50 protein-coding genes and 1 pseudogene (2 of these 51 only partly in view) are annotated in these 57,671 nt (G+C 38.0%); 32 read left to right on the top strand and 19 right to left on the bottom strand.

Annotation, left to right across the window (positions count from 1 at the left end):
* The 7 genes from pqqB to RMB03_RS15955 all read left to right on the top strand — a co-directional run.
* Positions 1-187 carry the final stretch of a pyrroloquinoline quinone biosynthesis protein PqqB gene (gene pqqB, locus RMB03_RS15985; RefSeq protein ID WP_311076900.1) on the top strand. It extends 725 nt beyond the left edge of the window, so 187 of the gene's 912 nt are visible here — the last part of the coding sequence; its start codon lies beyond the left edge, outside the window; the stop codon is at positions 185-187.
* An 8-nt stretch (positions 188-195) separates the two neighbouring features.
* Positions 196-954, top strand: a complete 759-nt coding sequence (gene pqqC, locus RMB03_RS15980) for a pyrroloquinoline-quinone synthase PqqC (protein WP_311076899.1) — start codon at positions 196-198, stop codon at positions 952-954.
* Positions 951-1,235 carry a pyrroloquinoline quinone biosynthesis peptide chaperone PqqD gene (gene pqqD / locus RMB03_RS15975; protein ID WP_003651748.1) on the top strand — a complete coding sequence of 95 codons (285 nt, stop codon included), beginning with the start codon at positions 951-953 and terminating at the stop codon, positions 1,233-1,235. The genes pqqC and pqqD overlap by 4 nt, the downstream gene beginning before the upstream one ends.
* Entirely contained in the window at positions 1,232-2,386 is a 1,155-nt protein-coding gene (gene pqqE, locus RMB03_RS15970; RefSeq protein ID WP_311076898.1) for a pyrroloquinoline quinone biosynthesis protein PqqE, read from the top strand. The genes pqqD and pqqE overlap by 4 nt, the downstream gene beginning before the upstream one ends.
* A gap of 16 nt (positions 2,387-2,402) precedes the next feature.
* On the top strand, positions 2,403-3,455 hold the full coding sequence (locus RMB03_RS15965) for a dipeptidase (protein WP_311076897.1): 1,053 nt from the start codon (positions 2,403-2,405) through the stop codon (positions 3,453-3,455).
* 574 nt (positions 3,456-4,029) lie between these two features.
* Positions 4,030-4,206, top strand: a complete 177-nt coding sequence (locus RMB03_RS15960) for a hypothetical protein (RefSeq protein WP_003651752.1) — start codon at positions 4,030-4,032, stop codon at positions 4,204-4,206.
* Between the two features lie 241 nt (positions 4,207-4,447).
* The gene (locus tag RMB03_RS15955) at positions 4,448-4,684 is read left to right on the top strand and encodes a hypothetical protein (protein WP_005040740.1); all 237 of its coding nucleotides are present in this window, start codon (positions 4,448-4,450) and stop codon (positions 4,682-4,684) included.
* A gap of 83 nt (positions 4,685-4,767) precedes the next feature.
* On the opposite strand, the gene RMB03_RS15950 is transcribed toward RMB03_RS15955, so the two are convergent.
* Positions 4,768-7,875, bottom strand: a complete 3,108-nt coding sequence (locus RMB03_RS15950; protein ID WP_311076896.1) for an efflux RND transporter permease subunit — start codon at positions 7,873-7,875, stop codon at positions 4,768-4,770.
* Positions 7,872-9,038 carry an efflux RND transporter periplasmic adaptor subunit gene (locus RMB03_RS15945; RefSeq protein WP_311076895.1) on the bottom strand — a complete coding sequence of 389 codons (1,167 nt, stop codon included), beginning with the start codon at positions 9,036-9,038 and terminating at the stop codon, positions 7,872-7,874. Before RMB03_RS15945 ends, RMB03_RS15950 begins: the two co-directional genes overlap by 4 nt.
* Before the next feature lie 143 nt (positions 9,039-9,181).
* Here RMB03_RS15945 and adeR point away from each other — a divergent pair, with 143 nt between their 5' ends.
* From adeR to RMB03_RS15930, 3 genes are all read left to right on the top strand, one after another.
* The gene (gene adeR / locus RMB03_RS15940) at positions 9,182-9,913 is read left to right on the top strand and encodes an efflux system response regulator transcription factor AdeR (RefSeq protein WP_311076894.1); all 732 of its coding nucleotides are present in this window, start codon (positions 9,182-9,184) and stop codon (positions 9,911-9,913) included.
* A complete protein-coding gene (adeS, locus tag RMB03_RS15935) occupies positions 9,903-10,970 on the top strand; it encodes a two-component sensor histidine kinase AdeS (RefSeq protein ID WP_311076893.1) in 1,068 nt (355 codons plus the stop codon). Before adeR ends, adeS begins: the two co-directional genes overlap by 11 nt.
* 118 nt (positions 10,971-11,088) lie before the next feature.
* Positions 11,089-11,676, top strand: a complete 588-nt coding sequence (locus RMB03_RS15930) for a uracil-DNA glycosylase family protein (RefSeq protein WP_311076892.1) — start codon at positions 11,089-11,091, stop codon at positions 11,674-11,676.
* Positions 11,677-11,693: 17 nt separating this feature from the next.
* On the opposite strand, the gene RMB03_RS15925 is transcribed toward RMB03_RS15930, so the two are convergent.
* Positions 11,694-13,283, bottom strand: coding sequence for a phospholipase D family protein (locus RMB03_RS15925; RefSeq protein ID WP_311076891.1), 1,590 nt, complete (start codon positions 13,281-13,283; stop codon positions 11,694-11,696).
* A 200-nt stretch (positions 13,284-13,483) separates the two neighbouring features.
* Between RMB03_RS15925 and RMB03_RS15920 the strand changes: the two genes are divergently transcribed.
* From RMB03_RS15920 to RMB03_RS15910, 3 genes are all read left to right on the top strand, one after another.
* On the top strand, positions 13,484-13,918 hold the full coding sequence (locus RMB03_RS15920) for a GFA family protein (protein WP_311076890.1): 435 nt from the start codon (positions 13,484-13,486) through the stop codon (positions 13,916-13,918).
* 193 nt (positions 13,919-14,111) lie between these two features.
* On the top strand, positions 14,112-14,567 hold the full coding sequence (locus tag RMB03_RS15915) for a hypothetical protein (RefSeq protein WP_311076889.1): 456 nt from the start codon (positions 14,112-14,114) through the stop codon (positions 14,565-14,567).
* Positions 14,568-14,917: 350 nt separating this feature from the next.
* The gene (locus RMB03_RS15910; protein ID WP_311076888.1) at positions 14,918-15,226 is read left to right on the top strand and encodes a hypothetical protein; all 309 of its coding nucleotides are present in this window, start codon (positions 14,918-14,920) and stop codon (positions 15,224-15,226) included.
* Between the two features lie 43 nt (positions 15,227-15,269).
* On the opposite strand, the gene RMB03_RS15905 is transcribed toward RMB03_RS15910, so the two are convergent.
* On the bottom strand, positions 15,270-16,427 hold the full coding sequence (locus tag RMB03_RS15905; protein WP_311076887.1) for a catalase family protein: 1,158 nt from the start codon (positions 16,425-16,427) through the stop codon (positions 15,270-15,272).
* Positions 16,428-16,609: 182 nt separating this feature from the next.
* Between RMB03_RS15905 and RMB03_RS15900 the strand changes: the two genes are divergently transcribed.
* Positions 16,610-18,481, top strand: coding sequence for a phage capsid protein (locus RMB03_RS15900; RefSeq protein ID WP_311076886.1), 1,872 nt, complete (start codon positions 16,610-16,612; stop codon positions 18,479-18,481).
* Between the two features lie 229 nt (positions 18,482-18,710).
* Positions 18,711-19,820: an S-(hydroxymethyl)glutathione dehydrogenase/class III alcohol dehydrogenase gene (locus RMB03_RS15895; RefSeq protein ID WP_003651772.1), complete on the top strand. Its 1,110-nt coding sequence runs from the start codon at positions 18,711-18,713 to the stop codon at positions 19,818-19,820.
* A 55-nt stretch (positions 19,821-19,875) separates the two neighbouring features.
* Here the strand turns inward: RMB03_RS15895 and RMB03_RS15890 are convergent, their stop codons facing one another.
* From RMB03_RS15890 to RMB03_RS15865, 6 genes are all read right to left on the bottom strand, one after another.
* Positions 19,876-20,844, bottom strand: a complete 969-nt coding sequence (locus tag RMB03_RS15890; RefSeq protein ID WP_311076885.1) for a DUF4882 family protein — start codon at positions 20,842-20,844, stop codon at positions 19,876-19,878.
* A 112-nt stretch (positions 20,845-20,956) separates the two neighbouring features.
* Entirely contained in the window at positions 20,957-21,967 is a 1,011-nt protein-coding gene (locus RMB03_RS15885; protein WP_311076884.1) for a fimbrial protein, read from the bottom strand.
* Positions 21,964-24,525, bottom strand: coding sequence for a fimbria/pilus outer membrane usher protein (locus RMB03_RS15880; protein WP_311076883.1), 2,562 nt, complete (start codon positions 24,523-24,525; stop codon positions 21,964-21,966). The genes RMB03_RS15885 and RMB03_RS15880 overlap by 4 nt, the downstream gene beginning before the upstream one ends.
* A gap of 58 nt (positions 24,526-24,583) precedes the next feature.
* Positions 24,584-25,315 carry a molecular chaperone gene (locus tag RMB03_RS15875; RefSeq protein ID WP_005040701.1) on the bottom strand — a complete coding sequence of 244 codons (732 nt, stop codon included), beginning with the start codon at positions 25,313-25,315 and terminating at the stop codon, positions 24,584-24,586.
* Between the two features lie 88 nt (positions 25,316-25,403).
* Positions 25,404-25,937, bottom strand: coding sequence for a fimbrial protein (locus RMB03_RS15870; protein WP_003651778.1), 534 nt, complete (start codon positions 25,935-25,937; stop codon positions 25,404-25,406).
* Positions 25,938-26,436: 499 nt separating this feature from the next.
* Positions 26,437-26,727 carry a hypothetical protein gene (locus RMB03_RS15865; RefSeq protein WP_281833819.1) on the bottom strand — a complete coding sequence of 97 codons (291 nt, stop codon included), beginning with the start codon at positions 26,725-26,727 and terminating at the stop codon, positions 26,437-26,439.
* A 1,037-nt stretch (positions 26,728-27,764) separates the two neighbouring features.
* On the opposite strand from RMB03_RS15865, the gene RMB03_RS15860 reads away from it, so the two are divergent.
* From RMB03_RS15860 to RMB03_RS15825, 8 genes are read left to right on the top strand one after another with little or no spacing between them, the layout of a single operon-like run.
* Positions 27,765-28,823, top strand: a complete 1,059-nt coding sequence (locus RMB03_RS15860; protein WP_311076882.1) for an ABC transporter substrate-binding protein — start codon at positions 27,765-27,767, stop codon at positions 28,821-28,823.
* A 14-nt stretch (positions 28,824-28,837) separates the two neighbouring features.
* On the top strand, positions 28,838-29,548 hold the full coding sequence (locus RMB03_RS15855) for a class II aldolase/adducin family protein (protein ID WP_231765245.1): 711 nt from the start codon (positions 28,838-28,840) through the stop codon (positions 29,546-29,548).
* Between the two features lie 33 nt (positions 29,549-29,581).
* On the top strand, positions 29,582-30,775 hold the full coding sequence (locus RMB03_RS15850) for an LLM class flavin-dependent oxidoreductase (RefSeq protein WP_311076881.1): 1,194 nt from the start codon (positions 29,582-29,584) through the stop codon (positions 30,773-30,775).
* A 10-nt stretch (positions 30,776-30,785) separates the two neighbouring features.
* Positions 30,786-32,357 carry an ABC transporter substrate-binding protein gene (locus RMB03_RS15845; protein WP_311076880.1) on the top strand — a complete coding sequence of 524 codons (1,572 nt, stop codon included), beginning with the start codon at positions 30,786-30,788 and terminating at the stop codon, positions 32,355-32,357.
* A 5-nt stretch (positions 32,358-32,362) separates the two neighbouring features.
* The gene (locus RMB03_RS15840) at positions 32,363-33,514 is read left to right on the top strand and encodes an ABC transporter permease (RefSeq protein ID WP_311076879.1); all 1,152 of its coding nucleotides are present in this window, start codon (positions 32,363-32,365) and stop codon (positions 33,512-33,514) included.
* The gene (locus RMB03_RS15835) at positions 33,511-34,359 is read left to right on the top strand and encodes an ABC transporter permease (protein ID WP_311076878.1); all 849 of its coding nucleotides are present in this window, start codon (positions 33,511-33,513) and stop codon (positions 34,357-34,359) included. The genes RMB03_RS15840 and RMB03_RS15835 overlap by 4 nt, the downstream gene beginning before the upstream one ends.
* Before the next feature lie 2 nt (positions 34,360-34,361).
* Complete coding sequence (locus RMB03_RS15830; RefSeq protein ID WP_311076877.1) at positions 34,362-36,179, top strand: ABC transporter ATP-binding protein; 1,818 nt, start codon at positions 34,362-34,364, stop codon at positions 36,177-36,179.
* Positions 36,180-36,205: 26 nt separating this feature from the next.
* Positions 36,206-37,474 carry an acyl-CoA dehydrogenase family protein gene (locus RMB03_RS15825; RefSeq protein WP_311076876.1) on the top strand — a complete coding sequence of 423 codons (1,269 nt, stop codon included), beginning with the start codon at positions 36,206-36,208 and terminating at the stop codon, positions 37,472-37,474.
* A 55-nt stretch (positions 37,475-37,529) separates the two neighbouring features.
* On the opposite strand, the gene RMB03_RS15820 is transcribed toward RMB03_RS15825, so the two are convergent.
* A complete protein-coding gene (locus RMB03_RS15820) occupies positions 37,530-38,582 on the bottom strand; it encodes an ABC transporter substrate-binding protein (RefSeq protein ID WP_311076875.1) in 1,053 nt (350 codons plus the stop codon).
* A 283-nt stretch (positions 38,583-38,865) separates the two neighbouring features.
* Here RMB03_RS15820 and RMB03_RS15815 point away from each other — a divergent pair, with 283 nt between their 5' ends.
* The 4 genes from RMB03_RS15815 (at position 38,866) to RMB03_RS15795 (ending at position 46,464) form a co-directional block, all read left to right on the top strand.
* Complete coding sequence (locus RMB03_RS15815; protein ID WP_311076874.1) at positions 38,866-40,677, top strand: ABC transporter ATP-binding protein; 1,812 nt, start codon at positions 38,866-38,868, stop codon at positions 40,675-40,677.
* A complete protein-coding gene (locus RMB03_RS15810; protein ID WP_311076873.1) occupies positions 40,674-42,506 on the top strand; it encodes an ABC transporter ATP-binding protein in 1,833 nt (610 codons plus the stop codon). The genes RMB03_RS15815 and RMB03_RS15810 overlap by 4 nt, the downstream gene beginning before the upstream one ends.
* A 165-nt stretch (positions 42,507-42,671) precedes the next feature.
* Positions 42,672-45,164 carry a TonB-dependent receptor gene (locus RMB03_RS15800; protein WP_311076872.1) on the top strand — a complete coding sequence of 831 codons (2,493 nt, stop codon included), beginning with the start codon at positions 42,672-42,674 and terminating at the stop codon, positions 45,162-45,164.
* Positions 45,165-45,252: 88 nt separating this feature from the next.
* Positions 45,253-46,464, top strand: a complete 1,212-nt coding sequence (locus RMB03_RS15795) for a lipase family protein (RefSeq protein ID WP_311077162.1) — start codon at positions 45,253-45,255, stop codon at positions 46,462-46,464.
* A 94-nt stretch (positions 46,465-46,558) separates the two neighbouring features.
* Here RMB03_RS15795 and RMB03_RS15790 read toward each other — a convergent pair whose 3' ends face one another.
* Entirely contained in the window at positions 46,559-47,647 is a 1,089-nt protein-coding gene (locus tag RMB03_RS15790) for an LLM class flavin-dependent oxidoreductase (RefSeq protein ID WP_311076871.1), read from the bottom strand.
* Positions 47,648-47,962: 315 nt separating this feature from the next.
* On the opposite strand from RMB03_RS15790, the gene RMB03_RS15785 reads away from it, so the two are divergent.
* Positions 47,963-49,039: a sigma-54 dependent transcriptional regulator gene (locus RMB03_RS15785; RefSeq protein ID WP_311076870.1), complete on the top strand. Its 1,077-nt coding sequence runs from the start codon at positions 47,963-47,965 to the stop codon at positions 49,037-49,039.
* A gap of 29 nt (positions 49,040-49,068) precedes the next feature.
* Here the strand turns inward: RMB03_RS15785 and tatC are convergent, their stop codons facing one another.
* The 7 genes and pseudogenes from tatC to RMB03_RS15750 all read right to left on the bottom strand — a co-directional run bounded on the left by tatC (position 49,069) and on the right by RMB03_RS15750 (position 54,050).
* Positions 49,069-49,815: a twin-arginine translocase subunit TatC gene (gene tatC / locus RMB03_RS15780; RefSeq protein WP_311076869.1), complete on the bottom strand. Its 747-nt coding sequence runs from the start codon at positions 49,813-49,815 to the stop codon at positions 49,069-49,071.
* Positions 49,812-50,228 carry a Sec-independent protein translocase protein TatB gene (gene tatB / locus RMB03_RS15775; protein ID WP_311076868.1) on the bottom strand — a complete coding sequence of 139 codons (417 nt, stop codon included), beginning with the start codon at positions 50,226-50,228 and terminating at the stop codon, positions 49,812-49,814. The genes tatC and tatB overlap by 4 nt, the downstream gene beginning before the upstream one ends.
* 13 nt (positions 50,229-50,241) lie before the next feature.
* Positions 50,242-50,457: pseudogene (locus tag RMB03_RS15770) on the bottom strand (Sec-independent protein translocase subunit TatA).
* A gap of 95 nt (positions 50,458-50,552) precedes the next feature.
* Positions 50,553-51,308, bottom strand: a complete 756-nt coding sequence (locus tag RMB03_RS15765) for an ABC transporter ATP-binding protein (RefSeq protein WP_311076867.1) — start codon at positions 51,306-51,308, stop codon at positions 50,553-50,555.
* Positions 51,309-51,341: 33 nt separating this feature from the next.
* Positions 51,342-52,130 carry an ABC transporter permease gene (locus tag RMB03_RS15760; RefSeq protein ID WP_205469240.1) on the bottom strand — a complete coding sequence of 263 codons (789 nt, stop codon included), beginning with the start codon at positions 52,128-52,130 and terminating at the stop codon, positions 51,342-51,344.
* Positions 52,131-52,133: 3 nt separating this feature from the next.
* Entirely contained in the window at positions 52,134-52,973 is an 840-nt protein-coding gene (locus RMB03_RS15755) for an ABC transporter permease (protein WP_205469239.1), read from the bottom strand.
* A 3-nt stretch (positions 52,974-52,976) separates the two neighbouring features.
* Positions 52,977-54,050, bottom strand: a complete 1,074-nt coding sequence (locus RMB03_RS15750) for an ABC transporter substrate-binding protein (protein ID WP_311076866.1) — start codon at positions 54,048-54,050, stop codon at positions 52,977-52,979.
* Positions 54,051-54,364: 314 nt separating this feature from the next.
* On the opposite strand from RMB03_RS15750, the gene RMB03_RS15745 reads away from it, so the two are divergent.
* The 4 genes from RMB03_RS15745 to RMB03_RS15730 form a co-directional block, all read left to right on the top strand.
* Complete coding sequence (locus tag RMB03_RS15745) at positions 54,365-55,498, top strand: LLM class flavin-dependent oxidoreductase (RefSeq protein WP_311076865.1); 1,134 nt, start codon at positions 54,365-54,367, stop codon at positions 55,496-55,498.
* A 190-nt stretch (positions 55,499-55,688) separates the two neighbouring features.
* On the top strand, positions 55,689-56,516 hold the full coding sequence (locus RMB03_RS15740; RefSeq protein WP_311076864.1) for an energy transducer TonB: 828 nt from the start codon (positions 55,689-55,691) through the stop codon (positions 56,514-56,516).
* 24 nt (positions 56,517-56,540) lie between these two features.
* Positions 56,541-57,275 (top strand): MotA/TolQ/ExbB proton channel family protein, encoded by a 735-nt coding sequence (locus RMB03_RS15735; protein WP_311076863.1) that lies wholly within the window; start codon positions 56,541-56,543, stop codon positions 57,273-57,275.
* Positions 57,275-57,671: the 5' portion of a biopolymer transporter ExbD gene (locus RMB03_RS15730; protein WP_001018517.1), read on the top strand. 8 nt of this gene lie beyond the right edge of the window; the window shows 397 of its 405 coding nt (coding positions 1-397); its start codon is at positions 57,275-57,277; its stop codon lies beyond the right edge, outside the window. Before RMB03_RS15735 ends, RMB03_RS15730 begins: the two co-directional genes overlap by 1 nt.

Below are 57,671 nucleotides of genomic sequence, written 5' to 3'. Positions count from 1 at the left end.
GGGTCATTTATATATTAGTGGCGAAGGTGGTTCACTCTCTTATTTAAATCAGCTGAGTACACCTAAAAAAGTACTTATTCATATTAACAATACAAATCCAATTTTAAATGAAAACTCTAGCCAGTTTGCTGAGCTTAAAGCAAATGGTGTAGAAGTTGCCTATGATGGCATGCAGATTGAACTCTAAGGTGAACCATGACTCAAACACCTGAAGCTTTAACAACAGAGCAATTTAAACAAGCGATTATTGATAAAGGCCAGTATTATCATATCTATCATCCATTTCATGTGATGATGTATGAAGGCAAAGCAACTCAACAACAAATTCAGGCTTGGGTTGCAAACCGCTATTACTATCAAATTAATATCCCGCTCAAAGATGCAGCCATTATGGCAAATTGCCCAGACCAACGCGTTCGTCAAGAATGGATTCAACGCATGATCGATCAAGATGGTGAATATCCTGATGGTGGTGGTCGAGAAGCATGGTTACGGTTAGCCGAGGCTGTGGGCTTGAGTCGTGAACAAGTGATTTCTGAAGAACTGGTTTTACCAGGGGTTCAATTTGCTGTAGATGCCTATGTGAACTTCGCACGTCGTGCTTCATGGCGGGAAGCAGCAAGTAGTTCTTTAACTGAGTTGTTTGCTCCAAAAATTCATCAATCACGTCTAGAGTCGTGGCCACAGCACTACCCATGGATTGATGATAGAGGCTATGAGTATTTCCGTTCACGCTTAAGTCAGGCCCGCCGTGATGTTGAACATGGTTTAACGATTACGCTTGATTCATTTACGACTCATGAGCAACAAGAACGAATGCTTGAAATATTGCAGTTTAAGCTGGATATTTTATGGAGCATTTTAGATGCTTTAACACTTGCATATGTTCACAATGAAGCACCATATCACAGTGTGACTAGCAAACGGGTTTGGCACAAAGGACTATTTAAATGAATAAAGAGCAGTTTGATTTAAACCTTGTGCCGACATGGCGACAAGGTTACCGTTTTCAGTTCGAGCCAGCTCAAAATGGTTTTGTGATTTTATATCCTGAAGGCATGATCAAGTTAAATGAAAGTGCAGGGGCAATCGGACAATATATTGATGGACAGCAAAATGTTTCCGCAATTATTGCTCAGTTAAAGCAAAAATTTGGTGATATTGCTGAGATTGATCAGGATGTAATAGATTACATGCTGGTCGCAAAGCAGCAGCACTGGATTGACTTGGTATGACAGAAGGTGTTGGCCTACCTTTATGGTTATTAGCGGAACTCACTTATCGTTGTCCGCTACAATGCCCATATTGCTCAAACCCATTGGACTATGCTCAGCATAAAAATGAACTGACCACCCAAGAGTGGTTCGATGTTTTTGATCAGGCCCGCCAGATGGGCGCCGTTCAACTTGGTTTTTCTGGTGGTGAACCACTGGTACGCCAAGATTTAGAAGAGCTGGTTGCACATGCTCACCAACAAGGGTTTTATACCAACCTGATTACCTCGGGCATGGGACTCACCGAACAACGCATTGCCGATCTAAAACAAGCAGGGTTAGATCACATTCAAGTGAGCTTTCAAGCTAGTGATCCTGTGGTAAATGATGCCCTGGCCGGTTCAAAGCATGCTTTTGAACAAAAGTATGAAATGTGCCGACTGGTTAAAAAATATGATTATCCGATGGTGCTCAATTTTGTAATTCATCGGCATAATATTGACCAGATTGAACAAATTATTGAACTTTGCCTAGAGCTCAATGCAGACACAGTCGAGTTAGCAATTTGTCAGTTTTACGGTTGGGCTTTTTTAAACCGCCAAGGTTTGCTACCAACACAAGAACAACTAACACGTGCCGAACGCATTACCAATGAATATCGAGAAAAATTAAAAGCGCAAAATCATCCCTGCAAACTCATTTTTGTAGTGCCTGATTATTATGAAGAAAGACCAAAAGCCTGTATGAATGGCTGGGGTAAAATCTTCTTTACAGTTGCTCCAGATGGTATGGCGCTGCCTTGCCATGCAGCACGACAATTACCAATTTCGTTTCCAAACGTCCGTGAACATACATTGTCCGATATCTGGTACAAATCAACTGGATTTAATCATTTCCGTGGCGATGCATGGATGCCAGAGGGCTGCCGCAGTTGCCCTGATAAAGACCGAGATTTTGGTGGATGCCGCTGTCAGGCCTATATGTTGACCGGCGATGCTGCTAATGCTGATCCTGTATGTGGGAAATCGCCGTATCATCAAATGATTAAGCAAGCACGTACAGAAAGTCATGTAGCAGCTTCCCTACAACAACTTGTGTTTCGGAATAGTAGAAATTCTAAATCTTTAAGTGCTAAACAAAATATTCCAGTCCACACAATTACAGATAAATAGCAAGAGCGGGAATCCCATGAAGCCTAGCCATATTCCAGTTTTTGATGGACATAATGATGCATTAACGCGTTTATGGCTAAGTGATCATGCAGATCCTGTACATGGTTTTCTGCACGAACGTTTAGCAGGTCATCTTGACTTAAAACGCTGCCAGCAAGCAGGCTTTGTTGGTGGAATGTTTGCCATTTTTTTACCCCCATTTAGCTATGTGCAACATCATCATCCCAATAAATTATTTGATCAAAATGCCTCTGATTTTACCCAGCATCAAATTGAACAGATTTGTTTAGAGCAACTCGATATAGCACACCAACTCGCGCAACGTTCTACGGACATTCAAATTTGCACATCCGTTCAGGATATTCAGAGTTGTGCAGACACGCAGAAACTGGGCATTGTGCTGCATATGGAAGGTGCAGAAGCTTTACAGCAAAACTCCGATTTACTTGATGTATTTTATGACAGAGGTCTGCGTAGTATCGGCCCACTTTGGAATAGGCCCAGTCGGTTTGGACATGGTTTGAATGCTAAGTTTCCTCACTCACCCGACACAGGAGCTGGTCTTACCCAAGACGGCAAAGCCTTTATAAAGCGATGTGCTGATAAAAAAATGGTGATTGATGTTTCCCATATGAATGAACAGGCTTTTTGGGATACTGTAGATCTATTGCAACAGCCAATCGTAGCAACACACTCTAATGCACATGCTTTATGTCCTCAAGCCCGTAATTTAACTGACCAGCAGCTTAAAGCAATTCGAGAAAGTAAAGGTATAGTCGGGGTGAATTTCGATGTTGCTTTTTTACGGTCGGATGGGCAACGTAATGCAAATACATCTATAGATGTAATTTTAGAGCATCTAGATTATTTTATAGATCGACTTGGTGAAGAACATGTAGCTTTGGGTTCTGATTTTGACGGCGCACTCATTGGGACTGAGCTTGAAGATGTTATGGGCTTACATAAACTTATTCATCGCATGCAACAGCGAGCCTACTCAAGCGAACTCATTGAAAAACTATGTTTTACGAATTGGATAAACGTGCTTTATCGGATTCTGGGTGAATAGTTTTAGAGCTAAACGTATTGAACATAACTAATTATTTGCGTTTTTTGATTGGCTGAAATGACTAAAAAAAATACAAATGGTTTAATTGTCAACCATTTGGTAAATTCACTAAACTCAACCTTACTGAATGTAAGAACATTTAGTATTTCAGGTCTTTTGTGGTTTTCACATTACCCATTTCTTCATGAGAAGTAGAAATGGGTTTTTTCTTATAAATTATATAAACGTGATTTCCATCACAATAACTACTAATTATTGGTAAAACCCTTCAATCCCATCTTGACTAAAAGTTCAGCATTAAATACATTTGTAGTGTATTTAAAGATAATAAGATTGCTTAAAGCAATTCATAATACTGCTTAATCCTGAAATACAGTAAAAGCCTATTCAAAAACAGAATAGGCTTTTTACTTTGTATCAAAATTTATTTTTTTAACTATTAAGGTATTTAATTAACATAAAAATTAAATACCTTACAAAAGCGGAGCAAATGAAAGCCGTTAAATAACAAATTATGTGCTATTAATTTAAGTTGATTTTTCAAAAAATACTCCGTTAATCGAAGAGGTGCAAAATGTTAAAGTCAATTATAGTATTGGGAACAGGTATTGCGATTGGGATGTGTGTGTACAAGAAAAAGCAAAAAAATAGTAAGAGTTTTAACACAGATAGCGATACTGACTCAGTGATTAGTAAAGACAGTGCTAAAAATCAAGATGATGGCCAGCTTGATAACGCTGTAAAAGTTTAGAGTTAAATAAAAAGGGGTTCAGATAATGAACCCTTTAATTTTTATTAAAAATAAAAAGTAATAATTATTTTGAATAGATTAACTTAAATATAATATTTAAATTAAATAATCACTGAACTATTCATTTAATTATTGCAAAAGCATGATTAAAATAAAAAAACACTTTCATTATTAAAATTTACATATTGTATCAGAGGAATCTTTATTATTTTTGATACGAATAATAAAAATGGAGACTAGAATGTCAAAGCGCCATATTTTAAAAGAAGTAAATGCCAAAAGTATGTGTGGTATGGAAATTGTGGTTGAACAAATTTATGAAAATATTGATGAGAAAAGCTTTGTCGAAGCTGGAATAGAGCAAAACTGGTTGCCACTTTCTAAAATTGTGATTTCGGATAAAGTCATTAATTTAGATCAAGATAATACCTTTGCTCATCCAAGAACAGGCAAGGTCTTTAAAGTCCTTAACTCTTAATCGATTCTTACTTCTCTAGTACAGTTTTATATTTCTAAGTTATTGAGGCGAAACACAGATAAGTTTCGCCTCAATGCATTTAACTAAGAGCTAATTTTCTTCTTAGAGAAGAATTTTTCTGCTGCTCCCAACACAAATATAAAGAATACCGGGACAAAAAAGATTGCCAGAATAGTCGCAGATATCATCCCTCCAAATACGCCTGTACCTAGCGCATGTTGAGTTTCTGAACTCGCTCCACTTGCAATCACCAATGGAATCACACCACAAGTGAAGGCAAGTGAAGTCATTAGAATTGGGCGTAAGCGTAACTTCGCTGCTGCAACAGCTGCTTCAACTAAACTCATTCCTTCTTCTTTGAGCATTTTTGCGAACTCAACAATTAAGATCGCATTTTTGGCAGATAGACCAATAATGGTAATCAGACCAATTTTGAAGAAAATATCATTTGGCATTCCTCTTAGAATAATGGCTAAAATTGCACCAAAAATTCCTAAAGGAACAACCAGCATAACTGATAACGGAATTGACCAACTTTCATAAAGTGCAGCTAACACTAAAAACACGACCAACATTGATAACGCGATAAGAAATACCATTTGAGATTCAGACTGTTTTTCTTGCAAAGAAATACCTGTCCACTCATAACCGATTCCTTGAGGAAGCTTGGCAATCAGTTTTTCCATTTCTCGCATCGCATCGCCAGAAGATACACCCATGTTAGGAACACCAGCGATACTTAATGAAGGACGGCCATTGTAGCGATTATATTGCTGCGGTAACTTGTTCCACTGAGGAGTTACAACCTCAGATAGAGAAACCAGTTGTCCGTTTGCGCCCGCAACCTTCAAACTTAAAATATCTTTTAAGTGCATTCGTGATTTTGCATTGGCTTGAACAATAACTTGCTGCATTCGTCCTTGGTTCGGAAAATCATTGATATACATTGACCCCATTGAAGTCGAAATAACATCTGAAACGGAAGCAAAGCTTACACCTAGAGCACTTAACTTCTCACGGTCTATTTTTAAGCTAATATTGTCACCTTCGGGCAAACCTTCAGGATAAACCATATAAAACTTTTTGTTTTGAGCAGCCATTTCCATAAGTTTTTCTTGTGCAGAAATTAAGGCAGGCATTCCTAAATTTGCTTTGTCTTGTAAGCGCAAGCTAAAGCCTGAAGATGTACCTAATTCATCAATGGCAGGAGGAAGTACCGACATCGTTGTACCTTCTTTACTATTCGCCATTTCTGCATTAGTGAAGTTAGTATAGTCGGTCGTGGATTTATCACGTTCACTAAAATCTTTTAAGGTTGTAAAAGCGAGTGCTACGTTTTGTCCAGCGCCACTAAATCCCCAGCCCATAATTGAAATATTACTTTTTACATCTGACCGCTCGTTTAAATGGTCTTCAAATTCTTTGACGATTTTTTGAGTTCGTTCAGCTGTTGCATCCGAAGGTAACTGGAATGAAGTCAAAAACCAGCCCTGATCTTCTTCAGGCATAAAAGCAGTTGGCCAATATTTCATTCCTGCAAAAGTTAGTCCCGTAATCACCACAAAAATGATTAAAGTCGGAATAGTATGTTTAACGACTTTAAGTAGAAGAACTTCATATTTTTTTGTGACTTTGTCAAAGCTACGATCAAACCATGCATAAAATCCCTTCTTTTGATGATGTGCATCAATCGGTTTTAATAAGGTTGCGCAAAGGGCGGGTGTGAGAGTGAGCGCTAAAAATGCCGAGAATAAAATTGAAACTGACATGGTAATAGTAAACTGGCGATAGATAATGCCGACCGAACCGCTCGCCAAAGCCATGGGTAAAAACACTGCTGCCAACACCAACGTAATACCAATAATCGGGCTGGTAATCTCAGTCATGGCCTTTGAAGTCGCTTCTTTAGGCGATAAACCTTCAGTTGCCATAATCCGTTCGACGTTTTCGACCACGACAATAGCATCATCAACAATAATCCCGATCGCAAGCACCATCCCGAACATGGTCAACACATTAATTGAGTAACCTGTTAAAAGCATGATGGTAAAGGTACCAAGCAGGGCAATTGGAGCCACAATCGCAGGAATTAAGGTATAGCGAACATTATGAAGAAATAGATACATCACAATAAAAACCAAAACCATGGCTTCAATTAATGTATGAACTACTTTTTCTATCGAAATTTTAACAAAAGGCGCAGTATCGTATGGAACACTAAATTGCATACCTTCGGGTAAATTTACTTTTAATTCTTCGAGTTTCTGTTTGACACCTTCCGCTGTTTTTACCGCATTGGCACCAGGGCTAAGTTGAACCGCCGCAGCAGTTGCAGGTTTACCATTTTCTAAAATGGCAAAGTTATATGACTGAGCACCCATTTCTACATCGGCTACATCGGACAACTTAATATTGGCACCACTAATGTTGCTCTTTAGACTAATATTTTTGAACTGCTCAACATTTTCAAGCTGTCCTTGAGCGGACAAAGGTACGGTAATTAGTTGACCGTTAATTAAAGGCCTATCACCAAGCCGACCTGGTGCAATATCAATATTATTATTCCGAATTGCATTGTTTACGTCGCTTATTGAGAGTCCATAAGAGACCAACTTGTTTGGATCTACCCAAATCCGCATTGCTTTCTCAGCACCGAAGGATTGAATTTTTCCAACACCTTCAACACGTTTAAGCTCTTCAACTACATTGCGTACCAGATAGTCACTTAAATCTACTTCTGAATAGCGGTGGTTAGGTGAATTTAAGCCTACAAGCATTAAGAAACCCGATGAAGATGCTTCGACAGATAAACCTTGTTGGCGGACGACTTGTGGTAATCGTGCTTCAACCGCTTTAATTTTATTCTGTACATCGACTTGAGCCATATCGACATCAGTACCGGGTTTAAAAGTCGCGGTAATTTCAGCGGTACCAGATGAATCGGTTGTGGCGCTATAGTAGAGTAGGTTTTTTACTCCTGACATTTCCCGTTCAATGAGGGTAATCACACTATCATTAATAGTTTTTGGAGTAGCGCCTGGATAACTTGCTGTAATGTTAACCTCAGGTGGTGCAACACTCGGAAAGCGGGCAATAGGTAACTTTGGAATACTCAGTACACCAAATAAAATAATAAAAATCGCAATGACCCATGCAAAAATAGGACGGCGAATAAAGAATTGAGACATCATTTCGTGTCTCCTTGCTTCGCCGTATTTTCTGCTGAAGCTGCTTTCCATACGGAAATCGCCAGCTTCTGGTTTGGCTGAATACGCTCTATACCTTCAACAACAACTTTGTCGCCAGCTTTAAGCCCTTTATTGATGAGATAAAATTGCTCATATTGTTGCCCTAATTCTATAGCGCGAATGTCTGCACCACCTTTAGCATTTACCACGTAGACTTGCGGATCGCCGTTCATATTGCGCTGAATTGCTTGTTCTGGAACGAGTAAAGCCTGAGGAACCGAAGCACGTTCAATAGTGACGCGCACATACATACCCGGAAGTAATTTTCTTTCAGAGTTATTTACTTCAATACGAATGGTGACATCACCAGTCTCTGGATCAACATTAATGTCTTCAAAAAGCATTTTTGCCGAGACGTTATAGGGTTGTCCTAAACTATTTAGAATTTGCACATCTTTTTGATTGTTGGCAGATAGCTCTCCACTTTGTAAAGCTGCCTTTAAGCGTTCATATTCACCAATAGACTGTTTTACATCGACATACACACGGTCAATTTGTTGAATTGTAGCCATAGTATTGCTATCACCTTGGCTAACTAATGCACCTTCAGTCACAAATGATTTACCAATACGTCCTGAAATCGGTGCTCGTACTGTCGCGTACCGTAAATTAAGATTTTGGCGAGCCAACAAAGCTTTCATTTGGGCAACATCTGCAATTGCTTGTCGATATTGCGCTTCGGCGTTACTCACTTCTTGCTTACTAATTGCGTTACTTGGTAAAAGTTGCTGATAGCGTTCGAGTTGTATTTTTAAACGATTAACTTCAGCTTCAGCTTTATTTAGTCCAGCTCGATTACTATTTACATCGGCCTCAAATGTCTCTGAGTTTATTTTATATAGCGGTTGTCCAGCTTTAACTTCACTACCTTGAGCAAATAAAACTTTTTCGATAATGCCACCAACTTGAGGGCGAATTTCGGCAGTCCTGAAAGCTTGAACGCGTGCAGGTAAGTTTTCGCTAAAATTAATCGGCTGCGGTTGAACTGAAATAACGGTAACTTTAGCTGTAGATACCTGTGTTTGATCACTTGCTTGTTCTGTCCCACAACCATGTAACACAAGACTGAAAGATAAAACGAATGGAACTAAAAAATGCTTTTGCACTTTTATAACACCTAATGGACTTCTAGATGCTGACATTATTTTTGATGTGTGTGTAACGAAAATCACGAATATGTGGAAAAAGTGTGGAGATTTATCAAAAAATACGCGTATGATAAATCAAATTTTTCTCACGTTTTATTCATATGTTCGAGTCAAGCTTTACGTTCAACTGTCAGGATAAGCTTATTCTTGTCGTAGAAGATGAATATGATATTGGCGATATTATTGAACATTATCTTAAGCGCGAAGGCATGCGTGTTGTTCGGGCCATGAATGGTAAGCAGGCGATTGAAATACATGCAACGCAGCCCATTGATCTGGTCATACTCGATATCAAAATGCCCGAATTGAGTGGGTGGGAAGTCCTGAATAAAATTCGGCAAAAAGCAGCTACACCTGTAATTATGCTGACTGCTTTAGATCAAGAAATCGATAAAGTCATGGCTTTACGAATTGGTGCGGATGACTTTGTGGTAAAACCATTTAACCCAAATGAAGTGGTCGCACGTGTACAAGCAGTATTACGACGTACTCAACAAAATCAGCAAACGCCTAACCGGAACTTAATTTATAAAAATATTGAAGTGAATACAGAAATTCATACAGCCTATATTTATTCGGATGACAAACAACAAGCACTTAATTTAACTCTTACTGAGTACAAAATTTTGTTGTTGATGTTGCCTCATCCTCATAAAGTTTTTACCCGCTCTGAACTGATGAATCAGTGCTTACCAGATCGAGATGCATTAGAACGCACGGTCGATAGCCATGTCAGCAAGCTACGAAAGAAAATAGAAGATCTGGGCTTACGCAATATGCTCATTAATGTTCGTGGTGTAGGTTATAGGCTGGACAATCCTCATGAAAAATAAAACGGGAATTAGTAAACAACTTATTATTGCACTGAGCTTTACCAGTCTAAGTGTTACATTGAGTTCGCTCATTTTAGGCTACGGCACCTATTATATTGCAATTGAAGTGGGTCTTATTTCTCTTGAAAAACTCAAAGAAAGTGATGAGTTTTTCCACTATTTAGATGGCATATGGTTATTTGCTGTGCTTCTGTTTGGCACAGCATTATCAATTATTTTAGGTATAAAGCTTGCTCAACGTTTTATTGTGCCTATTAATCTATTAGCAGATGCAGCAAAAAAAATTAGTCATGGGGATTTAACTGCACGAGTAGAAAAACCGACCCACCATTCTTCTGAAATTGCTGAGCTCATGGATAATTTTAATGATATGGCTCAAAAGCTCGAAACCTCAGTTGAAAATGCCCATGTCTGGAATGCTGCAATTGCACATGAGTTACGAACTCCAGTCACTATTTTACAGGGCAGGTTACAGGGGATTATTGATGGTGTTTTTGAAGCAGATCCGATCTTATTTAAGAACTTACTTAATCAAGTTGAAGGTCTGTCAAATCTAGTTGAAGACTTACGAACATTAAGCCTTTTTGAAAACCAGCAGCTTAGGCTTCATCTAGAAACTATTAATTTTAATGAGACAGCACATAAAGTCGTACACATGTTTAAAGAAAAATTAGAAAAAGCTCGGCTTAAAGTCATTTTTGACATTCAAGCATCAGAAGTTAAGTGTGATCAAAGGCGTATAGAACAAGTTTTAATTGCTTTACTTGATAATTCTACCCGATATGCAAATCCGGGGAAGCTACTTGTTTCAACAAGACAAGACCAATCTAACTGGATTCTTGAAATAGAAGATGAAGGGCCTGGCATTTCAGCGGAGCATCGCAAAGATTTATTTAATCCTTTCTTTAGATTAGAACAATCAAGAAATAAAGAGTTAGGCGGTACTGGCTTAGGTCTTTCAGTTGTACAAGCGCTAGTCATTGCCCATAAAGGTCAGGTCGATTATCTCAATCAACATTCACATAGCATTTTTAAAATAAGCATTCCTCAAGAATGATCTCCTTAGTAGCATTCCCTTAACGCTTTAATGAAGAGAAATTGCATTTTTTGACTCGTGATTAACTCGAAAATAGGTTAATTTATTTATAAAATTTTTAAGTAAATACTGATTTTTTATGATAATTGAGATAGAAACCCATCCACTTGAACCATTTTTACCCGAAAATGCCCGTTTACTCATGTTAGGTAGTTTTCCACCACCGCGTAATAAATGGAAGATGGATTTTTACTATCCAAATTTCCAAAATGACATGTGGCGTATTTTCGGTTTAATTTTTTTTCAAGATAAAACCCACTTTTTAAGTGAAAATCAGAAAAATTTTAATGAAGAACGTATTCGAAATTTCTTGATTGAAACAGGTATTGCAATCTTTGACACGGCTTACCAAATTAAGCGATTGAAGGGAAATGCCGCAGATAAATTTCTTGAAATAGTAACGCCAACAGATCTTGCTGTGTTACTTCAGCAGATTCCTCTATGTCAGACCATCATGACTACAGGTGATAAAGCGACTGATACTTTAATTTCTGTTTTACCAGAGCATACTGAAAAACCACTTATAGGAACCTCTACATCAACTCGCTTTGTAGGGCGAGATATTAATTTATACCGCTTACCATCCTCTTCAAGAGCTTATCCATTGGCATTAGAGAAAAAAGCAGAGGCTTATCAAAAATTCTTTAAAGAGATTGGTATCTTATAAATAAAATTGAAGCGCTGTTACATCATCCATTCAACTGGCAAATATGAAACGGCTTTAATCATTGTACGTTGGAAAAGGCTCGTATCTGGGTCTTTTTCATATTCCACGACTTGGCCATTCGATTGATAATCTAACCAAATAATTTTTCCTTCACTATTTAACTTAAGCTGATAAGCAACTTGTGGTAAATGCTGATCAAGCATTACCGAAACTTGAGCCTGTAATTGACTCGACTCAATAACAAGACCCACTTCAGTATTTAAGTAAGTCGAACGCGGATCAAAATTAAATGACCCAATAAATACTTTACCGTCTACATCAAAAAACTTGGCATGTAAACTCGATTTATTTTTGCCTTTTGCCGGAATCACACTTCCAGTCACAACCTCATACCATGTTCTACGTCTACGTTCTAAAAATGGTTTAAACTCAAATAGTTCAACACCACTTTTTAGCATTTCAACTCGATATTGACTATAAAATGCATGCACAATCGCCACGTCATTTGCAGCAAAAGAATTGGTTAAAACCCTGACTTTAACTCCTTGTACTTTTAGCTGTTTTAAATAATACGCGCCTTGTTGTGTAGGAACAAAATAAGCAGAAGCTAATTCTATATGCTGCTTCGGTTCACCCATAATGGCCAGAACTTGTCCATAAAGCATGTCTTGTTTTAAGGCTGTTCCCAAGATTTTTTTGGGTGAGTCCGCAACAAAATACGCTTTTGCCCACTGAATTGGATAGTGCTCAAGAAGTTCTTTTAAATAGCTTTGGGCATCGTAAAGCTTGTCTTCAGTTTGATTATGCTTTTCATTTTCGTGAAGTAATTCTTCATAATGCTGTCTAAGGGATTCCAAATGATGTGCAGAGCAAGTACCCACCAGCTCAACCGCATCTTGACTGAAATCACTTTGCCAGAAATCATTAAAAACAGATTGAGCATGCTGTACTGCATGTCCATAAAATAAAATATCTAAATCAGTAAATTGAAACTTACTGCTTGCGTCGAAATACTCACTGCTAATATTTCTTCCACCTGTTACTGCAATGACGTCATCGGCAATAATTAATTTATTATGCATGCGATGGTTTACTTTTTTAAACCGAAAAATATAGTCTAAAATTCTTAAATATCTAAATTTATATGGATTAAATAATCGAATTTCAAAATTAGGATGGTGGAGAAGGCTTCTGAGAACTCCATCAAGCTTTACTCCATTTTGATCATCGATGAGTAAGCGGATTTTTACGCCACGATCTGCCGCCGTTAACAACTCATGCAGCATTAAGTTTCCAACAAAATCATTGGTCCAAATATAATATTGTAAGTCTATTTTTTCTTTTGCATTTCGAATCAGATACATGCGAGAAGCTATGCTAATAAAGGCATCATCTAATGCCACAAAAGCGGTTAATCCCTGTCTTGTTTTTTCTATAGCCTGTTCATCATTCAACCAATTAACGCTATTAATCACTGTGTCATTCTCATCAGGGTTGTATGTATCTGTATATGAAGGTTTATTTGTGAAGCCCCAAGCATTTAACGCCATACTACTGTACTGCTGATAGAGTTGATTAATCATGTAAGCTTTTAAAGTCGCATCCAAGATAACCACATCTCAGCATTTTTATATTCAATTTATATGTCAAAATTCATATTAAACGGTATAAATGCATTCTGCCAAGCCTCAACGCTAGCAATTCCTTATTTTTATAGGTATTTCTAAGAAAAAATAGCCTTTTAAAAATATAAAGTTAAATTTAACCGTTTTAAACCTAATGCTATATTCAATATTATTTTTTAAGGATGCTCGAGATGAGTCATGTGGGTTCTTGTCTATGTCATGAAGTCAAATTTTCAATTACCAACGAGATAGAGACTATCTATCACTGCCACTGTAGTCTTTGCCGAAAGCAATCGGGAACGGGATCAAATGCGGCCACTTTGGTCGGCAAAGACAAATTTAAATGGTTATCAGGTTTAGAACTTATTCGTACTTATAAAAAGGAAACAGGTTTCACATCTTCATTTTGTAGTAAATGTGGATCGCCAGTACCCAACCTAGTTGGAAATACACATTTTATGTGGATACCATTAGGCTTATTAGATAAAGACATTCTTGTGCTAAAAAAACTTAATTTTTGCGTGTTTTCAAAGTCAAACTGGTCAAACACAATAGAGGCAGATGAATCTTATAACCAGCTTCCAAGTTTAGATGAGCTAAACATATTTTTTGATTAGAATAAATTTTGCTATAAAAATGAGATTTAGTTTGCGTTATCTTTAATTTTTACGGATGGTTATGCTTACGATTTTCACAAAAATACATTAATTACAATTAGAAGCATAACAATTACATTGGAAAACATAATATCTATCATACTTCCTTAAAAGGCTGAGTGAGTAGCTCGACAATAAAAGGGAGAAAATAGAGATGCCACAATATTTAATCATCGCTGAGAATGTGTACAAAAAGATTGAGGACAAAAATTTATTTTCAGAAAGCTCAGCAGAGACCTTAAATCATTTGGTTGGTGTAATTCGTAAGGAAATTAAAGGAACCAAGTTTAAACTTAAATATAATTTTATAGATTTTGATGAGTGCTTAACCAAGCCGTTAGAAGACTGTGCGATTAAGTTGGATGTGAGCCTCATGCCCAACCATAAAAATAAAGATGAATATATTCTTTGGCTTGCAGGTTTTATTGAAAGAATTACAACAGGAGGAGAGGCCAAGCTTCCCCCGATCTCACAATTTATCCCTCCAGATTTTAAGTTTAGCTATGAAGAACTTCCTAAAGTGTCATCATCTACAGGTGATGATGGAGAGATGATTATTAATTATTTTAAATCAGATGCCTTTACTAAAATTATAAAAGAAGAAAAATAAGTTAAAAAAAATATAGAAGTGATCGTCCACTACACTTCTATATATCGCTGTAAATTCAGCAACCGCCTTCTGGGGCGGTTTTTTAATAGCGATTTTTAAAATGTTCAATATTTAAAATAATATAGAGCTTTTAAAATATAAATTTTTAGCTGGCTGCTAAAATACCTACCAATTTAATCTGAATAAAATTTAAACCAGATCACTTTATTAAAACAATAAATAGTTATTATATTCATAATTTATCAATTAAAATTAAAAAATAGCAACAATCTTAATAAAAATTAAAAATTTATTTTTACAACTACAATCTTATACTTATATTATTATAAACAATTAATAAGGAGATAAAAATGCCAAAATACTTATTATTAGCAGAGAAAATTAATAAAAATATTAAAAATAAACATTCAAAAAATTACTTTAAAAACTTAAATAATTTAATTATAGAAATTCAAAAAGCCATTTCAGGCACAGAATTAAAATTTTTATATAACTTTGTGAACTTCGAAGGTACTGTTGTTAGCGTGCAAATTGAATTACTCATTCAAGTAGATATGAGCTTGATTCCAAAACATAAAAATGAAGATGACTTTATTTTATGGCTGGCAGATTTCATTGATCGAATCACCATAGACACCAGTAAAGAAGTCATTAAATAAGTAAGGTTCTCCTTTAAATGCTAAGCCGAGACGGGCAACGTTCTTAAGGTTCTTGTCTAGACGCTGAATTCATATCATGTCGAATCCTGCTTATATTTTCATAAATGACTTTACGCATTCGATTTACTGCACCTAATGGCTTATGTGCAGGTAAGGCATGCCACGGCGTAAAAGACAGATTTTCACAAAACTTATTTTGCTCGGGCGTATCAAAATTCTGCTTTGGAATATGAATAGTCGCTACTTGATAAAAAGGAGCTGCTTTCTCATCCCATTCTGTCATCGAGTCTTCTACTAACATTTGACTTGAAGTTCGTGGCTGAATAAGGAACTCCATACAGGCATCTGTTTGCTGTAAAGTATTTTTTAAAGCTTCTCTTAAAAAATCATGACTAGGATTTTTAGGTAGATTATTTGCTGTCACTGAGCAAGCACGTACTGAATATTTAACCGCTTGTCGATCATTACCCAGGCCTAACTGATAGGGAACCATAGACCAGTAACGCGCATAGAGTGGATTTGCAATTTGTGAATTACGTGCGCCGAGTGCATTCATGGTTCCTTTAAAACCTAATGCAAACGGAATATGAAGTTTTCTAATCATATTGTGGCTATTCACATCATGCATAGAAGAAAGGTATCGTTTAGCATCATTCGCAAAAAAGACAGGGTGATTAATCATAATAAAATCTTGGGTAGTTGCTTGCTTTTCACTTTCTAAAATTTTCTCTCCAGCTACACCTAAAAGTTTTATCGCTATGCCACGTGCATCTTTGTCAATGTCAGCACTAGAGGCGTCATTAGAAGCATTGGAAAAGCGAATCCATGTTTGATAACTTTGGTCTGGTATAAAAACGCCTTTAGCGAACTGAGCAGGTATATTTTTTGAGACATGAAATTCAGCTCGAACACATCCATGTGCTTTAGGATGGGCATCACGTAAAGCATTTCCCGGCGTATATTGTTCACGAATTGACTTTTCAATGGCTTGAGCTATGTTCTGGGCTACCACTTCCTCATTAGGCTGTAACTTTTCCCCTAAAACGGTATCAACTTCGGGATAAACGATACTTTCTGAAGATGTCTTTATTGGTATGGTTCTTTGGGAATGTAAAGTTTCACTACAACCTGTTAGTGCAAACACAAGAGGAGTAAATACAAACAATGCCTTAAAATGTATAGGCTGCATAAAATTTGACATTTATTATCTCCTCAGCGCAAAAATATTTTAGGACAATATTAAGTGTTCTTGTTTAAGTTTATTTTGAGCTTTATAAAAATATTAACTGTAAATAATTTAAACGTCATTGTTACTTATCTGAACAATAAAAAAGGAATTATTATTTAATATAAATCTTCTTAATACATTAAGAGAATGACGACATGATAACTAATCGACAAAATGTGCAAAATAATTCTAATTCATCACCTCATCCAATCATTCAAAATACACTTATTGATCGATTTAGCCCTATTTATTGGAGAATAGACGGCCCGCAAACGATGTCTTTTGCCATTACTAATTATGGAAATGGTTTTGAAGCATCTTTTAGATCACGCATGGCAAATGATTTGGTAGGAATTACGTGGGACTCTTATGACTCTAAAGATCATAAATTTTTAGCTTATGAAACCAAATACAGCTATGCAGGGGTAATTTGGGACTTCGATATTGAATTGTCGGCTTCTATGCCTGTACTTAACAATGCGAGTTTAACACCGACTTTAACGGTGTACTATAATGAGAATGGCATAGATAAAATTGCATATGTCGTCTTGTTTAACTACGCAAATAATCCTTCATCTCGTACGGCGCATATCCATATTAACTGGGATACGGTAAAAGCTGGTTTTTCTGCGACAGATAGCTTTCCCGTCACCAATATTCAGCGAATTTCATTTTCTGGTTTTACCAGCCAATATAATGGCCAATCAGCTACACCTTTAAGTCAGCCCCAAGATGGTTATATTCGACTGACCAACTCAGTTGTCATAGGAACAAATGCAAAGTTAAATTTGAGCCGTGTTGTTGTACCTCAGCACAATTATGGTATCTGTACCAGCTATGACGACCATTACGATTTAAACCCGCAGCGCCTAGTCAACAATATGGTCACTTTGGGATATCAAGGTTTGGTTAACCATTATTGTGGAATGTCGCATTACCCTGAAATGAAATGGAAAAGCGATATTAATAAATGGCAAATACCTGATACGTTGGTGACGGGCGAAGCTGTTGTTAACTCATGTACCCGTAAATGGCATGAGAAATATGCTCAGGCTTTGCATAACGCCAGTATGCAGCCTATCTTTGGGGTCAGCTTTGAAATGTATTCCTTGGGGGCCAATGAGTATTGGGCACAGCGTGACTGGAATAGCAATTTGGGTAAAACAGGCTACCAACCACCGAGCTATTTTTTTAGTTTAAGTGACCAAAATGCTTTGGCATATCTACATAAAGTCTTTATTGAGTTTGCAGATGCAATGGTTGTCGGGGGATGTGATGTAAACATGCAGATTGGTGAACCTTGGTGGTGGTACAACACTGACACGAATCTACCATGTGTGTATGACTATCCAACAAAACTGGCTTTTAATGCAGATACAGGTTTATATGCACCAGATTTAGGTACAATTTATGAGGCCATGAATAAAACAGGAACTCCTTATGATGAGTTTAAAACATGGCTTAGAAATAAATTAGGACAAACCTGTCAAAACATTCGTACCGCTATCAAAGCAAAATATTCAACAGCCAAAGTTAGCCCACTTATTTTCTTTCCTTCGATTCAATCGCCAATTCAGACACTAGCAACTTATATTAACTATCCAAGCACGCACTATTCATATCCTAATTTTGATTACATGATGACAGAAGCTTATGATTGGCTTTTAGAAGCTCGCTTAGACTTGGCACATCAGGCAGTTTCTCAAATACCTATACAGGGTCTGGGCTATCCTGCAAATAAAGTCGTTTATTTATCAGGATTTGTTCCTGATGCATCTATTGCCTATATTTATGGCTTTGATAAAACCAAACCATATCGAACACCGATCTGGCAACGGATTTTTGGTGACATGAAAAATAATGTTTCTCTTGGGTTGATGAAGCAATTTATCTGGGCATATCCACAAGTCATGTTTGATTCGATTACGATCGATACCACTCAAGCCCCAAATGGCTTCTTTGTTGAAAATACGCTTTATTCGCCAATTAGTGATAACACACCATATCCACCAGATATTTACCTATAAGTAAACATAAACCGTTTATAAGATAAGTGATTTGATAGAAAACCTCTTCAAGTAAGAGGTTTTCTTCTTTTTGAAACATAGGCTTGCTTAGACGTACCTGACTGGCTATGCTGTGATGGATTGTCATGAAAGCCAATTTTAATTTAAGCAAAATTAATCTCTTGTATTACTGTTACATAATCTATTTTGCTCGACTATAAATACCGAATGATTTAAAGGAAACCCAAAGATGAAATCTCGTGCAGCTGTCGCCTTTGCCCCAGGAAAACCTTTAGAAATTGTTGAAGTTGATGTTGCACCACCTCAAGCGGGTGAAGTTTTAATAAAAATTACCCATACAGGGGTATGTCATACCGATGCTTTCACTCTATCAGGCGATGACCCAGAAGGTGTTTTCCCTGCAATTTTAGGTCATGAAGGGGCCGGTGTTGTGGTTGAAGTCGGTGAGGGCGTAACGAGCGTTCAACCGGGTGATCATGTTATTCCACTTTATACCGCTGAATGTAAAGAATGCTTGTTCTGTAAATCTGGAAAAACCAACTTGTGTGTTGCAGTACGTGCAACACAAGGTAAAGGTGTAATGCCAGATGGAACCACACGTTTTTCATATAATGGCGAACCGATTTACCACTACATGGGGTGTTCAACTTTTAGTGAATATACAGTAGTTGCTGAAGTGTCTTTAGCTAAAATCAATCCTGAAGCTAATCACGAGCAAGTTTGTTTACTTGGATGTGGCGTAACTACAGGTATTGGTGCCGTACATAACACAGCGAAAGTACAAGAAGGTGATTCTGTTGCTGTATTTGGCCTAGGCGGTATTGGTTTGGCTGTTGTACAAGGTGCACGTCAAGCCAAAGCAGGACAAATTATTGTGGTAGATACAAACCCAGATAAATTTGAACTTGCTAAGCAGTTTGGTGCTACAGATTTCTTAAACCCTAAAGATTACGATAAACCAATTCAGCAAGTGATTGTAGAAATGACAGGCTGGGGTGTAGATCATTCATTTGAATGTATTGGTAACGTCAATGTTATGCGTTCAGCTTTAGAGTGTGCACATCGCGGTTGGGGACAATCAGTCATTATTGGTGTTGCTGGTGCAGGTCAAGAAATTTCGACTCGTCCATTCCAGTTGGTTACAGGCCGTAAATGGTTAGGTACCGCTTTTGGTGGTGTTAAAGGCCGTTCGCAACTTCCAAAAATGGTCGAAGATGCCATGAAAGGTGAAATCCAACTTGAACCTTTTGTGACTCATACCATGCCTTTACAAGACATTAATACGGCTTTTGATTTAATGCATGAAGGTAAATCAATTCGTACCGTCATTCATTTCTAAATAAAAGAAAAAGGGCTGTGATTCAGCCCTTTTTTACCACTTATAGTTTTATATCTTAAATGGCATTACCGCACATGTCAGTTGTACCCTGAGGGTAGCTAAACTGTAGCGCATTACGGTCAGTGATAAGCTCATTAAACAATTCTTGTCCAAATAATTGATTAGAATATACTGATATACTGCTTGCTACAAAAAAACTTATATTTTCAAGAGGCGCAGGTAAAGAAGATTGATAACCTTGATCAACACCATTAAAAATGAAACCGACTTGTCTAGTATTCTGATTAATATATATTCCTAAACGTTGGTATTCCTGTGTATTATTTGTCATGTTTTGACTCTTGTAGTAGGAGTGATCAGGTCCACTATTATCGCTAACTCGATAAGCCACTGAATAACTTAATCTAGGAGGGTTTTCACCAAAATCTGGATCATAAGTTCCCATTTCAAACCCATAGCTTGATCTAACTGAATAACCGTTATTTGTTACGCCAGTAAAATAAATACTAGACATATAAGCATTGTTTTCAAAACCTGAGTTAACAAGCGTTATTGTTGGAATTTTAAACTCCATTTCAAATGCAATAATACCTGTGTGAGGTAATGTTAAATCTCCAATGTCATTAGACGAATTAAGACTCGCTTTACTTCTAGCTACATAATCTATGTAGCCATACTCACTTTCCGGCCTAGGCTCTACTTTTAGACTAAATTTTTGACCTGTTATCGATGGAAATATACTCAGAGGAACATATCCAGGATTTTCATTACTCCAAACATCATAGTCTTGTTGTTTGGCATCAAAATTGTATTGACAGACAGGGGCAGAATTAAGGGAATTCGTTTGAGCTAATAACATCTGTAGTGCTAATTTTTCATTCTTTACAGATGATGAACTGCTTTTAGATGCGACTTTTCTGTTAGCTTCATTACGCGATCCGGTACTCGTATTGTCAGAAGATACTTCATACATTGCCCAACATAATGTAATAGCGCTAACAGCAATTATGCCTATTTTTTTCATAAATATTCCTATTAAGTTAAGTATTAAGTTTTTAGAAAGTAGCGATAAAATAAAATTTATTATTAATACTTAAGTGTATGAAATTATTATATTTAAAAACTATTGAATATGATTAATCATATTCAATAGTTACAGTAGCCATTGCACGCACTTTACCAGCTGTCACATTTGCTGCTGTTTGATAGTAGCGGGCAGTCATTGGTACGTTATATTGAATTGTCTGGTTAGATGACAAAGTACCTAAAGCGAGCTTATCGCCTTTCTTGATGACTTGATTTTTATTTTGATAGTTCCAAAGTAATTGTACGCCCACACCATTGGCTTTTTCAGATGCAGCAGCTGTATTTGTTAAAACCTGATTGTTTGTTCCGTCTTGGGTAAAGTCGTAAGTTAAACTAATGAGGTTTTTCTCTTCGTAGCCAGTAGGGTTGATACCACCATTACATAAGATATTCATATCAAAGGTTTGTTCGCCTTGAGTAGAACCAACGCCTTTGAAACCTGCTTTTGTTACTGTTGGAAGCTGTACAACTTTATTGATATTACCTTGAATTTCACATGAAGATGACGCAATGGTAATTGCATTAGCATCAACAGTACTTGTTAAGAAAGGTTGATTAGGAAAGCCACGGACATAATAGCTACTATATCTACCTGGTACTAACGTTCCAGAACCTGTTTGTGGAGCAATCTTAATGATTTCCACTACAAAATAACCAGCCCCCAAATAACGGGTACCTGATATTCCACCACGTTCATATGGGTAATAACCCGAGAAATTGGCATTATTCTCAGCTTCACGGTATAGACGAATACCAATACCTGGAATATTAGTCGTATAAATGCTATTGCCCAAAGAGCTTAAAGGGTACCCTTGGGTTAATGCAGCAATTACTGTGTCTCTGCTATCACAAGAACGTGCTTCTGTAGAAGTACGATCAATAGGGAAAGTTGCCTTTCTTAAAATTGCACCGACTTGATCACTAGGGCGTACAACAACACGTCCTACGGCCATCCGAACATCATTTGCTACATAGTTATATATGCGGCACGCAGCATTAGCTTCGCCATACACACCAAGACCAGCAGTAAATAAGAAACCTGTTAATAATATTCTTTTCATTTGCAGACAGCCTCAGTCATTACCATGCTTTGTTGCTTATTTTGCAACTGATTACTGATGTTGTACTCAACCGAACAACGCTCATTGCTTTCATCGCCCCATTTAACATAAAGACGATCTTGAGCAAGTGGGGTACGTAAGTAAATCATACTACCTTGCGCAACAATACCTACAGCTTCATCTTTCTGATTAAAGACTTGAGCTGCAAACGGTAAACTGTTGCCTTCAGCAGTTTTACTATTAATATAAACTGCATAACCAGTCTTAGTTGCAAAATCTACTTTAGCAATTGCGCCAGCAAAAGGTGCAATACGCTGACTCGTTTCTTCAAGTTCTACTTGGCTCGACATCTCTTGTGGGTCAAGGGTAATGTCATTAAGACGGTAAGGAGTAACATAAGGAACTACCGCATAACCAGCCTTATTCACGCTTAAACCAACGGCATTATTAACTTTTGCTCCAGCTGCATCAGGTGCATGCACAAGTACCATCGTTTGGCCTTGTTCAGGTCCAAATAAAATACCTTCTGAGTGTGCAACCACACTACCACTTAAGCTAACCATTGCTTGTTGGTAAGAATCAGCCACACTATAAGAACCACCAACAGTTGCATAGTTAGTACGATAACGACCATTTGCGTTAAATGATGGATTTGCATAGTCCTGATGCGATACTGAGGCACCATAACTAAAGCGATCACCAACCATTCCGCTTGCACCAACAGTACGGTTATCTTCAGAAGCAGTGACATTGACGTTGACTGAGTTCTTCTTAAAGTTAATTGGGAATGAAAGCGTCATTAAATATTCAGTATCATGCGACGTATCATTTGAACCGTACTCAACCTTACGGTTAATCGCAGATAAACCATAAGTCAAGCCATGGTAGTTATTGCTATAACCAATTTGGTACTGTTTAGTACTTTCGCTACGGTTCCAGTAGTCAACCCACGAACCCACTACATAGAAATTACCCCAACCTTCAGGAAGACCTTGGTTTAAAGTAATTTGGAATTCACTGCGCTGATGACCAGCAGCAGCATAGGTATTTACACCTTTTTCTTCTAAATCGCGAATAAGTAGAGCATCTCGCAATTTATAGAAGTTTTCTGTTGAGTAACGATATGCAGCAAGGGTTAAGTTTGTGTTGGTTGGAGTAATTAACTTACTATAACTTAAACGGAAACTTTGCCCAGATTGTGATGACTGCTTTTCAAAGTCAGCCTCAGAGTGGGTAACATCTAACGCAACAGCACCAATTGGTGTAGCAAAAGCAGCACCTAATAACACAGCGGCATAGTTTTCCGTTGCTTGGATGCCTGTATAACCTGTTAGATAGTTGTTAATCCCTTGCTGGTATTTACCTTGAACAACCCAAGGATTAATATCAATGTCTTGATCGCGGAACTGACCCACAGTTAAAGAGTAACGGTTTACACCCGGACGCAACATTTGTACAACTGAAGCATACGGAACCGAGAATTTTTGTATTTGGCCATTTGCTTCAATAATAGAAACTTCAATCTCACCACCAAAACCAGTAGGGTAAAGGTCGTTAATTTCAAAGTTACCTGGCGCAACAGTTGTTTGATAGATAAGTTGGCCTTGTTGACGAACTTCAACTTTTGCATTGGTTTTTGCATTACCACGAATACGAGGGGCATAGCCCAACATACTATTTGGTAACATTCGATCATCACTTGAGAAATCAATACCACGATAACCAATAGAGTCAAATACTTCGCCGTTTGTAAAACTATCACCTAGCGTTAAAACACCGCGGTATTTAGGAAAGGCTCTTTGTAAATATGTACTTGTTTCTTGATAATCAGATTTAGATTGATTTTCAGCAGGGGTATCTTGCCATTGCCACTGGCCATTATGACGTAATTGCCAACCTGCTACATTTAGTCCAGCAGTCACGCCCATAAATGCGTTTGTTGTTTCGCTTTGATCACTAGACTGAGTAAATGTTTTGTAGGCACTACCGTTATATGATAGAAAAGCAGCATTAATCCCGCGATCCCATAAACTTGGGTCGACATAGCCTTGCGCATTTTTTTGCAAAGCAACTTGTGGAATCGAGATATCTACACGTAACCGAGAGTTATCAAACTCATAAAATGCATTTTCAACCCACTCTTCAATTTTATAACAACTATTATTTTCTTTTTGAAGGGTAGTATGCTTCGACAAAACGTCTTGTTTAACGCCGTACTCAAGGAGGTTCATTCCTGTAAAGCAAGTTACAGCATTTTTATTAGGGTCTAATGCTTTAAAGACCATGCGACGTTTACCAAACCATTGACCATTTACATATAAGTCAACGTTATATTCACCCGGTAAAACAGGGTTGCCGTATTTAAAACGAGAAATATCGACTTTTTGTGCATCCCCAATTAAAAAAGCAGAATCGAATTCAGCCTCTACGGGAGCACTCGTAGCTGTTTCTTCAGCATGCACGAATACAGGCATTGTCATTGTAACAACACCAGAAGCCAAGTAGTAACAAATATGGCGTTTTAATAATTTATAAGATTCTTGCCTTTTTTTTGGCATAGCTAAGTCCGCCTACACATATAGGTGCTTAAATTTATTAAAAAGATAAATCTGATTACTAAAGTTTTATTGGGTGTTCAATTCGACCACCGTAGTCATTGACATTAATAAAACTCATATCTTGAAGATTGCCATTTTTAAGCTGAACTGACGCTTCAGAAAAAGGCTTAATCATTAGACCTTGAGGTAGTAAATCAACTTTTTTATCACCTGCCTTTTGGTAAACAGAAGTCAGTGTGATATGAAAAGGGGTAGGATTTTTTACCGTTAAATTTTGACCAGATTTAATCCATTGAAGCTTATCTGATGCTAAATTCGCATCTTCTTTAATCGATGAAGGACGATAGAAGAATTTAATTCTTGAACGAATAGCAAGTTGCAGGAAATTATCAGGTGTCGTATCTTCACTTTTTGAAGTAGGTCTAGGTGGAATATCTAAAATATTCAACCATAAAACCGTTTCTTGCTTCTGATTTAATTGAGAAGCATTTGGCAAAGCGGTAATACGAAGTGTCTGACTTTTCGTTGCTTCAACACGAGAAATTGGAGGAGCAATCATAAAAGGAACTTTTGATTGGTCCGGTGTACTTTTTGGGTCACCTTCGTCAATCCAAGCTTGGACAAGTGCTGGCTTTGAACCGTTATTGCTAACTTGTAGCGTAACTTCTCTAGCATCCGACGGATAAATTACACGGGTGCCATGAATTACAATTTCTGCTTGAGTAGCAGGTGCGACAACCGCTGAAGCAAATGCTAAACCTAACAAAAAATTATAACTGTTCAATTTCATTTTTCGAGTTCTCAACCAAGAAAGATTCGGGAAGGTGTTACACAAAACAGGGCTTCCATGCGAACATAGAAACCCCGCTATCAATTAATTATTGATAGATAATTGTGTATTGAACAGAAGTAGTTACTTTACCAGCAGTAGAAGCGCCAGTTGCATAGTATTCAGCATAGTAGTTAAGGTCAGCACTTGCGCCTTCAGCTACGTCAACCCATTGAGAGTTAGCTTGAGCACCATTTGCACCCGCAGCAAGTACTGGGATGAAGTTGTTGTTGTTACCTAAAAGTTGAACGTTAACGTTTTTAGCACCAGTAGCGTCTTGGTTAAGTAAACGACCAGTATTAAAGTCAACAGTTGCACCTGGTTCGAAGTAAGTAGCTACTTTACCTTGTGAACAGTTAGCTAAGTTGATTTGGAAAGGAGTACGACCAGCAACATCCCCAGCAACAGCTAAAGTTTGTTTAGAAACAGTTGGAAGAGTAACTGTGAAGTCTTTACCAGCTGGGGTAACGATGTCACAAGTTTTGTCTGTAACTAAACCATTAATTGTAATTGTACCATCAGCAGCTTGAGCATTCGCAATCCCTACAACCGAAAGAGCAGCGATCAAAGCAAGTTTTTTCATAGTGTTTTCTCAAAAGTCTGGATAAAAGTTTATTTCCTTACTTTTCCAGTGTTTGACATCTTGAAAAGTAATGCGGCGATCTTAACACTTATCAAACAAAATGCAAACTAGATCACATTATTTTTTCATAATTTTAATTGAATCACGCTATATATTTGGCGTACAGAGCGAGAAATAACAGCTTATATAGCTGTTTATAAAAGTTTTTTTATTTTATAAAAAAGAGATACGACGGAAAAAAGCAAGTTACATAAGAACACTATGTAAATAGAAAAGAATTGAACAATTTATGTGAAAAATAAGCTTAAATTCTTAGAATACAATTATATAGAATAAATTATGCATATGTATACAGAAAAAACATACAAATAGTCATTTTTTATAGAAAAAGAGTGACTCATCCGTTAAATCATCAAAATGTGCGATGAATTTGACAAATCACTCTTTGATCACACTCATTGTAGGAATAGCCTCAAATGCTATACATACCTACAATAAGTTAATGATAGTTGATAAGCACGACTTTGTGATTAGAACCTATACTTTCAATGCTAGTGTCCATTTTCTCAGTATGTTGAGCTAAGTTAGAAAGACTATTTTTGTTTAAATATTCACTATCAAGTTTAATATTTAAATTATTTACCTCAACACATTCTATCTCGCTATGTTCTGTTGAACATGTATCTTCAACAATATTTCCTCTTATCATTATTGTGTTATTTGCATAACAAAATAATGGGGAAGTGGAAAGCACCATTAGAATAAGAAGTTTAAAAATATTATTTTTCATTTTATATACCTATTTATAAAATAGTTTATATATATTTGATACAATATTTTTAATTTAAAAACAATAATTAAGTTTAATCTAATAAAAATTATTAATTTTCACGTGACATAAATCACATTAATTGTTTTAAATAATGTAATAGTTAAAATTTCTTAACCCATATTAATAAATATAATGACTATAATCCTTTGAAAATTATTCTCTTTAAATTAAACTATTGATATTTATATTTATTTAATAAATTTAGCTCAATATATCAACAAAATAAAATTAAAAAACCAAATGATATATAATTAAATATTTAATAAATATGTAATTTATTTTTTTGTGATCCTAATTTTTATATTGCAAGATAATTATAGAGAAATAAGATTCTAATTTTATTTAAAATGTGATTTACTTAACCTTTTATTTATAAATAAAAAATAAATTCACTTTATTTATTGAAGACAATTACTATACTGCCAATAAGTTGAACTTCATCACATATTTTAAATATATTGAGGTATAAAAGATAATTTTAGTTTTTCAAGCTTTTTAAAAGTTCCTGTTACAATTTAAACGTGTACGATCTTTTCAAGATCAAATTATATAAAGTAGAAATATGAGTTAGATCAAAGCATAGTAATATTTAAACTTGATGAAAATCACTGTTTAATTGAATTTTATAAATCTTATTTGATTGCTGAAAACTTTATTCTAGAAAAAAATATTTTAAGAAAGCGACTAGAGCATTATCTATAACATTTAATGCTGTACGTACCATCTCTAGACTCAGCTCTACTCCAGCAATAAATACTCAACTTGCAAACAGAACGAGTTCTAGGGCGGCTGATTGCATCATTCTGCATTTTTATAAGTTATGTCTGTCGGAGGTAAGTGTTGATAAAACAACACTGGCATTGAAAAATGATGAAATATAAACATTTCCAACTCCAATGTTTTTACATAAATTATTGAAAATAAAAAACAAATTAAATTGGCATAAAAGCTGCTCAATGTGACTGATGAAAGTGGAATTATCCTAAGGAATCCGTATGTCACTTGTAGTAGATAAAAAAGAAAATTCTAAAGAATTTGTAAAAAACATCCTGTCTGAAATTTGGGTTACTCGATGTCCTGTACCCACAGCAACAGGTATTTCCTTAAAGCGCGGCACTCTGGTTAAAAAATTTGAAAAGCACCGCATTGATGTCGCTGTCTTGCAAGATGCGCGTAAGGGTTTGTCGGTTCATCATTTTGATCATCAATTACCCGCGTTGTTCAGAGAAGGTGGAAATGTACCTGCATTAGCTGCACGCTCTGAAGGAGCACCCAGCCGACTCATTGGATTGACTTGGATTGATGAGTGGCAAGTGATTATTGTTCGACCTGATTCAAACATTAGCCAGCCAGAACACCTAAAAAATGTGAAAGTGGCTTTACCGGAATATGCTGACAAACGTGCCGGAAGTATTTTTAGAGCCATGTCCTTACAAGGTATTCGGGGTGCGTTACAACTTGCCAATCTCACCTTCCGAGATGTCAATTTTATTGAAGTACCTGAGCGTGCGGGGCCTAAAGAGAATCGGGATGCGAGTACATATTGGTCTGGCCTTGATGCATTAATCACAGGTGAAGTTGACGCCGTTTATGTAAAAGGAGCTTCTGCTGTTGAAGCTGCAACTAAACGCGGTCTAAAAGTGGGTATTGATTTAGATAAATTTGAAGATGTGACTTCTCGTGTAAATAACGGAACACCTCGTCCAATCACAGTCCATGAAGATTTATTAGAAGATCACTTTGATGTCGTGGTCGATTTTCTTGAAGAGCTATTTGATACGGCGGATTGGGCACAAGATCATTTAGATGAAGTCTTGGTCATCCTTGAAGATGAAACCATTGCAGGGGCAGAGAGTGTTGCGACAGCCTATCGAAATAATTTTCATAAGTCTTTACATCCATCATTAAGTGAAGAGCGTTTAGAACTTTTAAGACAACAAAAAGATTTCCTTTGGTTGCATGGCTTTTTAGAGCGAGATGTCGATATTGATACATGGGTTGATCATCGTCCTTTGCTCGAAGTTTTAAAGCGCCGTCACAATAAAAATTTTTAAAGAGGATTTTGATCATGACTACTCTTATTCAAACCCCACTGTCTCGTGAACTCAATGAATTTATCGAATTGAACCGAGAAAAAGCTGAATTTGCTTTTGAAGTATTCCGTGAAACAGGAACAATCACAGCAAATGGAACAGTCAATTTTGTTGAACGTGGGCCGGAAAATACCTTAGTCACTTTTAACTATGCAGGGCCTTGGTCTAAAGATAAAAAAAGCAAAGTACTTGTGGAGACAATTGATGGTGAAGTTTTATTGGGAAGAAAAAGTGCGGGTGGGCGCTATAACAAGCTTTTTAAAGAGCATGCAGATGTCACCACAATATCTCATGTACACGCGCCGAATTTAGGGGCTTGGGCGCAAACCCATCGTACTTTACCGATCCGTTATGTGCCTGTTCAGCGCTTCCATTTATTTAAAGAGCTGCCGATTTACATTGACCGCCGTCAGGCAGAAGTCGATTTCATTTTAGATCAACTCAAAATTGATATTGAGTATCGAGCCATCTTAGAAGCCAACGGTGGTGCAACCGTATGGGGTCGTCAAGGTCTACAGGAAACAGCTGAATTTATCTTGTTGCTAGAAGAAGGGGCTCAAATTCAGCTTCTCGCAGAGTTAGTCGGTGGTAGCCGAGAATACGGGCAAGGGGTTTTGCATCAGCAATGGAAAATGAGCGGTTTGACTGAAAAAGCAAAATCTCTTGGATTGCTCCCCCTCAATTAGATAAAGATTTAAAAAATAAAGATCGAGAATATTATGGCTGTAAAACTTTTATGGTATCTCACGTCTCCAGATGGGCCATATCCTTGGTTGGAATCTGGGCGTTGGGATACCGATTATGAACACTTGCAACAGATTGCGATTACCGCAGATCGACTTGGTTTTTACGGTTCACTCATGGGTACCAGCGAGTATGAAACACTTTCTGTTGCTGCAAGTTTAATTCCATTTACTGAACGTTTAAAGTTTCTGGTTGCCCAACATCCCGGAGAAGTCCAGCCAGCAGTCTTGGCAAAATATGCGCAAACTTTTGACGCATTTTCTAAAGGGCGTTTGCTATTTAACGTAGTGAATGGAAATGATAAGGGTTTAGCAGCTTTAGGTATTCACTATACTCATGATGAGCGTTATGACTTTAGCAAAGAATACTGGACTGCATTTCAGAAAAACTATTTAGGTGATACATCTGGGTTTGAAGGGGAGTTTATTCAAATTGCCCCACGCTTAGAAGGTGGATCTCCAATGTCAAAATGGCGTGGCCCCACTCAAGAACAGGGTGTTCCTTTGTGGGGAGCTGGAACTTCTGCGAAAGGCGTTCAGCATTCTGTTGAATTACTGGATGTGTATTTAAGTTTTGCGAATACGCCGCCATTACTTGGAGAAAAGTTTAACAAGGTTGCGGTTGAGGCTGCAAAAATTGGCCGAACTTTAGAATTTGGCACTCGATTACAAATTATTGTGCGGGAAACAGAAGAAGAAGCTTGGCAATATGCTCAGTCGTTACTTGACAAAATTGATGTAAATTATGCAATCGAAGCTGTTAAACGACAGCTTCCTCCAAATGAAACTTTTGAGAGTTATCAAAGTAACAATCCATCTATTCAAAAGAACTTAGAACAATTACGTCGAGGTATTTTGCCTCAAGCTAAAGATTTTGAAATTTATCCTAATATTTGGACTGGCCCATCTTTATTTGGTTTCGATATTTTAAACCCAGCCGCAGGGACAGCCTTAGTGGGAAGTGCTGAAAATATTGCCAAACGAATTAAAGAATACGAAAGCTATGGCGTATCAGCCTTTATCTTGTCTGGTTTTCCTTTAATTGGAGAAGCCTATCGGGTAGCAGATTTATTGTTCCCATTATTGGAACTCGTTCATGGTTTTGAGTTACCTAAGCTCAATAAAAATTCATCCATTGATTCCCTTTTGAATCAAGAAGTCGTGGTTTAAGGGAGAAGGCATGAATAAAATTACACGTAGAGAACTGATTAAACAGACTGGATTAGGTGTTGGCGCTTTTGCTGCAATTAGCCTTATCGGGTGCTCTAAACCAGATTCATCGTCTGAGAGTGCTACTGCTGGTATAGCCCAAAATGATACGCCGAAAAAAGGTGGCGTTATCAAAATTGGGGTGATCAATGGTAATCAAGCTGGCAATTTAGATGCACATAAACCTATTGGTATGTCCAGTGCGTTCAGAGGTTGGCCTTTGTATGCAAAATTATGGGAATGGGGCAGAGATATTCAGCCAAAACTCGCACTTGCTGAATTTGCTGAACCAAATAATGACGGAACGAAATGGACCATTCGCCTAAAAAAAGGGCTTGAATTTCACCACGGTAAAACCATTACTGCCGATGACGTTATTTTTTCTTTACGTCGTTTGACTGACCCCAAGCTCGCTTCTCCATTTGCAGCCTATCTTTATTCTTTGCAACGAGATGCAATTAAAAAGCGCGATGAATACACGGTTGAAATTCCTTTTTCTCAAGGAAAAGGATTGGTTGCTTTACCTGAAGCATGGATGAGCTGGGGTGGCATTGTTCCTACAGATTATGACCCAGTTAAAAATGTCGTGGGGGCTGGACCCTTTAAGCTTGAAAGTTTTACACCGGGTCAGCGTTCACGCTTTGTTCGTTTTGAAAACTACTGGAAAGAAAACCAGCCTTACGCCGATGCAATAGAAATCATTGATTTTAAAGATCAGACGGGGCGTCTTGCTGCCTTGCAATCAGGCCAAATTGATATTGCGTCTGGTGTAAGTGCGGAGCACATTGCTTTAATTCAAGCCAATAAACGACTAAATCTGGTTTCATCTGAAACAGATGCTTGGCAATCATTTGATATGAATACGTCTAAAGCACCGTTCAATGACCCACGAGTGCGACAAGCTATTCGACTAATCGCCAATAGAGATGATTTGGTGAAACGCGCTTTGGCTGGTCAAGGGCGAGTTGCAAATGACCTTTATTCGTTTAGTGATCCTGTATATGACCATAGCATTGCTCAGCGCAAGCAAGATTTAAATAAAGCAAAAGCTTTACTCAAAGAAGCTGGTTTTAATAACAATTTGACAGTCGATTTATATACAGGCCCAGATAGCAATGCGGCATTGGTTTTTGCTCAGCATGCTGCTCAGGCTGGAGTCATCGTTAATGTTAAACAGGTTGAAGCTGCTACCTTTGCTGATGCTGTAAAACAAGATTGGGCATTTAGTACCGGTTCGAACGTTTCACGTCCTTTCTTATTAACAGTCTTGCAAATTGATGGGCCAGGTGCGGCAAATAATAAAACTCGTTTTAAGAATGAGCGCTTTACAGAACTAGTGCATGCGGCATTGCAACAACCCGATTTGGAAAAACGCAAAGTTCTTGTTCATGAAGCACAGCATATTCAGCATGAGCAAGGTGGTTTACTCATTTGGGGCTTTAATAATGTACTTGATGCACATTCGAGCCAAATTGGTGGTGTAACGCCAGATCGTACTGGCTTCGCTGCGTGGCGTACAGATGAATTCTGGCGTAGAGGGTAACCGATATGACAATTCAATCCAGCAAAATAGAGGCATCAATCCAACATTCGCCAATCGCCAAGTCATTTGAATTGCCTGCGTGGTTACCTTGGTTTTTGACACGTTTGGTGTCAGGGGCATTGGTTGTTTTTGTTATTAGCCTCATTGTGTTTATTGCCACACAGGCACTTCCATCGGATCCAGCTCGCGTCATTTTAGGTCCAGAAGCACCTGAAGCCACGGTTCAAATACTTCGTGAACAATTAGGCTTGAATGATCCGATATTGGTTCAATACTGGCATTGGTTAAGTCAATTATTACAAGGTGATTTTGGGCGCTCGATTGACTCCAATGTGCCTGTTTTACAAATTATTCAGAATTATTTTGGTAATACAGTTGCACTCACGAGCCTCGTGATTGTAATTACTGTACCACTTTCAGTCGTGCTGGGTGTGTGGCTATCGCTCCGCCGTGACAGCAAGTTAGATCGGATTATTGTCTCCAGTTCGATTCTATTTAAAGCAGTGCCGGGGTTTGTGATTGCGATTTGGTTAATGATGTTTTTTTCAACATCGGTTTTACACATATTGCCAGCCGCATCGTTACTGATTCCTAATGAGTCGCCTTATAGCCAATTAGAGTTTTTAATTTTACCAATTTTAACTTTAGCTTTATCACTCATTCCATATCTGATGCGTTTAGTGCGTGGTTCTATGATTGATGCGCTAGAGTCGGAATATGTGACCTCTGCACGGCTGCGTGGTATTCCTGAGCGACGGATTATCTGGAAACATGTTTTACCAAATGCATTGGTGCCAGTGGTGCAGGGAACAGCATTGACCATCCGAGTTTTGCTAAGTGGTGCTCTCATTATTGAGGTGGTTTTCAGTTATCCCGGTATTGGTAATGCGCTCAATGCAGCAATCGAAATGAGGGATATTCCGACCATTCAAGCGATTGTTTTATTGCTTACCATTTGTGTGGTAGTCGTTAATTTAATTGCAGATTTAATCACGACTTTACTCACACCAAAAATACGAACTGCAAAAAGACATAAAGCACGTTCGCCGGGAAGACGTCAGGCGTTACGTTTATGGAAGTCTGGCCGGCCAATTACAGTAAAACCTGTAGACCGTCGCAATGCTTTAAAGAATATTCAGCAAGGAGGGGGAAAATGAGCTCACTTCACTGGTACCAAAGAAACTTTTTTCAAACATTAATTCGTGAAAGACAAGTACGTTTTGGATTTGTAATCACTGCTTTGGTTTTGATTTTTGCACTGGTTGGCCCGTTATTCGTTCCATTTGAGCCCACTGCGTTGGTCGGCATGACTTATGGTTCACCTGAAGGGCGTTCATTTTTAGGTTATGACTATATTGGTCATGATGTTTGGTCACGTGTACTTGCTGGCGGTGCTTCTATTATTTGGATGACACTGGCTGCTAGTTTGGTTGCATTAATTATTGGTTCTAGTTTAGGCATATTCGCTGCTTTTGCCCGAAATAAGATTGATCAGTTTGTAACTTGGCTGACTGATGTGTTTATGGCCTTTCCAGATCTCATTTTAGTCTTACTTATTGTTTCGATGTTAGGTCGACAGCCTTGGCTCATTGTTTTAACGGTTTCAATTGCTTTTGTTCCCGGAGTTATACGTCTTGCGCGAAGCGTTGCACTTAACCTAGTGGAACAGGAATATATCGAAGCTGCCCGAATTCTAGGTTACTCAAAAACCTATATTTTATTTCGTGAAATCTTACCCAATATGTTGACGCCGTTATTGATTCATCTCGGTGTGATGCTGACTTGGGCGGTGGGCATGTTATCGGGTTTGGCTTTTCTTGGTTATGGTGTGGCACCTCCAGCAGCAGACTGGGGACTCATGATTAATGAGAACCGTGCGGGTTTATTGGTTCAACCATGGGCCGTGTTTGCTCCTGTTATTTTAATTGCTTTGTTTGCCCTCGGAACGAATGTATTGGCAGAGGGCGTTGGACGTGCAGCAGCTCGGATTGAGGAAAAATAAACATGGCAAATACATTTAAAAATACAGTCTTGACCGTAACAGATTTAACAGTTGCATTGGTAAACACCGGTAATCACATCGTTTCTAATATTTCATTTAGCTTGCGAGAAGGTGAAGTTCTAGGGCTGGTCGGAGAGAGTGGTTCTGGTAAAACGACATTATCGAGCGCCTTATTGGGCTATGCACGGCATGGTGCCAAAATTATTCAGGGAACAATTGAGTTAGATGATCAAAATATTTTCAGTTTAGATGATCATGCTTTGCGTCAGGTTCTTGGTCATAAAATTAGCCATGTTGCCCAAGATCCTGGAACAGCACTCAACCCAGCATTAAGTATTGGTCAACATTTATTTGAATTATTAGAAGTCCATCAATCACAGCTATCTAGTGTTGAAAGATACCAGAAGGTTGCCAAAATTTTAGATGAAGTAGGTTTGCCCCATGATGAGCTATTTCTAAAGCGTTATCCCCATCAACTTTCAGGTGGACAACAACAACGAATTTTATTGGCCTTGGCATTCTTGCTACAGCCACGTTTGATTGTTTTAGATGAGCCAACCACCGCCTTAGATGTGACGACGCAGACCTTGGTATTGAACATCATTCGTAAATTATGCCGTGAATATAATGTTGCTGCTATTTATGTATCGCATGATTTAACAGTTGTAAAAGACATTGCAGATCGGGTGATTGTTTTATATTCAGGGCGAATTGCTGAAGATGCGGTATTAACCCAACTATTTGAAACCCCTAAACACCCTTATACGCAAGGTTTACTTAACGCCATTCCCGATGTGGCCATTCGTAAATATTTATCTCCAATTGAAGGGCACGCACCGTCACCAAATGAACGTCCAGCGGGATGTGCTTTTGCAGTACGTTGTACTTTCGCCACAGACATATGCCGTCAAAAACAACCTGAATTAACTCAATTAAAAGATGAGTTTGACCCGCATTTTGTTGCTTGTCACCATTCGGATCATGTTGGCGTGATTAGTTTTAAAGAGCTTGATCATCAGGTTATTGAACGAGAAACTGATCGAGAAGCACTGCTAAAAGTTGAACATATTAATGCATGGTATGGGCAGCAACAGGCTCTTTTTGATATCTCATTTCAACTCGAAAAAGGCGAATGTTTAGCATTGGTTGGTGAATCTGGTTCAGGAAAAACAACTTTATCGCGTGTCATTGCTGGCTTGAATGAAAATGCAGATGGACAAATTACATTAGCAGATGAAGTCTTGTCATTGCGTGGGCAACAACGTCATTTTCAGCAACGACATAAACTGCAATATATCTTTCAAAACCCTTATAAAGCCTTGAATCCAGCACATACGATAGGTCAGACATTAATTAAGGTCGTGCAGCATTTCTTTGGAGCATCTCGACAAGAAGCCATAGAAAAAGTCACACAGGTACTTAAACAAGTCTCTCTGCCTATACAAGTTCAAGAACTCTATCCTAGAGATTTATCTGGTGGAGAGCGACAACGTGTTGCTATCGCACGAGCTTTGCTGTGCCAACCTGATGTTTTGATTTGTGATGAGATTACCTCTGCTTTGGATGTTTCAGTTCAGGCATCTATTTTAAAACTGCTACAAGACCTTCAGCAGCAAGGGGTGACCTTACTATTTGTGACCCATAACCTAGGGGTTGTTCGTGCAATCGCAGATCGAGTCGCCGTATTAAAAAATGGACATATTGTTGAATACGGTGAAACAGACCAAGTGCTTAGTCATCCTCAACATATATATACCAAAACTTTGCTTACACATGCGCCAAGCTTGTTTAAAAACAACGTGCTTGAAGTTTACGCATAAGAAGAACAGATTTTCCGGAGTTAAAAATGAACGATATTAACCAACGTAATTTTTTAGAATTAGGTAGCGTAAGACATATTCAAAGCGAGCAAGAAGCACTTGATATTGCAAAAGAGGTGGCAGATCAACTGAATCAATTTGCTCGAGATCCAAGTTATAACAAGACTGTCCCTTATGATCAGGCACGTCTAATTTCAGAAGCTGGTTTAACCGCAATTATTGTGCCTAAGCAGTTTGGAGGCTTAGGTGCCAGTATTTCAACATTGGTCAATGTGGTGAAAATTATTTCATCTGCCGATGGTGGTGTAGGGCAATTATTACAAATTCACTTCACCATGTTTCGAGGAATTTTAACGGGCTATGACGATGAAATTCGTGATCAATTACTTGCCGATGTATTAAGTGGAAAACGTTTAGGCAATGCACTTGCAGAAGTGGGGGGCAAAGATAAGTTTCAGCATAAAACACGCGTAGAACGAAATGCGGAAGGACAATTAATTTTAAATGGCAGTAAGTTTTATTCTACGGGCTCTTTACTTGCAGAATGGATTTCTTTATTTGCTGGTAGTGATGATGGACCAGTCTCGATTTTAATTCATCGAGATACGCAGGGAGTAGAGTTGCTAGATGACTGGGATGCGATGGGACAAAATAATAGCGTCAGTGGCACTGTTAATTTTAAAGATGTGGTTGTTGATGAACGTTATGTTGCCAAGCGAAATACAGGTGGTTTAGGCACGGTTCTACGTACGGGACTCACTTGGCCTCAAATTTTACACGCTGCAATGGACACAGGAATTGCCAAAGGTGCGTTACAAGGTGGGATTGATTATTTACAACATTATGCTCGTCCTTGGGTGGAAAGTGGAGTCGATTCACCTACACATGAACCTCATATCATCAAACAAATTGGTGAATTCGCTGTTTTGGTTCGTTCAGCTGAAGCATTATTAGATCGTTCGGCACAGATTTTTGAACAGCACTTGACAAATGTAGAAGATGAAGACTTACAAACTGAACTGATTTTATCGGTTGCTGCTACACGAAGTCAGTCTGATCATGCATCTTTAAAAATTTCGAGTGAAATTTTTGGATTACTCGGGGCAAGTTCAACCTTGTCGAAGTGGAATCTAGACCGTTTCTGGCGTAATGCACGAACGCACACCACGCATGACCCAATTCGTTGGAGGCTATATCATGTTGGAAATTATTATTTAAATAATATTCCACCTGGTGAATATAATTCAGTGCTTTTAAAGAAGCAGGCGGAAAATGTGACTAAATTTTCTAAGTAGAATGAAGTAAATAAAAAAAGGTTGTCATCACGACAACCTTTTGTTTTTTGTATTGTTAAGCCACTTGAGCTTGAATAGAAATTTCCTGCACCACCCATTCACGAACATTAATGTGTGCAGGAATAAAGTCCCAGCGATAGAGAAAATCACTCAAGTCTTGTAAGGCAATAATAGAAGTCTCATCAAAGTTGGTGTTCAGTTTTAGATGAGCATTTTCCCCATAAGCTGCATGAACCCATTGCTCACTACTATTACATTCTTTTGCCAAATAACGATGGGTTTCATCGGCGTGTGCATGGGCCCATTGTTCTGCTTGTAAAACAGCATCGACAATCGATTGTGCTTGCTCTGGATAGTGCGTTAGAAAATCTTCATCGACAGTGAGCGTTCTTGGTGTGCCATTATTGGAGCGTAGGATAGGGTCTGGATGTGAACCAATATCAATAATGGTATGAAGGGCGAAATCATGAGCAATTTGCGCAGCATGTGCGCCTTTTAGAAAAATGGCATCAACATCACCTTTAATTAATGCCACGATCTCTGCACTTGCATTGATTTTATTGCGATTGCCATAAAAACTAGAATCATTTTCTGTAGGCTGTTGTTGCTGTGCGGATAAAATATCTGCTCGTAAACAATCGACTAATTCAAGATCGCTCACCTCCAGATTTACTGTTTTTAAGGAATTTTCTACCCCCCGAATCGCCTGTGCACGCGAGAAATCAATAATTGCATCTTGATTCAGTGGAATTCCAAAACGTTTGCCTTTTAGGTCGGCAACAGTTTTGATGTTTGAATCATAGCGTGTTAACAACAATTGAACTTCATCAGCCCAAGATAAGCCAATCACTTTAGTTTTTTGACCAGATGCATATGCCCAGATTGCAGGAATACTGCCGCCATGTCGAACTGAGTTGGCAAGGGTATGGTTAAAATGAGAGTTACGAATATCTTTGGAGTTTGATTCTCGAATTGATTTAATTTCAATCTGTTGCTCATCAAACTTTTCTTTGAGCCAACCTTTTTGAATTGAAATGCCTAGGCCTGTTGGTACAGGGCAGCGTGTATACCAAAGTGTGTTTAATGGTTGAGTTTGAAGTGTTGTCATCGTGACATCCTTTTGTGGTTTTTATGCTTTAAAGCAAAATTGATGCCACTCAATAATTTATTGATATTTAATAATTATTTTTGATATCGTTTTTTATGATGTTGATATATCAAATTTTGTTGCGATTACAGCAAATCAATTGCGCTAGTGTTTTAAAATCAACACCCCCATAAATAGTGAACTATAAAATTAATATAAAACAATAATTTAAAATCTTTTTAGAGATCATTAATTTGGCATGAATCTCGCAATAAAACGGAATCTTAAATTTTTACTATCTTTTATGTTTAAAAATTATCCATTATTACGAAGTTTGGCTTTATATCGTTTTATGCCATTTCGTTTCTTATTGACGGCGACCTTATTTGTGATTGCAAATATGGGGTTAGCACTCCAACAATATTCAATCGGACATGCGATTGATACCTTAAAACATAGTGAACGAGAAACCTTATTTCAGCATGCTATTTCTGATCCTTTAAATCCTTGGTTTTGGTTCATTCTACTTACGAGTATTGCCACTATCAGAGCTGTTATTCAGTATTTGGCAGGGTTAAGTGCTTTAACCATTGGCCAGCAACTGCTAAGTATTTTAAGAGAAAGAATCTTTAGTCAAGTACAGCATTTAGATGTTTCATGGCACTGGAAACATGGGCTAGGAGAAGTATTATCTCGTACAACACGTGATTCAGATAAATTAAAAGAAGCACTCATCAATTTTTGGCGACAAGTGTTTGAGTCAAGCTTGGTTGTTACCGTAACTGTTGGACTCTTGTGTTGGTATCATCCTTGGCTCGGACTAGTTCCTTTATTATTTATTTTTTTAGGGCTTTGGGTTCTATTTAAACTGACCAATCAATTGGTGGTTCTGGACCATCAAGTTGCATTTGCATATGAAAAAGTCAGCGATACCTTGGCAGAGAGCGTGAATGGAGTACGGGTAGTCAAAGCGTTCCAACTTGAAGAGAAACTTTTACAGCGTTTTAATCATGCTGTAGATCTATTTATTCATCACTCTATTCAAACCATAAGCACAAGTGCGAAACGCTTGCCCATTCCTCAAGTGATTATTGCGTGTTCTTATTTATGGGTGATTGGCTTTGGTGCTTATTTAATTGGCCAAAACGAGTTGCAGGTGGGGCAGTTTGTAGCTGCGATACTCATGGCAAATTTATTGGTGTTTCGTATTGAAAGCATTGGTCAGGTCTTACAAATTTTTGCTGATGCTCGCTCTTCGGCAACAAGAATATGGCAAATGCTTGATGAAAAGTCTGTAATTGAAGATCAACCACACCCTTTGCCGTTGCAATGGAGTGATGGGTTAAATATTAGATTAGAAAATGTAAGCTTTCAGGATAAAACAACACAAAAGTTTATTTTAAAGCAGTGTCATGTTGAATTTCGTGCAGGTGAAATCATCACTGTCGTAGGCAAAACTGGCTCAGGGAAAACCACCTTGATGAATTTACTTAATCGGTTTATTGACCCAACAGAAGGGCAAGTCCTGATTGGTTCTGAGCAACAGGGATGGATCAATATCAAAGATTTAAGCCTATTTGAATTACGCCATTTGGTTCAGATTATTCCCCAAGAAAATTTCTTTTTTAGTGGCACACTAGCAGATAACTTAAGAGTTGCTAAGCAAGATGCAACTGAGCAAGAGATGCGAGATGCTTTACATTTAGCTTCCGCATCCGAATTATTACAACGGCTTGATGATGGATTAGTCACGCTGATCGGGGATAAAGGCGTTACTTTATCTGGAGGACAAAAACAGCGGATTGCTTTGGCTCGTTCCATCTTAAAAAACTCGCCAATTTTAGCCCTAGATGACTCAACCAGTGCTTTGGATTCGACTACAGAAAAACAGGTTTTACAACGACTATCAGCGCTTTCTGATATAGGAAATCATTTTAAGAAAACCATTATTATCAACTCGAATAAACAAACCACGATTGCTTTATCTGACCGAATTATTGTTCTAGATCAAGGGCAAATTATTGCCCAAGGCACGCATGCTGAATTAGTTCAAGATTGTTTGTTTTATCGAGAGTTGATGGGTTTTGAGTTGCCACAACAGGAGCTTGAAGCATGAATACAAGTGTTAAAAATTTCCGTCCATTCGCAAAATCAGCCGATCTACAAATCGAAGAAAATTTGGCAAAGACCTCAATTCATAGAGGGATGTTGAAGAAACTTATTCCTTTAATTTATCCCATTCGTTATTTGCTACTTGCTTTGATTGCAGTAGAAATTTTACAAGTGATGAGCGTTTTTGTTCGGCCTTGGGTGGTGAAATATATTTTAGATTCGGGCTTTCAGCAAATTGCTGGAAAAATGGTGCTACATCAGCCTGTTTTATTCATTGCGATTAGCATTTTAACGTTAAGTTGGATTTGTCGTTTTGCTTTAGCGGGGGTATCAAAATATTTGTCAGGCCAAGCAGCTTTGAAAGTTATTAATGGTTTAAGACGTTCTTTGTTCCAGCATATTCAAAGTTTAAACATTGGCTATTTTGACCGTACTAAAGCTGGCAGAATTATTTCACGAGCAGATCGTGACGTTGATACTTTAGAGCCTGTTTTAATACAAGGACCACCAGAATTACTTTCAGCAATTTTGCGTTGTGGTCTGGCTTCTGTTCTTCTTTGGCATATTTATCCACCATTTTTCTGGTGCTTATTTGCAACTTTACCAATCTTATTTGGGATGACAGCCTTTTTTAAGAAATCATCGCAAAAACACTGGGGAAGAGTTGCCGAAGAACGCAGTCGATTTACTGCCCATTTGGTTGAAACTGTAAATGGCGCAAAAATCATCCAGCAGTTAAATTACACCGAAACAAATCAATCCCGTTATCAGGATTTATTAAAAGATTTTAATAACTCTATTATTTATGGCAGCAAGCGGACCAGTTGGTTTGCACCCTTTACAGGATTACTTTCGACTGTAGCCACAGCCGGATTTATTGTGATTGGTAGTTATGCCTATAGTGGTGGAATGATTAGTATTGGTCAGTTCGCCGAAAGTATTTTCTATGTGTTTTTATTCTTAGCTCCCTTACAGGAACTTACTGATTTATTTGAACGTTATGCAAATGGGGCCGCATGTGCCCAACGTATATTTTTACTTTTAGATACGCAATCTAGCATTCAAGAACAACCGAATGCTGTGAAGCTTGAACAGTTGAATGGTCATATTCGATTTCAGGGGGTACATTTTGCTTATACCCATAAGCCAGTTTTACAAAATTTTAATTTGGAGATTGAAGCTGGAAAAATAATTGCGATTGTAGGGCCAACAGGACATGGGAAAAGTACGATTGTTCAGTTGTTAACGAGGTTTTATGAACCTCAGCAGGGCGGAATTTTTCTAGATCGTTACCCCATCCAAAATATTCATCTGACTAGTTTAAGACAGCACGTGAGTATTGTTTTACAAGATAATGTTTTATTTAGTGGAACGATTTTAGATAACTTGCGTCTAGTTCAACCTAATGCTTCAGATCAGGTGCTTATCGCGGCAATTGAAGACTTGGGGGCAGATGAAATTTTGCAACAACTTCCACAAGGGTATTTCACTGAAGTAGGAACCCTCGGTAAAAACCTAAGTCATGGGCAAAGACAGCTGGTTTGTTTGGTTCGTGCATATTTAGCAAATCCTAAAATATTAATCTTAGATGAAGCTACTTCAGCAATCGATATCTATACCGAGCAAAAAATACAATATGCACTCAGACGCTTATGCCAAAATAGAACATGTATTGTTATTGCACATCGGCTGAGTACCATCCGTGAGGCCGACAAAATTGTCGTGATCGAAAACGGTCATGTTGTAGAGCAAGGTTCACATGAACAGTTAATACAGCAACAGGCCGCATATTTTCAGTTATATCAGTCGTATCTTCAAAATCAACTGGTCTAAACATCTTCGAAATTGAAAACTGTAGTTTTATAAACATTTTTTTGAATCATTGTTTAAATTTAAACAATGATTCTTTTATTTTAATTAATTAAGTTATTGATAATAAATAATTTAATTATTGGCATTTGCTTTGCTATATCGGTCTAGATCGTTAAGGAAGCTCATATGCGTACATATTTTTCTCAATTTATTATTCACTCCTCACTTTTTGCACTGAGTGCACTTACTGCTTCAATTGCTTTGGCAAACGACCAAAAGAATTTGTCAGAGGAAGAGGATGTCATCACATTACAATCTGTCGTTGTCACGGGTTCTAGACGAGCAATTAGTAGTTCTCTCGATGCACCTGCACCCGTTGATATTTTAACTGCCAAAGAGTTACAAGAGACTGGGGCAACTGATTTGGCAGCAGCATTAACACGGTTGTCTCCTTCGGTGACTTTACCCAGTTCTCCTGCGGGTGGGTTTGGAGCATCGGTTCCACCAAGTATTGCACTTAGAGGATTATCTGCCGATCAAACTCTAATTTTAATTAATGGAAAACGTAGACATACGTCAGCTTATTTCACCCGCCAAGCCTATGCAGGCGGAAGAGGCGCGGCGGTAACTGACTTAAGTTTAATTCCAGTAAGTGCGATTGAACGTATAGAAATCTTGCGGGATGGTGCTGCCGCACAATATGGATCAGATGCAATCGCCGGTGTCGTTAATATCATTTTGAAATCACGAGATCATGGTGGTGGCGTAAGCTATCAAACGGGTGGCTATACTCAAGGAGATGGTGAACAACATAAAGTTAACCTTTGGAAAGGTTTTGCACTCCCTAATGATGGTACTTTGACGGTTGCATTAGATTTAGGCAAACGTGAAGCTGCAAGTAACACGGCCCCAGATACACGAACTTTTTATGATGGTTCAACCAATGCTCAATATACAGAACAAAATACACCCTATAGAACATGGAAATTTGGCTCCCCCGAACAAAAAGATCAAATCAATGTAACGGCGAATTTAGATTTACCTTTGACGGATGACCTTGCACTTTATGGTTTTAGTAGCTATGGCCATCGTAAAACGATAGGGGAAAACTTTTACGAGCCCCCAACAACCAAAACAGTACTGAATCAATCCAGCTATTTTAAAGAACGTTATCCAGATGGACGCTCGCCATTGAGCTTGGTCACTGTAGGTGATTTTGCAACAACAGTTGGAGTTAAAAAAGGAGAGCAGAAGTCAGGTAAATATGATCTTTATGCAACGTATGGACAAAATAAAGTGAGTACCGAACAAGGTAACGGTATTAACCCAAGTTACGGCTCAAATTCTCCTTCAAATTATGACTTGGGTGAAAATATCTTTTCGCAATTAAATACAGGGCTAGACTATAGCCGTGATATTACAATTGACTGGTTAGCAAGCCCACTCACATTATCTACAGGGGTTTTATATCGTTGGGAACAATATAAGCAAAATGCAGGTGATCCAATTGCCTATACCCGAGGCCCATATTTCAATCCAAGCACAACTTTAGGTGTGGGTGTTCCGGGGATATATGCCGGAATTACAGACCAAGATGAACGAAAAATTAGTCGCGATGTTTACGGTATCTATCTAGATTTAGAAGCAGATATTATTAAAAACTTGAATGTCGGTGCCGCTGTCCGAAGTGAAAAATATTCAGACTTTGGTTCGACCACAAACGGAAAATTATTTGCTAAATATGATGTATCACCTAAATTTACGGTACGTGGTTCAGTAAATACAGGCTATAGAGCGCCATCATTGGCACAGCAGGGCTATTCGGCTTATAGCGTACAAACAGTGCAGACCCCTTCAGGTTGGCAAGATGTTCAACAAAGAACTTTAGTTGCAGGAAGTGAGGCGGCTTTACTGATTGGTGGAACTTCTCTTAAACCAGAGAAATCGACGAATTATTCTTTAGGTTTTGTTTGGAAGCCTCTTGTTAATACATCGGCAACTTTAGACCTTTATCAAATTGATATTAAAAATCGTATTTTGCTTTCAGACAATATTACTGGAAGCGTAATTACCAATGCTTTTGCCAATACAGCGTATTCAAACATTGCCAATGTGGCGTTCTTTAATAATTTACTAGATACACGTACCCAAGGCGTAGAGCTCGCGCTTAAACATGATTTAAATCTTGAACAATATGGCAAGTTAAATCTGAACCTAGGTCTGGCATATAACAAAAATGAAATTACCGAAACTAGAGATTCTATTACCGCAAAAGGTGAGCGAATTCCTGTTTCAAGCATTGCAGGACGAAATACACAAAGCCTCATTGAGTCTGCTGCACCAAAGACAAAGCTAACACTTGGCGCACTTTGGTCAAATCAAGCATGGAGCGTGAATACAGCAGTCCGTCGCTATGATAAATGGACCACTTTAAATAACACCAACACTGCACTAGACCAAACCTTTGACCCACAGTGGATTGCAGATTTGGATATTGGCTACAAAGCGGATGCATTTGTGAAAGGTCTGAAATTCAATTTAGGCGCGATCAATTTATTTAATAGCCATCCTGATCAAGCGAAAGATTCTTCGGTCGGCAACATCGTCAAATATAGTTTTAATGCGCCTGAAGGAGCATTTGGAACATATTTATATGGCCGCGTAAGTTACGAATTTTAAATCAAAAATGATGAAACAAATTTTAAGGTAAATGACAATGCAACATACTTTTTTATCAACGTTATGCAAGTTTTCTTTAATCACAACGGTGTTAACTTCGAGTTGTTTGGCAAACGCTCAACAAGCTCCAGCGCCTGAAGATAAATATGGAGATGGCCGAGTTTCTGAGTTTTACACATGGAAATCAGCTATTCCAAATCAAGCTGGAAAATTATTAAAAACAGAGGCTATTCATAATCCCTATATTCGTTTGGCAAATGACAGTCAGGCTATTCGGATTCTCTACAGTTCTACCAGTGGTAAAGATAGCAAAACACCTATTGTGGTTTCAGGAAGTATTCACTTACCTAAAGGAACACCACCGAAAGAAGGTTGGCCAGTGGTGTTATGGGCACATGGTACGGTCGGTTTGGCCGATGCTTGTGCGCCGTCTTGGAGTGGACGATCATACCGTGATGTACAATATTTAAATCGTTGGCTTAAAGAAGGATTTGCGGTCGTTGCCACAGATTACGAAGGGTTAGGTATTGCAGGACCACACTTGTTAATTAATAACCCAATGCTGGCCTATAGTATTTTAGATAGTGGTAGAGCTGCTCTCAAAACCAAGTTACCCCTTGCAAATAAGTTTGTGATTGTTGGTCAATCTCAAGGAGGCGCCGGTGCTGTTGCAGCTTCTTCCTACTCGGCAACGTATGCACCTGACTTAAATATTAAAGGTTCAATTGGTACAGGAGTGATTTATCAAGATCCTGAAGCGACGCCTGAAAAAAATCAGTTGAAGTTAAATCCTTACGAAGTCAGCCCATCACTGGCTTATGGCATCTATAGTTTTTTAGTGACACAAAGTTTATATCCAGAAATTAAAACAGAAGATATTTTCACTCCTGAAGCTACTCCTTTGGTTGAACAAGCAAGAAATGCCTGCTTAACAAGTTTTATGGGAGATATTCAAACCGCAGGGCTTTCGCCAGCACAAGCATATAAACCTAATCCACCAGCAAGCTATAAAAAGCTGCAAGAGAAACAGTCGAATGATTACGGTTATTACCCTACATTAAAAATCAGTCATCCATTATTTATTGGAACAGGGGCAAATGACCGAACACCAGATGCTCGTTCTCAAATGAAACTGGTGGCAGATGCTTGTAAAGCAGGTACAGTGGTCGAAGGTCATTTGTATCATGGCTTAGGCCATAGCGAAACTGTTAATGCCTCATTAAAAGATTCAATTCCGTTTGCTAAAAAGGTGATTGCGGGAGAGAAAATTCAGGCTATTTGTAAACCTGACTTGCAATAAAAGATGGGCTAAAGATTTTCTCACTGAAGAAAATCTTTATTAAAAAAAGCCGCTCTTCAAAGATGTTGAATGAGCGGCTTTTTGCTTTAAATGTTTAAGCGATTTGTTTTAATCTTTTGGCTGCCTCTTCACGTACAGCGGGGATGATATAACGACCATAGTCGACCGTATCATAAATAGGATCGTAGCCACGATTTAAAAAAGTCGTAACCCCTAAATCTACATAGTCGAGTAATGCCGCAATAATGGTGTCTGGCGTACCAACTAGGGCAGTCGTATCGCCATAAGCTCCTACAGCAGTTGCAGTTGGCATCCATAATGCGCGGTCATGTCGATCACCTTGCTGGGCTGCTGCCAATAAACGCTGTGAACCGATGCCTTTGATTTTATGTCCTGATAATGTGCCGTTATTTTGAAAAGTTGGATTGTTCTGAATGTCTGCAAGAATCTGTTCTGCTCGTTGCCAAGCAAGTTCTTCGGTTGCACCAATAATAAGACGTACAGATAAGCTAACTGGAGGCTGTGGTTTATTGGCTTTTTCTGCTGCGAGCTTCAATTTAGTAATTTGCTCTTTTACTCCAGCCAGTGGTTCACCCCATAGTGAATAGAGATCTGCATGGCGAACTGCAATATCATAAGCAATATCAGATGAGCCACCGAATGATATCGGGATTGTACCGTTGACTGGCTTTAACGGGCAAAAAGCATTATCTAACTTAAAGTATTTACCTTCATAGCTAATGGGTTGATCACTTTTCCAAAGTTTCTGGATGATATCTAGATATTCACCCGTCCGTTCATAGCGCTGAACTTTATCAACAATATAATCGCCTTCTTGAGGCTCGGCAGTAATTCCAGTAATTGCATGTAAACGTATTCTTCCACCACCTGTAGTATGGTCAAGCGTAGCAAAAGAACGCGCAGCAAGATTTGGAGTGAGGAGTGCAGGACGATGGGCAATCATAAATCCGAGGCGTTCTGTATGCTGGGCAAGGTATGCCGCAATTTGTGCACTGTCTGGACTGCTTGGCCCGCTAGCAATTAAGACTTTATCAAAACCCGCATATTCATGTGCCCGTGCGTGGTAACGTAGATATTCGAGGTCAATTTTATGGCCAATTCGCGTTCCTTTGGTTTCAGACCATTGGTTAGGGAAAACCATACCTACAAATTCGATGCTCATTATTAAACCTATTTTGTGGATTTTAAATGAATGAGCAAAATAAATGCCAAGCTTTATACCTATATAAATCAAATGTTGTAGTGATTTATAATTATTTTAATGTTTGGATTTAATCAAAAAGACAACATTGTGTTTAAGAAGCAACATATCACAAAAAAAGAATTGTGTTGATTTTTAATTTATAAGAGAAAATATTCTTAGAATAAAATAGGTGAATTTTGGATTAAATATCTTTATTTATTATTTATTAAAAAACACCCTGAAATGTAATATAGCCTTTTAGAATGCTTATATCATAAGTTTTATGGGGCAATTATGAAGACCTTTTTAGATAATGATTATAAAGTAATTACTTTGCCTGATAATGGTGTTCCTGTAAAACCAATAAGAGCAAAAGCAATTATCTTTTCAGATCAAAACTCCCGTAAATTATTAAATCAAGTGGAAACGATTGCTCCAAGCTCTGCCAGCGTCATCATTCAAGGTGAATCTGGAACAGGTAAAGAGTTAATTGCGCGTGAAATTCATTTGAAAAGTGATCGTAAAAATAAGCCTTTTCTTGCAGTCAATTGTGGTGCTTTAGTCGAGACACTTGCTGAGTCCGAACTGTTTGGTTATGAAGCTGGGGCTTTTACGGGTGCAAATAAAACACGAGCTGGTATTTTTGAAACAGCCGATGGTGGCACTTTATTTTTAGATGAAGTGGGTGAGTTACCACTATCCTTACAAGTTAAGCTGTTAAGGGTATTGCAAGAAAAAGAAGTGGTACGTGTGGGTGGTCGAAAACCGATCCCAATTAATGTCCGTATTCTGTCGGGAACACATGTCGATTTACGCAAAGCTGTAGCAGAAAACAAGTTTCGTCTCGATTTATATTATCGCCTGAATGTAGTTGTGCTTAATATTTTGCCACTACGTGAACGTAAAGGGGACATTTTACCTCTGGTTGACTTCTTCTTAAGTTCATACTCTCAGAAGCTCATTACGACTAAGCCAAATATCAGTGATAGAGCAAGAAATGCGCTGCTCAATTATAGCTGGCCAGGCAACATTCGTGAGCTAGAAAACAATATTCACTATGCTTTGCTGGTGAGTGGCGGTAAAACAATTGATCTTGAGCACTTAAGATTTTCTGAGGAACCGGGTTCCGCCGTGTTACCAGACAATGATCTGATTCAAGAGTTTGAGAATATCTTAAAGCGTTTATTTCAGGAGTATGATGGGGAAGCTTGGCATATTATTGAAGATAAAATTGTAAATACTGCATTTTCAAGTTGCTGGAATAATCAGGTCAAGACTGCAAAAATGTTAGGTCTATCTCGTAATGTTTTGCGTAATCTTCTATCAAGATATAACTTACTACCTAATAAGAATGAAAATGAAATCGCTTAATGATTTTACATAGAAAAAACATCCATTTTTTAATGGATGTTTTTTTGCGTTGTGAATTTTGTGACCCATAAACCCAATTCAAATAACAGCCACATTGGGACTCCAAGAGCAAGCATGCTAAAAACATCAGGAGGGGTAATAAACATGGCAATAAAAAAGAAGAATACAATGATGTGCTTACGATGTGCTTCTAGCTGTTGAATAGAAATAAGACCAATAAAAATAAGAATATAAGTTAAAACTGGAATTTGAAATGCCAGACCAAACGCCAGAAAAAGCTTTAAACAAAAATCCAGATAGCTATTGATATCCGTCATGGGTAACACATTATCGGGTGATGCCAATACGAAGAACTTTAAAGCAAGTGGCAAAATTAAAGTATAGGCAAACACAATTCCTAAATAAAATAAAAGGTTACTCGAAAGCACGAGTGCTATACCGAACCTTTTTTCTTTTTGATAAAGTGCGGGAGCAACAAATTGCCAAAATTGATAAAGAATAAAGGGAATACTTAATAAAATCGCAAAATAAATATTGAGTTTAAAAGGTGCTAAAAATGTACTCATGACATCTGTTGCAATCATGGTGGAGTTGCTAGGAAGCAATGAAATTAAAGGGTGAGCAAGAAAATGGTAGTTCTTCTGAGCAAGCGGCAATAACAGTAAAAAAATCGCTAAAACAATACTAATGCTATAGATCAGCCGTTTTCTTAATTCTTTTAAATGTTCGCTATATTTCATTTCAGTGAGGCTTTCACTGACAATATGTTCCGTCATGCGGCTTGATCCTCACTGAATTTATTGGCTGTTTTAAAATGAGCTAAAAATGGTGTCTTTAACTCATCTTGTGAACGGGTATAGATATAGTCATTGATGCGCCGTGCTTTGGTTTTTTGTTCCGTAAAAACAGATGTTTGTACATTTTCAATTTCTTGTTGCATGAGAGCGAGTTGTTGTTTGAGCTGCTCTTCATTTTGTTTTATTTTTTGCAGCTCTTCATGCATGACTCTCTTAAGTTCGATCAGGTCAAGTTCATTTTCAATATCATTTTGAATTTTATTAATTTGGTTTTTAACTGCTCTGTATTTGAGGAGGACTGATCTTAACGTGTGAGGAAGCTTTTCAGGTCCTAAAATAATAAGCGCAATAATTGCAAAAGCTAATAACTCTCCAAAGCTGATATTAAACATAATAATAAATCACTCATATTTTATTTTGTTTTTCATTATGTGATTCAACTGGACTAATATCTTTGTACTGCTGGTTTTGCAATAATTTTTAATCATCAGAATTAACCGAGTCTTTAAAATCTTTAATTGCACCACCTAAGTCCTTACCTAGATTTTTTAACTTCGAAGTTCCAAATAATAAAATAACAATCACCGCAAACAGTAAAATATGCCAAATAGATAAACCCATTTTCTTCATCCTATATTATTTAAAATAAAAAATATTAATATCACGATATTATCTGTTTCCTAAATCACATTAATATCGATCAATATTCAAATTAATTATGCAGTGTGATCTAGCATATTAAGTGCCTGATTGCGAAAACCAAATAACAGCTCACTTTCTTTATGTCGAGGATGTGTCAACGGAACTTGAATAATTTCTTTAATTTTTCCTGGTCGGGCTGACATCACAATCACACGGTCTCCAAGATAGACAGCTTCTTCAATATCGTGGGTGACTAAAATCATGGTGATTTTTTCGTGTTGCCAGATACGCTGAAGTTCAGCTTGTAAGTGACTCCGTGTGATGGCATCTAAAGCGCCAAAAGGCTCATCCAAAAGTAAAATATCAGGTTTATTGACGAGTCCGCGGGCAATTGCAACACGTTGTGCCATGCCACCAGAAAGCTCATGTGGATACGCCTTTTCAAAACCCTTCAGCCCGACAATTTCTATATGCTCATTTACCCGTAAATTTCGCTCTTCACGGGTGAGTGGAGTCTCTTCAAGTGCTAAATGGATATTTTCAAAAACAGTAAGCCACGGAAGTAATCGGTGCTCTTGAAAGATAAGACCGCGTTTTAAATCGGTGTCTTTTATCTGGGTTTGATTTAGTAGAATTTCACCGTCATAGTCCTGATCTAATCCAGCAATGAGGCGTAGTAGTGTTGATTTTCCACAGCCACTACTGCCAACAATCGAAATAAATTCACCTTGCTCAATGTTGAGGTTAATACCATCTAAAACGGTCAAAGTATTTTGATCACGTTGAAAAGATTTATTGAGTTTTTTAATAGAAAGTAGAGAGAAAGACATATTAATTCCCGATGTTATTTTTTAAATTAAAGATTAGGCACGCCATTGCAAAAGGCGTTTTGAAATAAGATGAATGCTTGTCGTCATAAAGGCCCCGCAAAGGGTAACTGTGATGGCGCAAACCAACAGAATATCCATTTCGGCATTAATCTCGGCTTTCATCATTAAGTTGCCGAGTCCCGCACCTGCATTGAATAGCAATTCACTTGCTGTCGTGGTGATCCAAGTAAATGGCACGGCTAAATTTAGACCAGTTAAAATATGGGGTAGGGCTTGGGGAAGGCGTATTTTTTTAAATTTGCGCCAGAATGAAAATTGATAAATAAGTGCGATTTCATCGTATTTTGTATCATTATGGCTGAGTCCCTGAAACGTATTGATTACTAATGGAAAAAATGAGGCAAGCGCGATAATAAAGATTTTTGCTTCTTCTCCGTTACCAAACCATAAGGCAATTAAAGGTGTTAAACCCAGTAATGGAACTTGTCGAATACTATTAAATAGTGGAGAAACTAAAGCATTTAAAACTTTTGAATAGGCAAGCAAAGTACCTAAAATTAATCCGCTTATTGAACCTAAGATGAATCCAATTCCAGCTTTTTTAAGACTTCCCCACGTGTTCAGCCACAATTCACCTGTTTCAAGCAATTTAATAAATGCGAAATAAATGTTTTGCAAAGGAACAAATGCATAGGCATGACTGGCACCTAAACTTGAGTTGTATTGCCATAAGCCTAATAACAATAATGGTAGTACTAAGCCTTGTACTAAAATAATTGGCCGTTGCCATGTCTGTTTTAAAGTAAAAGAACGCTGAGACATTATTTATTTCTCCCTCGAACTGAGCGCAGGTGAGATAAAGCGTTGTTCCACTAAACGTAAAACTTTATCTAAACCAAACCCGACGACGCCTGTGATAAACACACCAACCATCACAACATCTAAGCGCAACATTTGACGTCCTAGTTCCATCATTTGCCCAATACCCGTTCCAGCTGCCAGCAGTTCAACGGCAACTAAAATCAGCCATGCACGACCAAGTGCGATTCGTAGTCCACCAATTAACGGCGGGAGTATGGATGGAAGAACAATAAGCCTGAGCCAAGCACGTGTTTTAAGTTGGTAAATTTGCCCTAATTCAATATATTTTTTAGGAATATTCTTGACTGCATCGGCAGTGGCTAAAGCAATTGGAAAAAAGCAGGCTTTAATAATCAGTAAAATTTTAAATAACTCCCCAATCCCAAAAATTAAAATAAAAATAGGGATGAGGACAAAGATCGGAATTTGATAAAGAACGTTGAATAAAATATAGGTGTAATTACGGAACGTTGTGTTTGCTCCATAGGCAATACCAAAAGCAATTGCACTGATTGCTGCAATAGAAAATCCCAAAAACAGACGAGAAAGACTATCTTTGAGATGCATTTGAAGCTCACCACTTTGTAACAACGCAATGAAGGTATTCCAGACAGTTTTAGGCGGCACCAAAATTTGGGTTGGGAAAATCTGTAAAGAACTGATCAACTGCCAAATGAGTAATACTAATAAGGGTGAAATCACAGAGAGCAGCCCATACACCTTTTTAGAAGAAAATTTCTTACGGAGTGGGGTTTTAAATAAAACGTTATTTTGCTCAATAAGTGGCTTTACTAGTATTTTCATGGTCTAGTTTCCCTGCTTATTGGAGGCATGATTTGCCTGTAAATTTTGAATCGCTTGACGGGTAAACTTCGGATTCAACAGTTCATCTGCTTTGATTGGTGTTTGAATAAGCTGATTTTTCACAGCGTGATCAATGACTTTTGAATAATGCTGTTTAAGAAAATCGACTTGATAGTTAGGTGACCAGTCTTGTTGCCATGTGCTTGCCGTGTTCTGGCTTTCACGTTGAATCACACTAAGCGGTTGACCAAACTTAGTTTGACTTTGCTGAAACTCATCTTGATGGTGGGCAATCCAGTCGATTGCACGTACTGTCGCATCGGCGAGTAATTGGGTGGTGTCTGGATGTTGCTCAATATAACTTTTGCTGCCCCAGAGTTCAGCACGCATTTTCCAGTCCGCTGGCAAAGATTGTGACGACCAAATGATTTTACCCAGATGGCGATCTTGCAAAGTAAGCGCATCACTTAAGGTAAAAAAGGCATCTACACTTTTGGCAGATAGAGCAGCAGCCCCAGCTTGTGGGTTTAAGTTAACAATTTGAAAGTCCTTTAAGCTTAACCCTTTACTTTGTATGAGTTGACCAAAGTTAATTTCCCACGGACGGCCACGATGTAAGGCAATCTTTTTACCTTTTAATTCCTCAATAGATTTAATAGGTGAATTCGCTGGAACAATAAGGTAGACGTTATTACCCACACCTCCAGGTACAACAATTTGCGTTTTAACGCCTGTTGCATTGAGCACTACAGCAGGAAGGTTTCCATAAAAAGCAAAATCGATTTTATTATTTATAAAACTTTCATTGACTAGAGTCGCTACAGCAGCAGTCGTCACTGGTTCCCACTTTAATTCAATGTGATTTTGCTCTAATGCTTTTAGAAAAATTTGATCTTGTGAAATCAGTTGTGGCACACCAATAAAGTCCAAACTCCCCGAAGTGCCGTTGGCAACGACTGCTATTCGGAGTTGTTGCTGTTCAGATTGTTTTGGGGTGGACTCTTCGGTTTTTTGTGCGCCACAAGCAACAAGACCCAAAAAACTGAAACCTAAAAGTAGACGTGGAAAAATACGCATATCATCATAAGAATTAAAAAATATATGGGTATAGAGCAAGAACCAAGCCAATAAAATTATTTCAAATAAATCAATTGGTTGTATTTTTTATAATTTATTACTGAGCTTAAATAATGTAGTTGTGTTGTGATTGGAACACTCTTTAGCGGCTAAGTGTTGAAATATCAACACAGCATTTAAACTCGATTTTATAATAGCTATATAAAACAGTACCATAGCTGAAAATTAATTTAAAAAAATATCGGCATGATTCCTGCTCATAAGACTTTTAACGAATTAAATATCGTCAAATCTTTAAATTATCGAGATTCATTATGTCAGTTGAGTTTTTATGGAGAATCCCTGTTCATGGGGATGGTCGTCGAGCACATCAGTTACACACACGCGGTGAATGGAATCAATTAACGCCATCAGTTCAATCTCCACAACGTGTTGCACCGCAACATGAAGACCAGTTATTTGCTTACTATGACTATGTCCAGCAAGTAGCGAAAGCAGCCGATATTGTTGGTTTTCACGGCGCACTCATTCCTGCTTTTCCACATACTGAAGAACCATGGGTGTTAGCATCTGCACTGGCAAGAGAGACAAAAAGACTTCGTTTGCTCATCGCAATTCAGCCCTGGTTTATTCATCCTGCTTATGCAAGCCAAATGGCTGCAAGTTTGCAACGCTTAAGTCAGGGACGAATAGAGTGGAATGTGATTTCAGGTGGAGGCGGTGCACAACAACGTGCGTATGGGGACTTTATTGAACATGATCAACGCTATGCACGAACCAACGAATTTTTAGAATTTGTGAAAGGTTATTCGCATCATGCACCTTTCAATTACGATGGAAAGTTTTTCCATGTTGAACAGGGCGGTCTGAAATACCCAATGAATCAATATGACGTTCCGCGTTTGTGGTTAGCAGGTGCGAGTGATGCCGCTTTACAAGTGGCAGGACGTCATGCCGATATTCATTTAACTTGGGGGGAGCCTGTAGACCAACAAAAGAAAGTGATCGAACAGGCTCAAAATTTCTTTGAGCAGAATTCGCCGGAACGAAAAGTTAAATTTGGCATGCGTATCGATATTTTAGCGCGACCTACTCAAGAACAAGCCTTTCAAGAGCTTAAACAAATGTATGAAACCATTACAGTTGATGGTAATGCATTTGAACGAAAAGACACTGAATCGGTAGGAGCTAAACGTCAGCAAGCATTGGCACAGGGCAATCGTTTTGAAGACTTATTTGTAAGTCCGAATGTTTGGGCGGGAATGTCAAATGTAAGAGGTGGGCCAAACTGTATTTTAGTAGGGAGCTATGAACAGGTCGCAGAGCGTTTGCAAGAGTATATTGATATTGGGGTTGGACATTTTATTTTAGCGAGTAATCCACATTTAGAAGAAGCATATCGAGTGGCTGAAGAAGTCTTGCCCTTAGTAGGATATAAATTAAAATAATAAACTTAGACTCCTTTGAGAAATCAAAGGGGTCTTGTTGTTTGAACAGCATAACAGTGTTTGAAAACCAACATCTTTTACATGGTTTATTTAAATACTTTTTATTAAATATATTAAAAATAATAACTTAAGTATTTGGCATGGCTTGTGCAACTTGCTACTTAATCTTTTATTTTTAGTTTAAGTTGCTATGCGTGATCAAATCTTTAATCCCCATAAGCGGGCTTTGCTCTTTGAGCAATTTGCGACAGTTGCAGCCACAACTGAAATTGCAGATCCGTTTGCACGGCATGATCAAGAAGCCATTCAACCTGCTCCAGAGAAGTTGAATAAAGTACTGATTGCAATTATTGCCGTTGCTTCAGCACATCTGGGAATTTGGTATATCGCAAAACAATTACCAACACCGGCTTTAGACATTCATAAACCCGAACCTGTGGTGATTGAAATTGTAAAACCGGTTGAACCACCTAAAGTGATTGAACCCAAAATCCCACCGATTACTGAAAAACCAAAAGTTCCACCTGTTGTGGAAAAACCCAAGCCAATTCCTAAACAAGTTGAACAGCCCAAACCTGTCCAAAAAAGTGTGGAGCAACCTAAGCCAGTTGCCAAAGCGGTGGCTGAACCAACTCCACAAAAAGTTGCAGAACCTGTGGTCACAAAAGAAGTAGTCGCAGAACCGGTTAAAAAAGTGGCTGAGCCTGTAAAAGCGTCAGATGACAATTTACCTGTGACTGAAGCCAAAGGTTATGCCGGATATCTCAGTAACCCTGCACCTGAATATCCTGAACAAGCTTTAGAACGTGGTTGGGAAGGCTCAGTCATTTTACGGGTCAAAGTATTAGCAAATGGCAGTCCTGATACAGTCAGTGTCAAGCAAAGTAGTGGCAAAAAACTTCTAGACAGTGCTGCCGTAAGAACAGTAAAGCAATGGAAATTTTCACCTGCGCTAAAAGGGAAAACCCCTGTAGAAGGCTGGGTCGATGTTCCAATTCATTATCAATTACCGAAATAAAATTTAAATTAAGAGGATATTTTCATGTCAGATATTAATTCATTGATCCATGACGGCACGATCTGGTTATTAGTTGCTTTCTCAATTGTGACTTGGGTGTTGATTGTGGTTAAAGTGATCCAGACCCAACGAGCGACAAAACAAAGTAAGCTTTTTGTAGAAGAGTTTTGGAAAGCAAAAAATTTATCAGATGCAGTAACTAAGTCTGAACTTGGTGAAGGCCCAGCAGCACGAGTGGCTAACACTGGTTTTCAGACTTTAATTGAAGCAGATGAAAAGACACATCAAGACTTACAAAACAGTTGGAGCCGTCAGGACTTATTAGAACGCCATTTAAGTAAACAAGTTCTAACTGAACGCCGTCAGTTAGAAAAAGGCTCGGCTTTACTGGCTTCTATTGGAAATAACGCACCATTTATTGGTCTGTTCGGTACAGTATTTGGGATTATTCATGCATTACAAGCGATTGCTCATTCAGGTAATGCAAGCATGGATGTCGTGGCTGGACCAATTGGAGAAGCGCTGGTTGCAACGGGTATTGGTATTGCGGTTGCTGTACCTGCGGTACTTGCCTATAACTACTTTGTGCGTAAAGTAAAAACAATTGGCGCAGATCTTGATGATTTTGCAACTGACTTTGTAAGCTTAAATCAAAAGGCAGGATTCCAACTACCAACTGCTAAAAAAGGTACGACTGGAAATACGACCCTTAAGGATAATTCTGTTAAAGAAGTGAAAGAGAAAGGAGTGTTTGCATAATGGCAATTTCTACCTCTCAAGAAGACGATGTCGTCAGTGAAATTAATATTACGCCGCTGGTCGATGTCATGTTGGTTTTACTCATCGTGTTCATTGTGACAGCTCCTTTGTTAACAAATACTGTCAAAGTAAATTTACCCAAGGCAGCTCCGACTCAATCTACAGACCAGAACAAAGCTGTGGTCATTAGTGTAAATCCACAAGGTGAAATATTCCTTGATAAAGATAAGGTGACACTTGCTAACTTTGAACAAGAAATAAAGTCACGCAAAAGCAGTAACCCTAAATTAGCTTTAAACTTGAATGCTGATGAGACAGTACCTTATGGGACAGTCGCAAAATTATTGGCAAGTATTGAACGCGTAGGGGTAGATAAACTCTCTGTGATTACAGTAC

It is taken from the genome of Acinetobacter sp. V91_7 (assembly GCF_031799075.1).
GTDB lineage: Bacteria > Pseudomonadota > Gammaproteobacteria > Pseudomonadales > Moraxellaceae > Acinetobacter > Acinetobacter calcoaceticus.
This window is presented reverse-complemented; position numbering and strand designations above follow the sequence as displayed.

Bases quoted from the DNA above. Each gene is read 5' to 3' on its own strand.
- RMB03_RS15900 (WP_311076886.1), top strand. From the start codon at position 16,610: ATGATAACTAATCGACAAAATGTGCAAAATAATTCTAATTCATCACCT.
- RMB03_RS15905 (WP_311076887.1), bottom strand. From the start codon at position 16,427: ATGTCAAATTTTATGCAGCCTATACATTTTAAGGCATTGTTTGTATTT.
- RMB03_RS15735 (WP_311076863.1), top strand. From the start codon at position 56,541: ATGTCAGATATTAATTCATTGATCCATGACGGCACGATCTGGTTATTA.
- RMB03_RS15955 (WP_005040740.1), top strand. From the start codon at position 4,448: ATGTCAAAGCGCCATATTTTAAAAGAAGTAAATGCCAAAAGTATGTGT.
- RMB03_RS15815 (WP_311076874.1), top strand. From the start codon at position 38,866: ATGTTTAAAAATTATCCATTATTACGAAGTTTGGCTTTATATCGTTTT.
- tatC (WP_311076869.1), bottom strand. From the start codon at position 49,815: ATGACGGAACATATTGTCAGTGAAAGCCTCACTGAAATGAAATATAGC.
- RMB03_RS15820 (WP_311076875.1), bottom strand. From the start codon at position 38,582: ATGACAACACTTCAAACTCAACCATTAAACACACTTTGGTATACACGC.
- RMB03_RS15855 (WP_231765245.1), top strand. From the start codon at position 28,838: ATGACTACTCTTATTCAAACCCCACTGTCTCGTGAACTCAATGAATTT.
- RMB03_RS15765 (WP_311076867.1), bottom strand. From the start codon at position 51,308: ATGTCTTTCTCTCTACTTTCTATTAAAAAACTCAATAAATCTTTTCAA.
- RMB03_RS15875 (WP_005040701.1), bottom strand. From the start codon at position 25,315: ATGAAATTGAACAGTTATAATTTTTTGTTAGGTTTAGCATTTGCTTCA.
- adeS (WP_311076893.1), top strand. From the start codon at position 9,903: ATGAAAAATAAAACGGGAATTAGTAAACAACTTATTATTGCACTGAGC.
- pqqE (WP_311076898.1), top strand. From the start codon at position 1,232: ATGACAGAAGGTGTTGGCCTACCTTTATGGTTATTAGCGGAACTCACT.
- RMB03_RS15840 (WP_311076879.1), top strand. From the start codon at position 32,363: ATGACAATTCAATCCAGCAAAATAGAGGCATCAATCCAACATTCGCCA.
- RMB03_RS15885 (WP_311076884.1), bottom strand. From the start codon at position 21,967: ATGAAAAGAATATTATTAACAGGTTTCTTATTTACTGCTGGTCTTGGT.
- RMB03_RS15915 (WP_311076889.1), top strand. From the start codon at position 14,112: ATGCCACAATATTTAATCATCGCTGAGAATGTGTACAAAAAGATTGAG.
- RMB03_RS15785 (WP_311076870.1), top strand. From the start codon at position 47,963: ATGAAGACCTTTTTAGATAATGATTATAAAGTAATTACTTTGCCTGAT.
- RMB03_RS15760 (WP_205469240.1), bottom strand. From the start codon at position 52,130: ATGTCTCAGCGTTCTTTTACTTTAAAACAGACATGGCAACGGCCAATT.
- pqqD (WP_003651748.1), top strand. From the start codon at position 951: ATGAATAAAGAGCAGTTTGATTTAAACCTTGTGCCGACATGGCGACAA.
- RMB03_RS15740 (WP_311076864.1), top strand. From the start codon at position 55,689: ATGCGTGATCAAATCTTTAATCCCCATAAGCGGGCTTTGCTCTTTGAG.
- RMB03_RS15960 (WP_003651752.1), top strand. From the start codon at position 4,030: ATGTTAAAGTCAATTATAGTATTGGGAACAGGTATTGCGATTGGGATG.
- RMB03_RS15865 (WP_281833819.1), bottom strand. From the start codon at position 26,727: ATGAAAAATAATATTTTTAAACTTCTTATTCTAATGGTGCTTTCCACT.
- RMB03_RS15825 (WP_311076876.1), top strand. From the start codon at position 36,206: ATGAACGATATTAACCAACGTAATTTTTTAGAATTAGGTAGCGTAAGA.
- RMB03_RS15860 (WP_311076882.1), top strand. From the start codon at position 27,765: ATGTCACTTGTAGTAGATAAAAAAGAAAATTCTAAAGAATTTGTAAAA.
- RMB03_RS15930 (WP_311076892.1), top strand. From the start codon at position 11,089: ATGATAATTGAGATAGAAACCCATCCACTTGAACCATTTTTACCCGAA.
- tatB (WP_311076868.1), bottom strand. From the start codon at position 50,228: ATGTTTAATATCAGCTTTGGAGAGTTATTAGCTTTTGCAATTATTGCG.
- RMB03_RS15830 (WP_311076877.1), top strand. From the start codon at position 34,362: ATGGCAAATACATTTAAAAATACAGTCTTGACCGTAACAGATTTAACA.
- RMB03_RS15845 (WP_311076880.1), top strand. From the start codon at position 30,786: ATGAATAAAATTACACGTAGAGAACTGATTAAACAGACTGGATTAGGT.
- pqqC (WP_311076899.1), top strand. From the start codon at position 196: ATGACTCAAACACCTGAAGCTTTAACAACAGAGCAATTTAAACAAGCG.
- adeR (WP_311076894.1), top strand. From the start codon at position 9,182: ATGTTCGAGTCAAGCTTTACGTTCAACTGTCAGGATAAGCTTATTCTT.
- RMB03_RS15750 (WP_311076866.1), bottom strand. From the start codon at position 54,050: ATGCGTATTTTTCCACGTCTACTTTTAGGTTTCAGTTTTTTGGGTCTT.
- RMB03_RS15790 (WP_311076871.1), bottom strand. From the start codon at position 47,647: ATGAGCATCGAATTTGTAGGTATGGTTTTCCCTAACCAATGGTCTGAA.
- RMB03_RS15810 (WP_311076873.1), top strand. From the start codon at position 40,674: ATGAATACAAGTGTTAAAAATTTCCGTCCATTCGCAAAATCAGCCGAT.
- RMB03_RS15920 (WP_311076890.1), top strand. From the start codon at position 13,484: ATGCTCGAGATGAGTCATGTGGGTTCTTGTCTATGTCATGAAGTCAAA.
- RMB03_RS15870 (WP_003651778.1), bottom strand. From the start codon at position 25,937: ATGAAAAAACTTGCTTTGATCGCTGCTCTTTCGGTTGTAGGGATTGCG.
- RMB03_RS15890 (WP_311076885.1), bottom strand. From the start codon at position 20,844: ATGAAAAAAATAGGCATAATTGCTGTTAGCGCTATTACATTATGTTGG.
- RMB03_RS15755 (WP_205469239.1), bottom strand. From the start codon at position 52,973: ATGAAAATACTAGTAAAGCCACTTATTGAGCAAAATAACGTTTTATTT.
- RMB03_RS15800 (WP_311076872.1), top strand. From the start codon at position 42,672: ATGCGTACATATTTTTCTCAATTTATTATTCACTCCTCACTTTTTGCA.
- RMB03_RS15950 (WP_311076896.1), bottom strand. From the start codon at position 7,875: ATGATGTCTCAATTCTTTATTCGCCGTCCTATTTTTGCATGGGTCATT.
- RMB03_RS15910 (WP_311076888.1), top strand. From the start codon at position 14,918: ATGCCAAAATACTTATTATTAGCAGAGAAAATTAATAAAAATATTAAA.
- RMB03_RS15895 (WP_003651772.1), top strand. From the start codon at position 18,711: ATGAAATCTCGTGCAGCTGTCGCCTTTGCCCCAGGAAAACCTTTAGAA.
- RMB03_RS15880 (WP_311076883.1), bottom strand. From the start codon at position 24,525: ATGCCAAAAAAAAGGCAAGAATCTTATAAATTATTAAAACGCCATATT.
- RMB03_RS15965 (WP_311076897.1), top strand. From the start codon at position 2,403: ATGAAGCCTAGCCATATTCCAGTTTTTGATGGACATAATGATGCATTA.
- RMB03_RS15835 (WP_311076878.1), top strand. From the start codon at position 33,511: ATGAGCTCACTTCACTGGTACCAAAGAAACTTTTTTCAAACATTAATT.
- RMB03_RS15850 (WP_311076881.1), top strand. From the start codon at position 29,582: ATGGCTGTAAAACTTTTATGGTATCTCACGTCTCCAGATGGGCCATAT.
- RMB03_RS15745 (WP_311076865.1), top strand. From the start codon at position 54,365: ATGTCAGTTGAGTTTTTATGGAGAATCCCTGTTCATGGGGATGGTCGT.